The organism is Levilactobacillus parabrevis ATCC 53295 (assembly GCF_001434055.1).
GTDB lineage: Bacteria > Bacillota > Bacilli > Lactobacillales > Lactobacillaceae > Levilactobacillus > Levilactobacillus parabrevis.
Window position 1 is genome coordinate 1 of the sequence record NZ_AZCZ01000001.1, and the last position, 57,671, is coordinate 57,671.

Annotated in this window: 56 protein-coding genes (1 of these 56 running past the window's edge); 12 read left to right on the forward strand and 44 right to left on the reverse strand. The window is 50.3% G+C overall.

Annotated features, from left to right (window positions below; genetic code table 11):
- Nucleotides 1-238: 238 nt before the first annotated feature.
- Nucleotides 239-628 carry a CvfD/Ygs/GSP13 family RNA-binding post-transcriptional regulator gene (locus FD07_RS00005; RefSeq protein ID WP_020088289.1) on the reverse strand — a complete coding sequence of 130 codons (390 nt, stop codon included), beginning with the start codon at nt 626-628 and terminating at the stop codon, nt 239-241.
- A gap of 31 nt (nt 629-659) precedes the next feature.
- The gene (locus tag FD07_RS00010; protein WP_020088290.1) at nt 660-1,250 is read right to left on the reverse strand and encodes a peptidylprolyl isomerase; all 591 of its coding nucleotides are present in this window, start codon (nt 1,248-1,250) and stop codon (nt 660-662) included.
- 128 nt (nt 1,251-1,378) lie between these two features.
- Here FD07_RS00010 and FD07_RS00015 point away from each other — a divergent pair, with 128 nt between their 5' ends.
- Together FD07_RS00015 and FD07_RS00020 are read left to right on the forward strand one after the other, a co-directional pair.
- Complete coding sequence (locus tag FD07_RS00015; protein WP_020088291.1) at nt 1,379-1,888, forward strand: phosphatidylglycerophosphatase A family protein; 510 nt, start codon at nt 1,379-1,381, stop codon at nt 1,886-1,888.
- 98 nt (nt 1,889-1,986) lie between these two features.
- Nucleotides 1,987-2,658: a VTT domain-containing protein gene (locus tag FD07_RS00020; RefSeq protein ID WP_020088292.1), complete on the forward strand. Its 672-nt coding sequence runs from the start codon at nt 1,987-1,989 to the stop codon at nt 2,656-2,658.
- A 62-nt stretch (nt 2,659-2,720) separates the two neighbouring features.
- Here the strand turns inward: FD07_RS00020 and FD07_RS00025 are convergent, their stop codons facing one another.
- Both FD07_RS00025 and FD07_RS00030 read right to left on the reverse strand, forming a co-directional pair.
- On the reverse strand, nt 2,721-4,052 hold the full coding sequence (locus tag FD07_RS00025) for an MFS transporter (RefSeq protein ID WP_020088293.1): 1,332 nt from the start codon (nt 4,050-4,052) through the stop codon (nt 2,721-2,723).
- The gene (locus tag FD07_RS00030; protein ID WP_051089584.1) at nt 4,039-6,321 is read right to left on the reverse strand and encodes an FAD-dependent oxidoreductase; all 2,283 of its coding nucleotides are present in this window, start codon (nt 6,319-6,321) and stop codon (nt 4,039-4,041) included. Before FD07_RS00030 ends, FD07_RS00025 begins: the two co-directional genes overlap by 14 nt.
- A gap of 134 nt (nt 6,322-6,455) precedes the next feature.
- Between FD07_RS00030 and FD07_RS00035 the strand changes: the two genes are divergently transcribed.
- Nucleotides 6,456-7,220, forward strand: coding sequence for an AraC family transcriptional regulator (locus FD07_RS00035; protein WP_020088295.1), 765 nt, complete (start codon nt 6,456-6,458; stop codon nt 7,218-7,220).
- A gap of 53 nt (nt 7,221-7,273) precedes the next feature.
- Here the strand turns inward: FD07_RS00035 and FD07_RS00040 are convergent, their stop codons facing one another.
- The 17 genes from FD07_RS00040 to FD07_RS00120 form a co-directional block, all read right to left on the reverse strand.
- Nucleotides 7,274-7,909 carry a TIGR01906 family membrane protein gene (locus FD07_RS00040; RefSeq protein WP_020088296.1) on the reverse strand — a complete coding sequence of 212 codons (636 nt, stop codon included), beginning with the start codon at nt 7,907-7,909 and terminating at the stop codon, nt 7,274-7,276.
- Nucleotides 7,902-8,696 carry a TIGR01457 family HAD-type hydrolase gene (locus FD07_RS00045; protein WP_020088297.1) on the reverse strand — a complete coding sequence of 265 codons (795 nt, stop codon included), beginning with the start codon at nt 8,694-8,696 and terminating at the stop codon, nt 7,902-7,904. The genes FD07_RS00040 and FD07_RS00045 overlap by 8 nt, the downstream gene beginning before the upstream one ends.
- 12 nt (nt 8,697-8,708) lie before the next feature.
- Nucleotides 8,709-9,533, reverse strand: coding sequence for a YutD family protein (locus tag FD07_RS00050; RefSeq protein WP_020088298.1), 825 nt, complete (start codon nt 9,531-9,533; stop codon nt 8,709-8,711).
- 5 nt (nt 9,534-9,538) lie between these two features.
- Nucleotides 9,539-10,927 (reverse strand): bifunctional metallophosphatase/5'-nucleotidase, encoded by a 1,389-nt coding sequence (locus FD07_RS00055; RefSeq protein WP_020088299.1) that lies wholly within the window; start codon nt 10,925-10,927, stop codon nt 9,539-9,541.
- 413 nt (nt 10,928-11,340) lie between these two features.
- A complete protein-coding gene (locus FD07_RS00060) occupies nt 11,341-11,949 on the reverse strand; it encodes a metallophosphoesterase family protein (protein WP_020088300.1) in 609 nt (202 codons plus the stop codon).
- Between the two features lie 16 nt (nt 11,950-11,965).
- Nucleotides 11,966-12,814, reverse strand: coding sequence for an aldo/keto reductase (locus FD07_RS00065; RefSeq protein ID WP_020088301.1), 849 nt, complete (start codon nt 12,812-12,814; stop codon nt 11,966-11,968).
- Nucleotides 12,815-13,024: 210 nt separating this feature from the next.
- Nucleotides 13,025-14,422: an amino acid permease gene (locus FD07_RS00070; protein WP_020088302.1), complete on the reverse strand. Its 1,398-nt coding sequence runs from the start codon at nt 14,420-14,422 to the stop codon at nt 13,025-13,027.
- 204 nt (nt 14,423-14,626) lie between these two features.
- Nucleotides 14,627-15,817 (reverse strand): acetate/propionate family kinase, encoded by a 1,191-nt coding sequence (locus FD07_RS00075; RefSeq protein WP_020088303.1) that lies wholly within the window; start codon nt 15,815-15,817, stop codon nt 14,627-14,629.
- Between the two features lie 16 nt (nt 15,818-15,833).
- Nucleotides 15,834-16,892 carry an N-6 DNA methylase gene (locus FD07_RS00080; RefSeq protein ID WP_051089585.1) on the reverse strand — a complete coding sequence of 353 codons (1,059 nt, stop codon included), beginning with the start codon at nt 16,890-16,892 and terminating at the stop codon, nt 15,834-15,836.
- A gap of 250 nt (nt 16,893-17,142) precedes the next feature.
- Nucleotides 17,143-17,571, reverse strand: a complete 429-nt coding sequence (locus tag FD07_RS00085) for a prepilin-type N-terminal cleavage/methylation domain-containing protein (protein WP_020088305.1) — start codon at nt 17,569-17,571, stop codon at nt 17,143-17,145.
- Complete coding sequence (locus tag FD07_RS00090; RefSeq protein WP_020088306.1) at nt 17,568-17,774, reverse strand: hypothetical protein; 207 nt, start codon at nt 17,772-17,774, stop codon at nt 17,568-17,570. The genes FD07_RS00085 and FD07_RS00090 overlap by 4 nt, the downstream gene beginning before the upstream one ends.
- Nucleotides 17,725-18,195 (reverse strand): pilus assembly FimT family protein, encoded by a 471-nt coding sequence (locus FD07_RS00095; RefSeq protein ID WP_020088307.1) that lies wholly within the window; start codon nt 18,193-18,195, stop codon nt 17,725-17,727. Before FD07_RS00095 ends, FD07_RS00090 begins: the two co-directional genes overlap by 50 nt.
- Nucleotides 18,185-18,490: a prepilin-type N-terminal cleavage/methylation domain-containing protein gene (locus FD07_RS00100; protein ID WP_020088308.1), complete on the reverse strand. Its 306-nt coding sequence runs from the start codon at nt 18,488-18,490 to the stop codon at nt 18,185-18,187. The genes FD07_RS00095 and FD07_RS00100 overlap by 11 nt, the downstream gene beginning before the upstream one ends.
- A complete protein-coding gene (locus FD07_RS00105; RefSeq protein ID WP_020088309.1) occupies nt 18,487-19,467 on the reverse strand; it encodes a type II secretion system F family protein in 981 nt (326 codons plus the stop codon). Before FD07_RS00105 ends, FD07_RS00100 begins: the two co-directional genes overlap by 4 nt.
- 7 nt (nt 19,468-19,474) lie before the next feature.
- Nucleotides 19,475-20,437, reverse strand: a complete 963-nt coding sequence (gene comGA, locus FD07_RS00110) for a competence type IV pilus ATPase ComGA (protein ID WP_020088310.1) — start codon at nt 20,435-20,437, stop codon at nt 19,475-19,477.
- Nucleotides 20,438-20,554: 117 nt separating this feature from the next.
- Nucleotides 20,555-23,854: a YhgE/Pip domain-containing protein gene (locus tag FD07_RS00115; RefSeq protein ID WP_020088311.1), complete on the reverse strand. Its 3,300-nt coding sequence runs from the start codon at nt 23,852-23,854 to the stop codon at nt 20,555-20,557.
- 271 nt (nt 23,855-24,125) lie between these two features.
- The gene (locus FD07_RS00120; RefSeq protein ID WP_020088312.1) at nt 24,126-24,863 is read right to left on the reverse strand and encodes a YebC/PmpR family DNA-binding transcriptional regulator; all 738 of its coding nucleotides are present in this window, start codon (nt 24,861-24,863) and stop codon (nt 24,126-24,128) included.
- A 297-nt stretch (nt 24,864-25,160) separates the two neighbouring features.
- Here FD07_RS00120 and FD07_RS00125 point away from each other — a divergent pair, with 297 nt between their 5' ends.
- Together FD07_RS00125 and FD07_RS00130 are read left to right on the forward strand one after the other, a co-directional pair.
- Nucleotides 25,161-26,618, forward strand: a complete 1,458-nt coding sequence (locus tag FD07_RS00125; RefSeq protein ID WP_373878997.1) for an ABC transporter substrate-binding protein/permease — start codon at nt 25,161-25,163, stop codon at nt 26,616-26,618.
- Nucleotides 26,611-27,351 carry an amino acid ABC transporter ATP-binding protein gene (locus tag FD07_RS00130; protein WP_020088314.1) on the forward strand — a complete coding sequence of 247 codons (741 nt, stop codon included), beginning with the start codon at nt 26,611-26,613 and terminating at the stop codon, nt 27,349-27,351. The genes FD07_RS00125 and FD07_RS00130 overlap by 8 nt, the downstream gene beginning before the upstream one ends.
- A gap of 262 nt (nt 27,352-27,613) precedes the next feature.
- Here FD07_RS00130 and FD07_RS00135 read toward each other — a convergent pair whose 3' ends face one another.
- The 3 genes from FD07_RS00135 to ccpA all read right to left on the reverse strand — a co-directional run bounded on the left by FD07_RS00135 (nt 27,614) and on the right by ccpA (nt 34,576).
- Nucleotides 27,614-32,002, reverse strand: coding sequence for a leucine-rich repeat protein (locus FD07_RS00135; protein WP_020088315.1), 4,389 nt, complete (start codon nt 32,000-32,002; stop codon nt 27,614-27,616).
- A gap of 388 nt (nt 32,003-32,390) precedes the next feature.
- Nucleotides 32,391-33,224: a hypothetical protein gene (locus tag FD07_RS00140; RefSeq protein ID WP_020088316.1), complete on the reverse strand. Its 834-nt coding sequence runs from the start codon at nt 33,222-33,224 to the stop codon at nt 32,391-32,393.
- Nucleotides 33,225-33,574: 350 nt separating this feature from the next.
- Nucleotides 33,575-34,576 carry a catabolite control protein A gene (gene ccpA / locus FD07_RS00145; RefSeq protein WP_020088317.1) on the reverse strand — a complete coding sequence of 334 codons (1,002 nt, stop codon included), beginning with the start codon at nt 34,574-34,576 and terminating at the stop codon, nt 33,575-33,577.
- Between the two features lie 216 nt (nt 34,577-34,792).
- Between ccpA and FD07_RS00150 the strand changes: the two genes are divergently transcribed.
- The 3 genes from FD07_RS00150 (at nt 34,793) to FD07_RS00160 (ending at nt 37,579) form a co-directional block, all read left to right on the forward strand.
- Nucleotides 34,793-35,890 (forward strand): M24 family metallopeptidase, encoded by a 1,098-nt coding sequence (locus FD07_RS00150; RefSeq protein ID WP_020088318.1) that lies wholly within the window; start codon nt 34,793-34,795, stop codon nt 35,888-35,890.
- 498 nt (nt 35,891-36,388) lie between these two features.
- On the forward strand, nt 36,389-36,718 hold the full coding sequence (locus FD07_RS00155; protein ID WP_020088319.1) for a toxin-antitoxin system HicB family antitoxin: 330 nt from the start codon (nt 36,389-36,391) through the stop codon (nt 36,716-36,718).
- Nucleotides 36,719-36,730: 12 nt separating this feature from the next.
- On the forward strand, nt 36,731-37,579 hold the full coding sequence (locus tag FD07_RS00160) for an SPFH domain-containing protein (protein ID WP_020088320.1): 849 nt from the start codon (nt 36,731-36,733) through the stop codon (nt 37,577-37,579).
- A gap of 87 nt (nt 37,580-37,666) precedes the next feature.
- Here the strand turns inward: FD07_RS00160 and ptsP are convergent, their stop codons facing one another.
- From ptsP to FD07_RS00190, 6 genes are read right to left on the reverse strand one after another with little or no spacing between them, the layout of a single operon-like run.
- A complete protein-coding gene (gene ptsP, locus FD07_RS00165; RefSeq protein ID WP_020088321.1) occupies nt 37,667-39,397 on the reverse strand; it encodes a phosphoenolpyruvate--protein phosphotransferase in 1,731 nt (576 codons plus the stop codon).
- Between the two features lie 33 nt (nt 39,398-39,430).
- A complete protein-coding gene (locus FD07_RS00170; protein ID WP_020088322.1) occupies nt 39,431-39,970 on the reverse strand; it encodes a hypothetical protein in 540 nt (179 codons plus the stop codon).
- A gap of 44 nt (nt 39,971-40,014) precedes the next feature.
- Nucleotides 40,015-40,497: a PTS system mannose/fructose/N-acetylgalactosamine-transporter subunit IIB gene (locus tag FD07_RS00175; RefSeq protein WP_020088323.1), complete on the reverse strand. Its 483-nt coding sequence runs from the start codon at nt 40,495-40,497 to the stop codon at nt 40,015-40,017.
- 35 nt (nt 40,498-40,532) lie between these two features.
- Nucleotides 40,533-40,949, reverse strand: a complete 417-nt coding sequence (locus tag FD07_RS00180; RefSeq protein ID WP_020088324.1) for a PTS sugar transporter subunit IIA — start codon at nt 40,947-40,949, stop codon at nt 40,533-40,535.
- 18 nt (nt 40,950-40,967) lie between these two features.
- Nucleotides 40,968-41,873 (reverse strand): PTS system mannose/fructose/sorbose family transporter subunit IID, encoded by a 906-nt coding sequence (locus FD07_RS00185; RefSeq protein ID WP_020088325.1) that lies wholly within the window; start codon nt 41,871-41,873, stop codon nt 40,968-40,970.
- A gap of 14 nt (nt 41,874-41,887) precedes the next feature.
- Nucleotides 41,888-42,658 (reverse strand): PTS mannose/fructose/sorbose/N-acetylgalactosamine transporter subunit IIC, encoded by a 771-nt coding sequence (locus tag FD07_RS00190; protein ID WP_020088326.1) that lies wholly within the window; start codon nt 42,656-42,658, stop codon nt 41,888-41,890.
- A gap of 171 nt (nt 42,659-42,829) precedes the next feature.
- Between FD07_RS00190 and FD07_RS00195 the strand changes: the two genes are divergently transcribed.
- Both FD07_RS00195 and FD07_RS00200 read left to right on the forward strand, forming a co-directional pair.
- Nucleotides 42,830-43,486 (forward strand): histidine phosphatase family protein, encoded by a 657-nt coding sequence (locus FD07_RS00195; RefSeq protein ID WP_020088327.1) that lies wholly within the window; start codon nt 42,830-42,832, stop codon nt 43,484-43,486.
- Nucleotides 43,487-43,627: 141 nt separating this feature from the next.
- Nucleotides 43,628-44,524 (forward strand): LysR family transcriptional regulator, encoded by an 897-nt coding sequence (locus FD07_RS00200; RefSeq protein WP_020088328.1) that lies wholly within the window; start codon nt 43,628-43,630, stop codon nt 44,522-44,524.
- Between the two features lie 72 nt (nt 44,525-44,596).
- Here the strand turns inward: FD07_RS00200 and FD07_RS00205 are convergent, their stop codons facing one another.
- Both FD07_RS00205 and FD07_RS00210 read right to left on the reverse strand, forming a co-directional pair.
- Nucleotides 44,597-44,983, reverse strand: coding sequence for a hypothetical protein (locus FD07_RS00205; protein ID WP_020088329.1), 387 nt, complete (start codon nt 44,981-44,983; stop codon nt 44,597-44,599).
- A gap of 22 nt (nt 44,984-45,005) precedes the next feature.
- On the reverse strand, nt 45,006-45,410 hold the full coding sequence (locus FD07_RS00210; RefSeq protein ID WP_020088330.1) for a DUF948 domain-containing protein: 405 nt from the start codon (nt 45,408-45,410) through the stop codon (nt 45,006-45,008).
- A gap of 191 nt (nt 45,411-45,601) precedes the next feature.
- Here FD07_RS00210 and FD07_RS00215 point away from each other — a divergent pair, with 191 nt between their 5' ends.
- Nucleotides 45,602-46,474: a mechanosensitive ion channel family protein gene (locus FD07_RS00215; protein ID WP_020088331.1), complete on the forward strand. Its 873-nt coding sequence runs from the start codon at nt 45,602-45,604 to the stop codon at nt 46,472-46,474.
- A 179-nt stretch (nt 46,475-46,653) separates the two neighbouring features.
- Here the strand turns inward: FD07_RS00215 and cbpB are convergent, their stop codons facing one another.
- The 4 genes from cbpB to murI are packed head-to-tail and all read right to left on the reverse strand — an operon-like array spanning nt 46,654 to nt 49,126.
- Complete coding sequence (gene cbpB / locus FD07_RS00220; protein ID WP_020088332.1) at nt 46,654-47,145, reverse strand: cyclic-di-AMP-binding protein CbpB; 492 nt, start codon at nt 47,143-47,145, stop codon at nt 46,654-46,656.
- An 8-nt stretch (nt 47,146-47,153) separates the two neighbouring features.
- On the reverse strand, nt 47,154-47,687 hold the full coding sequence (locus FD07_RS00225) for a YfcE family phosphodiesterase (RefSeq protein ID WP_020088333.1): 534 nt from the start codon (nt 47,685-47,687) through the stop codon (nt 47,154-47,156).
- A gap of 2 nt (nt 47,688-47,689) precedes the next feature.
- Nucleotides 47,690-48,289, reverse strand: coding sequence for an XTP/dITP diphosphatase (locus FD07_RS12555; protein ID WP_020088334.1), 600 nt, complete (start codon nt 48,287-48,289; stop codon nt 47,690-47,692).
- 3 nt (nt 48,290-48,292) lie between these two features.
- Nucleotides 48,293-49,126 carry a glutamate racemase gene (murI, locus tag FD07_RS12560; RefSeq protein ID WP_020088335.1) on the reverse strand — a complete coding sequence of 278 codons (834 nt, stop codon included), beginning with the start codon at nt 49,124-49,126 and terminating at the stop codon, nt 48,293-48,295.
- A gap of 390 nt (nt 49,127-49,516) precedes the next feature.
- Here murI and FD07_RS00240 point away from each other — a divergent pair, with 390 nt between their 5' ends.
- Nucleotides 49,517-50,035, forward strand: a complete 519-nt coding sequence (locus FD07_RS00240) for a YslB family protein (RefSeq protein ID WP_020088336.1) — start codon at nt 49,517-49,519, stop codon at nt 50,033-50,035.
- 140 nt (nt 50,036-50,175) lie between these two features.
- Here the strand turns inward: FD07_RS00240 and trxA are convergent, their stop codons facing one another.
- The 8 genes from trxA to alaS form a co-directional block, all read right to left on the reverse strand.
- A complete protein-coding gene (gene trxA, locus FD07_RS00245; RefSeq protein WP_020088337.1) occupies nt 50,176-50,490 on the reverse strand; it encodes a thioredoxin in 315 nt (104 codons plus the stop codon).
- Nucleotides 50,491-50,610: 120 nt separating this feature from the next.
- Complete coding sequence (locus FD07_RS00250) at nt 50,611-52,974, reverse strand: endonuclease MutS2 (RefSeq protein ID WP_020088338.1); 2,364 nt, start codon at nt 52,972-52,974, stop codon at nt 50,611-50,613.
- 30 nt (nt 52,975-53,004) lie between these two features.
- Nucleotides 53,005-53,535, reverse strand: coding sequence for a CvpA family protein (locus FD07_RS00255; RefSeq protein ID WP_020088339.1), 531 nt, complete (start codon nt 53,533-53,535; stop codon nt 53,005-53,007).
- A gap of 1 nt (nt 53,536) precedes the next feature.
- Nucleotides 53,537-53,833: a cell division protein ZapA gene (locus tag FD07_RS00260; protein WP_020088340.1), complete on the reverse strand. Its 297-nt coding sequence runs from the start codon at nt 53,831-53,833 to the stop codon at nt 53,537-53,539.
- Nucleotides 53,834-54,079: 246 nt separating this feature from the next.
- Nucleotides 54,080-54,391, reverse strand: coding sequence for a DUF1292 domain-containing protein (locus tag FD07_RS00265; RefSeq protein WP_020088341.1), 312 nt, complete (start codon nt 54,389-54,391; stop codon nt 54,080-54,082).
- 8 nt (nt 54,392-54,399) lie between these two features.
- Nucleotides 54,400-54,837: a Holliday junction resolvase RuvX gene (ruvX, locus tag FD07_RS00270; RefSeq protein ID WP_020088342.1), complete on the reverse strand. Its 438-nt coding sequence runs from the start codon at nt 54,835-54,837 to the stop codon at nt 54,400-54,402.
- The gene (locus FD07_RS00275; RefSeq protein WP_020088343.1) at nt 54,834-55,106 is read right to left on the reverse strand and encodes an IreB family regulatory phosphoprotein; all 273 of its coding nucleotides are present in this window, start codon (nt 55,104-55,106) and stop codon (nt 54,834-54,836) included. The genes ruvX and FD07_RS00275 overlap by 4 nt, the downstream gene beginning before the upstream one ends.
- A gap of 678 nt (nt 55,107-55,784) precedes the next feature.
- Nucleotides 55,785-57,671: the 3' portion of an alanine--tRNA ligase gene (gene alaS / locus FD07_RS00280; RefSeq protein ID WP_020088344.1), read on the reverse strand. The gene runs 750 nt beyond the window's last position; only the last 1,887 of its 2,637 coding nucleotides appear in the window; its start codon lies beyond the right edge, outside the window; its stop codon occupies nt 55,785-55,787.

Consider the following 57,671-nt stretch of genomic DNA (forward strand, 5'->3'; position numbering starts at 1 on the left):
AACTTTCTGAATATTTATTCAACATCCAAGAAGTAATGAATGACGGATGAAGCACGTCTTGACAACATAAATCATTCTATCAGTTGCTGTTTAACTCGTCAAGCATTAATTTCAAATTTGTATGACTATTCAATAATTTGTTATTTATGCATTGGCTGTCTCAAACAGCAACAGGTAATATCTTATCAATCATCCAACGATTGGTCAAGCATTTTTTCAAAAAATAAAAGCACCCTCCTTATGAGGATGCTTTCTCTTGATCCAAATGCCGCAACGCTTCGGCTTTCCAGCCCGCTAAACGGTCGTCAATTGGCTTAAATCCAATGTTGATCCGGTGGTTCGTCCAATAGTGCCGATGCTGATGTTCATCCGGTTCCGGCCCAAAGTCGACGTGCTCAAGGCACCGCAACGATAGACTAATCTTACCTGTGAACTCATCAATATCAAGAACGACCACGTTCACTTCCTGATTAACCTTTAAATAATCGTGAATGTCTTTGACGTAACCACAATGACACTCCGAGATGTGAATCAAGCCTTGACGGTGACCGCCGAGACTAACGAAGGCGCCATACGGTTGGATTCCTGTAATCCGTCCCGTTACCCTCTGACCAATTTTAAACGTCATCGCCACGCCTCCTATCTTTGCGACCAGTCAGTTAGTCTTCGCTGACCGTAACCTTGTCCATCGTAACTGGGGTTGCAGGTTGATCGCTAGCATCAGTCTTGACTGCAGCAATCGCGTCAACCACATCCATCCCCGTAATCACTTGGCCGAACACCGTGTGCCGGAAGTCCAGCCATGGTGTCCCACCTTTTTCGTAAGCTTTAACGATCTCTTCAGGGAAGCCAGCATCCTTCATCTGACCCTGAATTTGTGGCGTCATATCTTTATCCTGAACAATAAAGAATTGACTACCATTCGTATTAGGACCCGCATTGGCCATGGATAAAGCCCCACGTAAGTTATACAACTCTGGTGAGAACTCGTCTTCGAATGGTTGGCCCCAGATACTTTCGCCACCCATTCCCGTACCAGTCGGATCCCCACCTTGAATCATAAAGTTTGGGATCACACGGTGGAAGGTCATCCCATCGTAGTAACCAGCCTTGGCGTGCGTTACAAAGTTTTCAACCGTCTTTGGTGCTTGTTCGGGGAAGAGTTGCAGCTGAATGGTCCCCATGGACGTTTCAATCGTTACTTGTGGACCCCTGGCGTTAGCCAAATCAATTTGTGGAAACTTTGTCATAATTATCCTCCATATCTTTTCAAACATTACCTAGTCATCTATTATCACCGCCTAACGGGAAAAATGCAACTGATGTCACTGGTGCTATACTAGATATACCTAATAGTAAGAAGAAAGGAAGTTACACAATGATTAAACCAACCACAGCTTACGGCCAACGGACAATTGATCTCCTTAACGTACGAGGCGTTGATCTGAAAGATATCGCCGACCTCGTGATTTACCTGCAAAAGGACTACATTAAAGATCTCTCCCCGGAGATGGCCTTACATAGCGTTCAAACCGTCTTAAACAAACGTGAAGTCCAAAACGCTGTGATTACCGGAATTCAACTCGATATCGCTGCCGAACACCACACGCTCATGGAGCCTCTTCAAACGATCGTTGAACGTGACGAAGGTCTCTACGGTGTCGACGAAACCATGGCACTCTCAATTGTCGACCTCTACGGCTCCATCGGTTTTACCAATTACGGCTACATTGACCGGACGAAGCCAGGAATTCTCGCCAAGCTCAACGCACATGAACCCGGGATCATTCATACTTTCTTGGACGACCTAGTCGGCGCAATCGCCGCAGCGGGGGCGGCTCGGTTGGCCCACGATGATGCTGGCGAACAGGACACCCCCTTCAAATAATTATGACAATTTTGTTAAGCTTCACCCGACCTGCTGACATTGGCGTCAAAAACTCCTACAATGTGAGTATTATCAAATAACAACTAAGGAGCACCTTAATGGCCTATTTAATTGATTTCGTTCTCCACATTGACGACCACTTGGTCAACATCGTCAATACCTTTGGTGGCTCAACCTACCTCATCTTGTTTGCCATCGTCTTTGTGGAAACTGGTGCTGTGATTCTGCCCTTCTTACCGGGGGATTCACTGCTCTTTGCGGCGGCTGCCCTGGCCGCTAACCCGGCATACGGTTTGAACATCTGGCTGTTCGTGGCTATTTTCCTAGTCGCTGCGATTGGCGGGGACTCGCTGAACTTTTACCTCGGCGGTCGTGCCGGAGCCGCACTGTCTAACCACTCATGGTTTGGCCGACTGATCAACAAGGATAAATTAGCACAATCTGAACAGTTCTTTAGAAAGCACGGTCCACTGGCCATCTTCCTGGGTCGGTTCATGCCGATCATCCGGACGTTCGTACCATTCACCGCTGCGGGATCACAATTTCCCTACCGCCGGTTCCTGAAGTACAACGTCAGTGCCGCTCTGACCTGGGTCTTTATCTGCTGTGGCGGAGGTTACTTCTTCGGTAACATTCCCTTCGTCAAGGAACACTTCTCAGCAGTCGTTCTGGGAATCATCGTTATTTCTTTGATTCCTGCCGTTGTGGGTTGGCTCAAGGGTCGTCACACGTCCCGTCCCAATCCCCAGCGAATTCCCGAAGACGATTAAATTGAAATAATTGCATTTAAAAAGTTGGAGTCGACAGCGATGTCGGTTCCAACTTTTTTTGGTTAATTTTCGTTAGTCTTTGGCAAATCAATCTTCCCTACTATGAAGATATAAGATAAGGCACCCAGTAACGCAATAAAGGCGATAAAGACTAAGGCCGAGGAGAAGTTCCCGTTCGCAACTAAGAAACCAATGACGATTGGGACCACGATAGAAGATAACGCCCCACAGAAGTTAAACATCCCGCCAGCTAAACCAATCAATTCCTTAGGTGCAAGCGCCGTGACAAACACCCAGGTAATCGTTGCCAGACCATTACCGAAGAAGGCAATCGACATGAACATAATGATAAGTACAGGATTAGTCGTAAAGTTGGCACCCATAATCAGCAAAGTTAATAATAGCCCGGTGATAACTGGTAACTTACGGGCAAAACTCTCTGAATGCTTTCCTTTCAACAACCGGTCAGAAACATAGCCCGCCAAGATGACCCCGGCAAATGCAGATAGATAAGGAATACTTGAAAGCATCCCCGATTGTAAGAAATTGATATGCTTAGCTTCCGTTAAGTACGTTGGGAACCAGGTTAGGAAGAACCAGAACGTCCCTGAAATAGCAAACTGCCCAATATAAATTCCAATCAGCCGACGATTAAATAGCTTTTTAACGTTGGACCAAGTTAACTTAGCCTTAGGTTGTTGATTCTTTTCCTTAATAAATTCTTCTTCCGTGATGGCACCACCGGCTTGAATGTATTCAAGCTCATCTGCCCCAATCCACCGACTCTTTTGTGGATCATGGTAAATAACATACCATACGATTGACCAAATAATCCCAATAACCCCAGTTACAATGAAGAGTCCTTGCCAACCGATACTCTTATGAATTGCAAACAAGATTGGGGTAGAAAAAGCGAGCCCTAAAAATTGTGCTGAAGAGTATATCCCAATCGCTGTTCCCCGTTCATCATCTGGGAACCAATAGGAGACTGCCCGGTTGTTTGCTGGCATAACCGGCGCTTCGAAGAACCCTATCCCCAGTCGCAGCCCCAGCAACTGACCAAAGTTTCCGACCATCGACTGGAATACCGTGATTACTGACCAAAAGAATAGGCTAATAGTGTATGTAATCCGTGATCCCAGTTTATCCAGTAAAATCCCGCCAGGAATCTGCATCGCAGCATAGATCCAGCCGAATGCCGAAAAAATCAGTCCCTGTTGCACCGTTGACAAACCGATGTCCTTGGCCATCTCAGGCATCGCAATTGAAACGTTGGTTCGATCCATATAGTTAATAATGATATTAACAAAAATCAACGCGAGGACGACATACCTAATATGTGTCGAGAGCTTTGGTTTTGCTTTAACCGCCGTGGCTTCCTTAGACTCTTTCATGACCGTTCACTCCTTTAGTCAAATTCTGAATCGTTGCGTACGCCCTAATCTCTACTAAAGAGAACTGTTCACTCCCATTAGTCGTCAATGCTCGAACTCGCAGCGCCTTTGTCGTAATTGCCGTTGGTAACCGGAGGATAAGGTGCCGCTGTCGGTTACCCTGAATCGTCTCAATTGTTTGCCACCCGGTATCCGTCAGATAATCCACCGTAAAGTCTTTCAACAACTCTGGAATCACCGGAAAATCCGTCCGATGATGGTGAAGATTGATGAGATCTTCATTCACATCGTCATTTAAAGTTAACCGAATCTCCTGAATTTGTTGCGCGGCCGACCAAGTTAACGTCACATCTTCCGGCTCCCCACGGAATGGTGCTACCCACATGTTGGGGCCAGCAAACGGTCGCAAGTAGCCATTCGTCAAATTTCCTGCCGCAAACGCTTCTGTATCAGCTACTCTAAAGACGAAGTTATGCCGATTGAACTTTTGATTGGTCCACTCAAGAATCGGACTCGTTCGCACAAAGTGGTGGAGCTTCGGTTGCTTCAATTCTCCAACGGGCTCGTTGATAAAACTCAGGACCCCCTGGTACTCATGCGCACTAACCATCAGTGCCAGGCCAGGTTCCCCACTGACAACCACAAAAATATTCAGTGGGTGGTCCGGCTGCCATTCAAAGGGAATCGTCACCCAGTCATGTGTCCCCGCAACAACCGGTACCGTAATCGTTTTAAGTAGCTCTTCTGGAATATAGTTTTGACCTTTACCGGTTTGGTAAAAACTAACTGAAAGATTACCACCAAGCTCAGTGTTCACCATCAAATCTAAACCATGTATCCTAGGATTCACCGGAAAAGTAAATGCCACTGGCTTCTCTAGTGGATATGGCAGACTATCCTCGCTATAGGTATTGATTTGCGTTAATACCTGGCTAGCCGTCACCACAGCCTGTTGTGCTAAATCTGCTGGATCTGGAACACTTAACCCCAGGATAGAACTGTCTTCACGTAACATTAGGCTCTGAAATTCCGTTAAGTGCTCACGATAAATATCTCCTGCCTGAATCTGCCGACTGAAAGCAAAAGCCGCAGCTAGTCCTGCTGCCTGTCCACCAATCGCACAGGTTGCCATAACTCTAGTTGACCCGAAAGCAACGTGACTCACACTGATATCCCTACCTGCTAGGAACAGATTATGGATATTTCGGGAATACAGGGATCGCAAGGGAATATGATAAAGGCCGTCTGGGACAGAGTCTTCCGTGCCAGCTTCTTTGGTATACATCCCAGAAGATGGATGAATATCAATTGACCACCCACCAAAAGCAACTTTATCCTTGAAGTCTGTCTGTTCTTCAATATCTTGCTGGCACAACATATAATCACCCAGGAAACGGCGATATTCTCGTTTTCCCACAACGGAACCAACCCACTCTAGCGTCAAATTATCCGCATCATACTTACCAGAGTTTTTAATATAGTCCCAGATTCCAAAAACTGCCGCCTGTAATTCATCACGGATACTTTCATTATCATGGACAACGTCGTGGTCACCGCCCCATTCAATCCACCAATAAGCACACCCGTTATCATCCTTTTTGATGACTCGGCTTTTAACGATTTCAGTCTTCGTAATGTCTCTGGCAAAGAACGGCTTGGTAAACTTCACGGCATGCCCGACGTCCTTTGTGTAGAAGAATATCGAACTTCCTAATAATTTCTGATCAGCCACCTCTGGCGCTAAGGATTCTCCAAAAGTAGCTCGCGCTTCTCTGCCAAGATGAAACTCGGCGCCAGCATTAAAAGCAATCAAGCCATCACCGGTACAGTCGATGAAGTAATCGCTCCTGAAAGTTAATTGTGTTTCGGAACCTTGAACGAATCCCGTAACTGCCGCTACCGTGTGTTCATCGTGCATACTGACCTGTAAAATCTCCGTATTCAGAAACAAGTCGATATTTGCTTCCGTACGGACCTTTTCCAAGAGTAACAAATCCCAGAGATAGGGATTACCATCTGGATTACGATACTGATTTTCAACAAACAACTCCCCCATTATCCCTGTCTCTCGGCCATATCGGTTAATACCGTGTTTCGAGGCACCGCCAACCCACACGCGAATTTCACTACTGGAGTTCCCACCTAGTACACTACGATTTTGAACAAGCGCCACGTGACAGCCTACCCGCGCACTACTGATTGCGGCACATACCCCGGCTAGGCCACCACCAACAACGACAATGTCAAAAGTTTGTGAGCAACTTTCCATAAGTTTCACATCCCCTTGTTTATTTAGCTTACGTCTATTATTATGGATGTGTGTGATAGCGCTTACAATTTCCTTTTTTGACACTTATTTATCTTTTTTTGACATTGATTAGTTTTCAGAAAGGTGGTGTTCACATGCTCACAATTGAAACCAATCAATACACCTTTTGGCAGGAAAAGCCCCATTTCCTCTTGCACTCCGACACAGAAAATTTCTGGGTCATGTATGTAATTGAGGATGGCGATTGCAATTATCAAATCGGTGATCAAGCTGGCGAAGCCCATCGTGCAACCATTCTTCTGTGTCCACCGCAAGTTGAATTTAAACGTGAGGTCATCCATCCCCTCACCTTCCACTTCGTCCGGTTCACCTTCACTTCGCATTTTTTCAAAGACCAAGACTTAAGTGGACACTTTGCGCAGGCCAACGCCCGCATCTTGGAAGATTGCTCCTACCTACGACAACTAGAGTACTGTCCTTCTGCTGAAGTGGCGGCCTTACAGAACCATTTTATGGCAGACATCTTCAATACCGAATTGTATCGCAAATTGTTTGAGCAGCACCACCCCACCATTCATTCCGCAGCTATTCGAGAAGCTGTGACCTTCATGGCGAACCACTATCAAGATCAAATCACAATTAACGAAGTCGCCCGCGAGATTGGCTGGAGTTCAGCATACTTCTCTCGCCGATTTAAATCAGAAGCGGGCATTACACCCGTTCAACACCTGGAAAGACTCAAGCTACGGGCTGTTCAACAACTCCTAATTACCACTGATCTCCCCATTGACACAGTTGCCGTCAAAGCCGGTTATTCCGATGGCTACTATCTCAGCCGGAAATTTTCAGCCTGTATGCACACTAGTCCCAGCGACTTTCGACGAAACCATCAAATATAACAAAAATCGCAGCCGACAAAAATTGTCAGTTGCGATTTTATTTTTTATAAGTTTTATTCTCCAGCATGCTTAAACGACTGCCGTCCCAGCCAATACAGCCAAATCAGCCCCGCCTCGAACAAGGCAAACGCCATAACAAAGCAGTGGAGAAAGAACGTGTCCGGTAGCGCCGTAATAATCGGGTCCAGACTCGGATCGAACAGCCAGTCATTGTTGCGGAAGAGAATCTTGTGGAAATCAATAAAGAAGTCGTTGAAGTCCACCGCCATCACTGCCGCCAACACAATCGGAATGACCGTTGCTACCTGCATAGGCCGAATCAACCGCCACCGCTCCCCGTAGCGTTTCAACCGTCGGAAATACCACACGGCTGGATAAATACTCACCAGGAGCACGACGTTATTCACCAAGAACAGTTGCTTCACGTCATGAAAATGAACCATCCCCGTAAACGACGTGGGAAAGTCACTCATCTTAAGATCCGTCACCCACGGCAACTCCAAATAACCCAGCATCTGATAATAGTTATGCATAATCTTTTGCGGCGTCATTTGGACCGTTTGAGAAATTTTAAGCCAATGAATGTCCAACCGATACAGCCAGACCGCGTTGATCGTCAAAAAGATACTCAACGTCAGCAACAATAAAATCAGCGCTGTTAACCCAACGCCGCGTTGCCACTTAGTCAACTGGCCCCACCTCGATGTCCCAGTGATCCAGGTTCGGGATGGTATAGGTCGGTTGAATCGCCTGTTGCGCCACCTGTTCCGGCGTGGAGACTCCCGTGTAGACCAGAAGTGTATCCACCCCAGCGTGAATCCCGGCGAGAATATCCGTCTGGTAGTTGTCGCCCACCATCAAGGCATCCTCAGGCGCGATCCCCATCAATTCCAGTGAGTTTTGCAAAATAATCGGCTCCGGCTTCCCCACGAAGATGGGTTCCGTCTGCGTGGCATAACGCACGAGGTCGACCAGTGCACCCGCTCCGGGCATCAGTCCCCGGGCCTTAGGAATATTGGAATCCGAGTTCGTCCCAATGAACGTTGACCCACTGCGAATCGCCAGAATAGCCTTGGCAAATTTTTCGTAAGTCACATCACTATCAAGCCCCACGACCACGTACTCGGGATGTTCCTCGTCCACCGTGAATCCTTTAGCCGCAAGTGCCTGGTTCAATCCAATTTCGCCGACCACATAAACGGTCCGCTTACCGGTCTCACCAGCCCGTTCGTCCAAGAAGTCTGCGGTTGCGAGGCCCGCCGTATAGACGTTGTCCGTATTGACGTGAATGTCGTGGTTATCTGCTAAGTTTGCCACAACGTCCACGGGCAATTTCGTCGTGTTATTCGTGACAAACTTAAAGGGCACCTTGGCCGCCTGCAAACGTTCCACGAAGGCTTTGGCCTTGGGATAGCGCTTGCTCCCCGCATAAACGGTACCGTCCAAGTCGATTAGATAGGCTTGATAATTTTTCATTGCAAATTCTCCCTAATTCTCTTTTTTCTGCCGAATGGTGAAATGCCGGCGTCCCTGACCACCCGTTGCGACCGTCACTGTCTTGCCAGCGTCGGGCTTAGGTTGCGTCGTGGTGCGCCGTTCTTCAGTATACGGATGATTCGTATTGTTCCGGTGACGTGAATGCCGTGAACGCCGCCGATGACTCCCATTAGGGGCCGTGCCATTACTGTTGCCCGTATGACTGCTATTACTAGTCGTATTGTTATGTGTCGTTGTTTTACTATTGACCGGATTAGTCGTATTGCGATTGTGACCACTGCCACCACGATTACCATTAGTCGCCTTGGCCGTAGCCTTTTCGGCAGACTGATGCTGGGGCTGGTTCTGCTTGTTCTGTGATCGATTCTGTCCCTGATTCTGTTGGGCCGCCTTATTACCACTGCCACTTCGCCGCCGTGAACGACTACGCCGTGGCTTCGGTGCCGCTTTAACGTCTAAATTATGCAGTATGAAGTACGCACAGCCGAAGTTGCAGGATTCATAGAGATAATCCTGAACGGCATCGATCTGATTCTGCTTGGCACCAGCTCGGTCCTCGGCGTAGAACCCCTTCAACCGCAGCTGCTCAAAGCCCCAGTCGCCGACAATATAGTCAAATTTGCTTAAAATCGTACTGAAGCGGCGGGCAAACTCAGCGAAGTCAAAACCGTCTCTGACGTTTGCCACGACTTCATAGGGGTGGCCGTTGATCGTTAGGTGCGTATCATCTTCGCGTACGACCTCTGCCGCAGGCTCCCGGCTTTCTCGTTGTTCGGCAACGAGTGCCTCTAAATCTTTGCGATCCACCGTCGTCATCCTCTCTAGTCTTTATCTAAAGGGTAGTGCGTGCTCAGATACTTGGCAAACACTTCCCGTAACAGGTCTTGATATAGTATCTCGTTCTTACCCACGATGGAGATTGTTGGGAAGAATGGAATAAATAAATAGTGATCCAAAACGGCAATCTTATACTGCCGGTTGGGTGACAGGGGTTCTCCGCGCCACGTCACCTGATGAGTCTGTTGGTCGTAGGCAATTCCCAGGTAGTTGATCTCCCCGAAAATTTTACCGCGAAAGCCCATCCCCTTCTGGTGAAAGTGCCGCAGAAATAGCCGTGCCATCTCGAATTCTTGAATCAACCGCCAGAGGTCGTACCCATTCAGGGTGACCGTCATGACGTGCATATTATGCGGTAAGATCTGATGCAGCTGATTCTGATTGACCACACCTCGCGGCAGATCCTCCAGAAACAGGCCAGCATTTAAAATAGCCGCCTGGGTCCCAGCGTACTCCGCAATGGCGTGAAGCCCCTCACGAACAAGCCGCGGTTGGCCCGTCAGATCGGCTTCCATCGTGACAGGCAGGTCCGCGACCCGCTGCTCGGATAAGATATCCGTTCCCAGATCATGAAGCCCCTGGATCTCAGCAACATCAGCCGGATCTTCCGGCAAGGTGGCCGTTTCCACCACGCTAGCCGTTGCGGCCTTAACCACATGTTTAGTATCCACCGTAAGCTCGATCTTACCCACGTACCGGCCAAATTTACCGGCCGCGGCTAAGAGACTGTGGTGGTCTTGTTCCCCATTCACAAATAAATGATGTGTGTGACTGCCAATAATCACGTTGACTTGCGGATAGCGCTTAGCAATCTGCCGATCGACGTCCACACCCAAATGAGACAACAGCACGCAGACATCAAAGTCGTCAGCGTAAGTCGTCAACAGGTGCGTTAAGGCATCATCGACCTGAATTGGCAACCACCCCGCCAGCGGATAGGTCAACTGGTACGGGGCCGTTAAGCCCAGCACCATGACCCGCGTGCCAGCGGCCGTGGTCAGTAGCCGATGGTCGATCGCCCATTTCGGCTGCTCGTGGGTATCCTTCGTTAGCAGATTACCCAGCACCACTGGAAAATTGGCATAGTCATAGAGGTGGTCCAACTGCGGGCGCATGTAGCTCAGGCCCTCGTTGTTCCCGATGGTCACGGCATCATAGCCGATCTGATTCATCAGTTCCACGTTCTTCTGACCGTTGGTGGCCTCCGTCACGGGATGGACACGATCCAGGTTGTCCCCAAGATCAAAGGTATACACGGTGTGCCCGGCCGCCTGGGCACTGGCCTTAGCCGCTGCCAGGTAGCGCCGAATCCGTGGCCAATTTTCAAAGTGGGAATGTAAGTCATTCGTATGCAGGATGGTAATCTGTTCCATGCTCTCTTAGCTCCTCTTAACACTGTGTTTAATCCTACGGCATCAAGGGGCCCCGGTCAAGCGCAATGCTACCTTGGGCTGATCGAAATTTCTGGCGGACCGCCTACGGTAGACTGGTGCCACCCCGTGAGGCAGACCTGAAGCCTGAGAAACGGTCTTCAGGGCAAGAACGAGCCTCGCAAGCCCACGAGTCTCGTTCTTGGCCAGTGGACTAGGCTGGGAAAGCACCCCAGCCAAGGCCACCGACACGGGGCTCTGCCAGTCTACCTTCGGCTAGGATAAAAATTTCAACCGGTCGTTACCATAAACGCTTGGCCAGCCTCAGATGGCGATCTTCACCTCACATCCAAACACCATCTTTACCATATCCTGTTTTCTAACCGCATTCTACAGAATTCTTCAAGACTCCCAACTTACTGCTTATCCTGAAACTCCTTGGCCTTCCCCGCAACCATTTCTTCAATCTCACTTGTAGAGAATGGCGTACCGAATGGGACTTGTTCCTTGAGGTAACGCGTTTCTGGCGTGTCTACGCCGACGTTGATATTTTCCTTAACGGGGACCGCGTAGTGGTGAATATGCCCGTGAAGATTGATGATCTGTTTCACAATGCCCAGCATCATGGGGTAGTGTGTCATGTAGTATTGCCGGTGGTCGTACTTGATCAGCGCCCCCACATCATGGAAGGTGTACTTTTCTTGCCCGTGATCGACGGGATTGTGGGCCGCCAGGTACTTGAATAGTGCCCGACTGTCGTGGTTCCCCTTGATCAATTCCAAGCGACCATTCAGTTGGGACAGAACATCCGCCACAGCCTCATCGGATTTGATGGCTGGTCGGGTGAAATATAACGCAATGTCTCCCAGGTGATAAACCGTATCGGTTGGGGCAACGCGCGCATTCCAATTATCAATGATGGTCTGATTCATTTCGTCCACGTTAGCAAATGGCCGCGGTGCGAAATCATTCATGCCTAGTAAATCTTTATGGAAAAAGTGTGTATCTGAAGTAAAGTATTGCATATCATAACTCCTCGTCTTAAATAATATCGAGTGCTTCCTTCTTCGTTGGTCGCGGAAACTGCTGATCCAGCGCAGCCAATTCAGTCGGCGTCAGGGTCAACTCACCGGCCGCAATATTTTGCGTCATGTGTGCCACCGAACTGGTCTGGGGAATTGCCAGCGTCTGAGGATTGCGAATCGCCCAGGCTAAGAGCACCTGGTAGACTGTCACATCATGCGCCACCGCAATTCGTTTGACCGTGGCATTAGTAGCCAGGTGTTGGCCCCACGAATCGCCCTGCGCAACCGGAGAATAAGCAATCAGTGGCAAGTTGTGGTCAGCTTGCCACGGCAGTACCGCGTAATCTAACCCGCGGCTTCCCAAATGGTATAGGTCCTCATTGGCTACAGCCTGATCACCACCAGGAAGCGCCCAAAGTTCTTGTAAATCGGCAATATCAAAATTGGAGACGCCCCACGACCGGATCTTACCGGTCCGTTGGAGTCGTTGCAGCTCGGCCACCGTTTCAGCCAGCGGCACACTCCCCCGCCAGTGATAGAGGTACAAGTCAACGTGATCCGTCCGCAGTCGCTGCAGGCTGGCGTCCAGGCTCGCTTCCATGCGACGCTTAGACGCGTTTTCTGGCAAGACTTTGGAAATCAGAAAGAGCTGATCACGGTCCAGTGACTGTAGGGCTTCCCCGACCAAGCTCTCAGCCCGGCCTGAGCCATACATCTCGGCAGTATCGATCACCCGTGCGCCAGCCGTGATGCCGGCTTGAATAGCCGCGATCTCCGCCGCCCGTTGCGCTGGGTCATCCCCCATGTGCCAGGTTCCAATTCCAATAGCAGGTACCGTTTGTCCCGCAATTTTAACAGTTTTCATGTTCACACCTCATTTAAGTTGTTCCGTCATTTCGTGACCGGGGTCTACTACTCGGGCTAGCCACCAGTCGTTGCATTCACATTTCTATTATCCGCGTTTTACCGCGCAAACACCACTTTCATCGTAGCACTTCACGATCATTTTCGCTGGTCTCATCCCCTACGAAAAAAAGAAGCACCAACCAGTATTCTGGCGGTGCTTCCTATCCGTTTATTTATCAGAATCCATGGCGCTGGCGGCTACGCGTTGGTCGCGAAATCGCTTGCCCAGGCTCAGGCCTACCAACCAGAGGATGGAGCCAATCAGGGCAACTAACGTGTCGACCCGGAACAGCAAGACAACGGCGACCATCCCAAGAAAGGCCAGGATGAAGTAGTCACTCAGTGGGAAGAATGGCATCTTAAAGCTGCTGTTGCTGCGTTCCAATGGCGTCTGTTGCTTCTTGTACTTAATGTGAGCGACCACGATGGCTCCCCAGATAAAGAGAAAGCAGGTCGTTGCGATACTGGACACGAAGGCGAAAACGTGGCCCGGAATGATAAAGTTCAGAAAGACTGAAACGGCAATGATCAGCGTGGAGAACCGCAGCGCATGCGTTGGCACCTGTGCCCGGGATAACGTCCCCATCCGCTTGGAAAAGCGGCCTTCTCCACTGTAGGTTAAGGAAAAGAGCATCCGTCCAGTCGTAAACAGCGAGCTGTTGCAGGCCGAAGCGGCAGCCGTCAACACAACGAAGTTAATAACAGCAGCGGCCGACTGAATACCAACGTTCTTGAAGACCTGAACAAAGGGACTGCTAGTTGGCGAGATGGATTGCCATGGGTAGATGGCCATCAGCGCCAACAGTGACCCCAGATAGAACAGAATGATTCGCAGTGGAATTTCATTGATGGCTTTTGGCAAAACCTTCTTAGGGTTGGCCGTTTCGGAAGCGGTCATTCCCACCATTTCGATCCCCACAAAACTAAATAGAACCATTTGGAAGGACAGGAAGAAGCCCTTGGCACCGTTGGCAAAGAATCCGCCGCTGGCTAAGTTCGTCACACTGGCGTGACCAACGGGGGTTGGAAAGTGAACCGCAACCATGTAAGCTCCCGCCAGAATCAACGCCACGATGGCGACAATTTTAATGATGGCAAACCAGAATTCCGTTTCACCAAACGCGCTGACCGTAACGGAGTTCAGAGCTAGCAGAATGGCCAGCAACGTCAACGCCGTCACCCACGAAGGAAGGTGTGGGAACCAGAACTGCATGTATTGACCGGCAGCGGTAACTTCGGCCATGGCAATCGTGATCCAACAGATCCAGTAGGTCCACCCGGCAACGAAACTCATGTTGTCACCGAGGTACCGCTTGATAAAGTCAATGTAGGAGTGAACTTCCAGGTCGGACAGGAGCAATTCCCCCAGCGCACGCATCAGTAAGAAACACATGATCCCCGTGGCAAGGTAAGCCAGAATAATGGAGGGCCCAGCTAAATGAATGGATTGACCAGCACCTAAGAACAGCCCCGTCCCGATTGTTCCCCCAAGAGCAATCAATTGGACGTGCCGACTCTGAAGTCCCCGGGAAAATTCCTGATTAGTATTCGCTTGATTTTTTTTCATCTTAATCTCCCCTTTGTTGAAATATATTATACACATCTGACCGGCCAATGCCAGTTCCAATGCTGGTTAGTTCGACTAACTAAACAGCGCTAACGACTGGTATAAACGAATTTCATTCAACTTAAATTAATTTAAGTGATAATTATTCAACTTCAGGTGAAAGAAAACATCCTCCCGGAAACTCCGAGAGGATGTCTCGTTAATTTATTTACGTAAACGTTCGATGTCCCGAACGATCATTAACTCTTCATCAGTAGGAATCAAAAGCGTTTTGATCTTAGAACCGGCAACACTCAGGTCACGTTCAACCCCACGAATGTTGTTCTTTTCTGGATCAACACCGATACCGAAGTAAGTCAACTTGTCAGCGACTTCTTGACGGATCATGATATCATTTTCACCCACACCGGCAGTGAAGACGATGGCGTCAGCGCCACCCAATTCAGCAAGGTAAGCACCCACGTAGCGCACGATCCGGTTGATGAACATGTCCCGAGCCAACTTGGCACGGTGGTTCTTGTCTTGAACGGCTTCCAATTCACGCATATCAGCGGAAACACCGGAAACCCCTACCAGACCAGACTTCTTGTTTAGGATGTTGATCATGTCGCTAGGCTTGTCGATGTTCAACTTTTCCATCAGGTAAGCGACCAAGGAAGCATCGATATCCCCAGAACGCGTTGCCATTTCGATACCAGCCAGTGGCGTGAAGCCCATTGAGGTGTCGTATGACTTACCATCCTTGATGGCCGTGATTGACCCACCAGCACCAATGTGCATCGTGATCAACTTCAAGTCTTTGAGTGGCTTGCCCAACATTGCTGCGGCACGGTTGGCCACGTAACGGTGACTCGTCCCATGGGCACCATACTTACGGGCACCAAACTTTTCGTAGTATTCGTAAGGAATAGCATACATGTAGTTCACTTCTGGCATGGACGTGTGGAAGGACGTATCGAAGACAGCCACACTTAACACGTTAGGCAAAATCTTCTTGAAGGCTTCGATCCCCATGGCAGCGGCCGGGTTGTGCAGTGGTGCATATTCAGCCAAGTCCTTGATCTTTTGTAAAACATCGTCATCAATAACGGCGGAGTCCTTGAACTCTTCACCACCGGCAACGACCCGGTGACCAATACCCGTGATTTCGTTGAAGTCGGTGATAATTTCCAACTTAGTCAGTTGATCCAACATTAATTGGATAGCTTCCTTGTGATCGTTAACATCTTGGGTCGTCTTGTACTTTTCCCCATCACCATACTTGATTTCAACCAAAGAGTTACCCAGACCGATCCGGTCAATGGCCCCTTCAGCGATCACTGATTCTTCTGGCATTTGGAATAATTTGAACTTTAACGTAGAACTTCCGGCGTTAATTGCTAATGATTTTCCCATTTGGTAATTTCTCCTTTTATGAGCGGTCCGTCAGCAGGTTTTGTTCTTCCCATTGGACGATTTCCGCAACAAACTTTTGAAATGCTGATTGTTCTTTAAATGATGGGAACTCGCCCAACATTACTTGTTCAACCTGCTTCGCGCCAGCGCCCGGCTTCTGTAAAATCAGAATAGCCTTCTGGGCGTTAACATTCATAAAGAGCTCACTTGGTAGGTTCAATAACCCTTGCAGATAGGCGTTTCCCGCTAACCACTTTAATAGGCCCTTCGCTTCTTCCGTTTGGAAAAGTTGTGAAGGTACCAGGAACACGCCGACACCACCCGGCTTTAATTGATTCAAAGCTTGCTCCAACATCAGGTGATGCACGAACGAATGGCCAGTGGCCGCATGGGTCTGATAGTTCGCCGCATTCTCATCAATTGGGTAATACCCAATCGGTAAGTCGGCAACAATCAGGTCACTTGCTGGCACCAGCAACTGTTCGAGCGCATCCTGATGAATCAGTTCGATTGGTAACCGTTGTAGGTCACTCGACGTCTGGGCAATGGCCAACATGGTATCATCATTGTCCACGCCATACGCCTTAATGTCACCCTTAACGACAGCCTTGAGTTGTGAAAGTACCGCCGTTAACAGGTTGGCCGTCCCAACCGTCAGGTCAGTGACCGTCAACTTTGGCTTGTCTTTCTCCAACCGAGTCACGAGGTAACCCATGATGTAGGCAATCGTGTCCGGCGTCAGCTGATGGTTAGCTTGAATCTCATCTACCCGAATCGCTTTGAGCATGGCTAATTGAACCGCCCGGCGAACCGTTTCGGCATCGTCACTTTGCCAGTCGACCTGGGCATACAACTTGGTTAACTTCGCTGCAGTCTCTGTATCTGGCTGACCGTCTTCTACCTGAACTTGGCCATTGAGCAGGTTATCCCCTGTCTCAACGAACGCATCCAAATAAGATGTGCTTAGCGCTTCTTGCAGGATCGTGGTTGATTCATCCATGACCTTGAAGAGCGCTTCAGTCTGTTCTTGTGACAGTACGCTTCGCCTCCTTGTGAAATTTGCATGACACAACATATCCGTTATCTATACTACCGATTTTTCGGCTGTTATTCAAGCAATCTTTGTCGCGAATCTGCGGGTTTTACCGTTCTGAGACGCGGTTTTGACGCTTGTTGGGGTGATCTAAACCCCCGATTCAGTTGTGAAGTCGAACGATTATAGTCTTTAATGAGTTGATGAGTCGACTGTTCGCGTGCCGATTGACCAGCCATAACTAGAATCAAGACTAGACTGACACTTGCTAGGAAAAAGAGGGCCCACAGCGTCAGGAACCCTCGCCGCGTAAATCGAGAATCGTCGTCTGCCAAGGTAATCGCTCCTGCTTTAGATTCAGGCGCACCAAGCCCGGATATTTTGTGAGGTGCCAGTGAACGGCCTCTACCCGCCGTAGCAGGGGGTAGTAGCCCTGATGGTTCTGATTGGTTAGCCGGAGTACGTGCTTGCGGTCAACCCAGACGACACGGGTAACCTGTTTTTGCTGATCCTGTAAATTTAGCTGCCGACCGTCAACGTCAGTAACGCGGTAGCGACCGGGCTGCTCAAGGACCTGCACCATCTGATACCACGCCACTGGATCCTGCCGAAGTGGTCGCAACAGGACGCGGTCCACCCCGCTGGCCAGTACAAACATCCCCGCCGCAATTCCTAACGCCAGTAGCGCTTCGATTAAAGTGAAGCCCGCACGTTGTTTCATTGGCTAGCCGCCCAAGCGAGTAAGGCCCGGTCATGCTGCTCACGAGCCCGCTGGAGTTGGGCCGTCCGGACACGTTCGCCGTGCTGGGTCACCATTAGTGTCTGCTGGGCCAGGCCAATCGTTAGCGCCACAATCCCCAATGCCAATAAGGCGTCAGGAAGCAGCCACCCGTTGTGGTCGCCGCGTCTTGGTTGCTTCAACATAGATCAATGCACCTCCTAACTGAAATGTCTGATACCACCAGACGTGATGCGTCGTGCTATACCACTCCATGGTAAAAGCATCCGCATGCCCCTGCGGCGTGATCCCCCAACCGGTCCGTCCATCGACCCAGCGGAGACCGGGCGGTGGCATCAATCGTCGAAAGATATGATGCGCTTGGCCCTGCGTCAACGTGACCTCCCCCGTCTTTCGGTCGACAAAGATTCCCACCGTTTCTTTGCGGGCAACCGCCACTTGGCGTCCCACCGTCCATAATTGTTGCCATGCGGGCCAAAAAGCTTGTTCCGCTGTGGCTCGCCGTTGCGCAACCGCCTGAAAGCCTACTAATACGGTCAAACTCGCCACAATCAGCAAGACCACCAGCGTTTCGTAGAGGGTAAATCCTCGCCGATTACGATGCATCTTCTGAATGCTCGTCGTGAATCTTAATGCCCTCACGCTGGGCTTGCTTAACCTGTTGTGGTGTCAGGTACCGTCCGGCTTCCAACGCGGTATAGGTCACATGGGTTGCCGTCTGATGATCATCCAGATACGCCGTTACCTGCCCCTGAACCACTGTCTCCATCGCATGCCGATGAATTCCCTGGGCGTGGTGTCGCTGGCCGTTTAGGTTTGGGAGAATAATCAGCACCAATAGTGAAATGATAAAGAGGACAATCGTCATTTCGACCAAAGTAAATCCATGCCGCTTGCTCATTGCGTGACCCCCTGTAAATTAGCATACATGGGTAAAAGGAGGCTCAGGTAAGCCCCGACAATTAGAAGAGCAACTACTGTCAACAAGATCGGTTGCACCATGGCCAACCCCCGTTCTGTCAGACGAACCAATTCCTGATACCGCAGATGACTGTAAGCCTCTAACTCACGAGCCAGTTGCGGTTGCGTACTGCCCTTCTGCAATAGCACGACTAGCTGTGGTGGGACGTAGGCCTGTTGACGCAACCAGCCCACTGGTGAGTGTCCGGATTGGAGTTGCTGTTCGAGCACAATCGCCAATTGAGCCAGCAGGGCTGCCTGGGGCAACTGCCGTAAGACTACCACCATTTGTTTAACACTCAACCCACTCGCCACGAGCTGGCTGAGGTTGGCCGTGAGGTAGTAGGCGTAATAGGCGCGAAAGATCCGGCCAATTACTGGTATGCGCAGACACCACGCGGCCAGATGCAGGGTCGTCTGCTGCCGCCACCAGCGCCACATCAAGACACACCCGCCAATCGCGACCAGTCCACCACCGATTTCTACATAGTGCCGCCAGGACAGAACTGGGGCTGGCTGCGCGTCAATCTCCTGCTGCAACTGTGGTAAGATGCCGACCTTTAAGGTAACGAAAAGCACCGCCATCCCCATCAGTAACCCCACCGGGTACAGCAAAAGTTGATGGAATCGCTTGCGTTGCGTCGCCATCAGGCCCAATAGTGTCGCCACCCGTTGAAGCGCCGTGGCAAGCTCGCCATAGGTTGCTGTCAATTGTAGTTGGAAATACACATTAGCTTGCAAATACGGCGCTAGACAACTCACAAAGTCCGTTCCCGCCAACAGCTGCGTCTCAATCTGCGTAACATCACGTGGCAAACCACTATTTGCCGCCTGACTGAAACTCACCGCCTCTCGCAGAGAAAAACCACTTGCCAGCTGATCCGCCAAGAGTTGACAGAACTGTTGCTGTTGCGCCAAGGGCCACCTACCCTTCCCGAAATTTCCGAACCGTTGCCACCGAAATCGTGTGTTCTTTACCTGCTTCTTCAAGTGTACGTCGCCACCTTTCCGTGGTTGTCTTCGTTGCTTGCCAAAGGTGGTCACCGGTTAAAATATCGAGGAGCACGGCCGGGCCATCCTGAAGCCGTGGAATCAGGCGCTGATAACAGCTCCCCGTCAACACCTGTCGTAACTGCGCCAACGGTACGCCCAATTCCGTCAGTCTTGGAATAGCACCCCCGGCACTCTGCGCGTGAACGGTGGTTAAGACCAAATGGCCACTCAACGCTGCGCGCACGGCCGCCTGAGCCGTCACCGTATCCCTGATCTCCCCAATAATGAAGACATCTGGCCGGTGCCGTAACCCCACCTTGACCAGGGCCTCGTAGTCCATCCCCGCAACCTCATTGACCTGCAGTTGGATGAAGTCCGCCTCCTTGATCTCAACGGGGTCCTCAATCGTGAGGACCGTGGCCGCTAATTCACGGGCAATCGTATACATCGTCGTCGTCTTCCCTGAGCCGGTTGGCCCCGCAAAGAGGACGAGTCCCCGGCGCTGAGCTAACTGCTGGAGTCGCAGCGGCTGGGCCGCATCCAAATAGGCCATCTGCCCAGTATGGTAGGAATAAATCACCCGAATCACTAGCGATTCACGGCCCACATAATCCCCGACCGTTGAGAACCGTAGCTCCAGTGGCTCTGGTGGCCCCGGCCAAGTCATCGCCCCCACCTGAGGCCGCCGGTTTTCGCTGACGGCCATATTTGCTTGAAATTTAAAATAAGTAATTAGCTGACGACCCAACTGGGCATTCACTTGTCGCCAAGTCGTCACTGCCCCCAATTGTCGCAACCTAATCTGATAGCCTGTCTGCCGTGGCAGGACGTAAATATCACTGGCCCGTTGTGTCCGTGCCGCCGCCAAGAGCGCCGTTATTACCTTTTGAATCATACGTTTCATCTCCTGCCCTTTCTAACTAACTACGTAAAAAATGCCGAAATATATTTTTATTTGCAAAAAAAATCTACGCATCCGCTAAGATGACGTAGATTTCAGTAAATCTTCCTATTATTCCTGGCGTTCACCTGCCATGGAATTTTTCGGGTTCATTAATTTCAGACCGATCAACCCAATTCCTAAGGCGATGATCACCACGGCTGCGCTAATACCCATCGTCAGAACCGCGGGACTAATCCCGGTCCCACTCAGAGCTTGAGTCAAGCCCAAGTTAGCGTAAGTCATCGGTAGGAACTTTGCCAATGGTGCATATAGGGTCTTCACCGTTTGAACTGGGAAGATGCCGTTTGCCACACAGAGTTGCAGGAAGAACAGCGCACCCACGACCAGAACGGCCAGCCGCCCCATGAAGAGTCGAAGGACTAGTTCTACTACCAGAACGGCGAGCGCAAATAACCCGGTCAGTCCCATAAACGTCCACGGTTGCGCGGCGTGAAGCATCACAGCCATCCCCGCACTGGTAATCAGTGATTGTAAGAGGACCCACCCGGTCAAGTTTGCCAGCTGGCGGGGTGTTTGGAGTTGCCGACGGTAGTCAAACCAAGCAACCAACGCCGTCAGCCCCAGGAACGTCAGCATTGCCACCACGAAGGGTGCAATGGCGTGCCCAAAGTTAGGCACGTAGCTGAAACGTTGGTGACTCAACTCTGACGGTGAGGCAAACATTGCTGCCGTCCGACTGGTTAGTGGCGTTGCCTGAACCTTATCCGCTCCACCCTGAAGCGCGGTGGCTAACTTACCATTACCGTCTTTGAGCTGTCGTGCGCCAGCCGTTAGCTTCGGTGAATTAGCAGCTAACTGCTGGGAACCGGTCGTTAACTGGCCAACTCCCGCTACCAACTGCGGCGCTTGTTGATTCAGTGTGTGTAAGCCGTTTGAGAGTTGATTACCGCCATTAGCAAGCTGAGAAACACCTGCCACCAAAACGGGTACTCTTCCATTTAACTGTGATAAGCCCCCAGCTAACTGCTGGGAACCGGTCGTCATCTGGCCGGAGCCAACGACGAGTTGGCCGACCCCACCGGTTAAAGCTGGAAGTTGTCCGTTGAGTAGCCCCAGCCCGTTCGTGACTTGAAGCGAACCATTGACGAGGCGCGTCACACCACCAGTCAGGGTAGGTAACTGCCCGGTCAATTGATGCAGGCCCCCGGAGACCTGCTTAGAACCGGTCGTCAAGTCGTTCACACCGGTGACCAGCGTAGGCACCTGACCGTTCAACTGTCGCGTACCAGCCGCCAATTGCGCCGTCCCCGTGATAAGGGCGGGCCCGTTGCTGGCCAACTGGTCACTTCCTGCAAGAAGTTTACCGATACCCGTGGTGAATGCCGGGACCTTACCATTCGCCTCCGCTAATTTAGCCGAGAGTTTCTGACTACCGTTGACTAAATTAGCATACTTCTTGACCAACGAATCATCATTGCCTGTAACCGCACCATTGAGTTGACTAAGGGCCGCACTTTGTTGCCCTATCGCTGCAGTTACCTGCTCAAAGTAGGTTTGTAACGCGGTGGCATCCCCCAAAACTTTCTGCAACGCCGCTGCAGCGGTGGTACCTTGACTGCTCGATGTCGCGTCCGCCAAATCCGCTACTGCCCGCTTCAGACGCGTTACCGTTTGCGGAGAAGCAGTTGCCGTTTCCGTTGTAGCAGGTGCATCGCTTGCCTTGACGAGTTCATTAGCCGCCGTGGTAACCGCGGTTTTAGCAGATGAAGTCGACGTTGCTGGCTTCGTTTGCCCCGCCCCTGCGAGTGCCGAAGTCATCGCCGCCTTCTGATCGGCCGTCATTTTCGTCGCACTAGCAACAGAGGCCACCTTGGCATCAATTTGCGATTGGGTCATCCCCGCTGACTGGTCACCAGACTGACTGTCGGAATCAATCTGGGCAACCGCCGTTTTTAACTTGTTGGCGGCCTGAGCCGTGGCATCGTCAGAAGCCGTGGTCGACGTGTCATCCAATTGTTTTAACTCAGATTGGATTGTCGCAACCTTCGTCGCTGCCACTGACGAACCGCCAATGGCAGTCCCTAATGTCGTCAAATCCGACTTCAACTGGTCTTGAAGCTGCTGCCCCTTTGCTTGAAGACCAGCCGCGCCAGTCGTAGACGCAGTCACCAATTGCTTAACTGAACCACTCAATTCATTAATACCCGACTGACCCGCAGAGACTTGCGCCGATAACCCAGAAGCCCCATCGGCCAAAGCTTGTACCGACGCAGCCAGTGTCTTACCATTCGTATCCAACGCTTGTAACCCCGTGTGCACCTGATAGACGCCGTTCACGTACTGGGTCGTGCTAACTGCCAAGGCTTGGCTACCATCCGCCAACTGAACGACCCCGGAGGCTAAAGCACCAGTCTTGCTATTTAGTTTTTCCAAGCCAGCCGTAACCTGCGCCGATCCGTCATCTAGTTTCGTGACGCCGTCAACAAGTGGCTGCGTTTTAGCGGACACCTGCCGCAGACCATCCGTCACTTGACCAGACCCCGTCGCCAAACGCTGTACACCTGCCGCTAGTGGTCCGGTCTTGGCCGAGAGCTGTTGGAGCCCTGTTGTGACCCGTTTGGACCCGCTTGCCAATCTACCGGCACCACTGTCCAATTGTGCCACGCCACTCGCAAGCGGCTGCGTCTTAGCCTGTAATGTCTGCAGGCCCGTCGCTAACTTATTGGCGCCGGTTGCCAGCCGATTAACGCCAGTCGGCAATTGCTGAACCTTGGTCGACAGTTGTAAGAGACCATCCTTGACTTTCGTTACACCGGTCGTATACGTATTCATCCCATCAGCCAGTGTCACCGTTCCATCTTTCAGCTGGGTTGCCCCCTTGGCCGCCGTCTGGAAGCCTTGACCACTCGCTTTGATCTGCTGGAACATGCTTAACGCATAGGCCTTGGTCACGGCACGCTTCACAGCAGAATTCAATTGGGTCGCCCCCGTCTCGCTGATGATTTCCCCGATATAATTAAGCGAATCGTTGGTCGCATAACTCAGTTTCATCTGTTGTGGGTGGTGATCCGTCACCGTAGTTGCGCGCTGCGAAAAGTTCTTGGGAATCGTCACGACCGTATAGTAGCGGTTATGCTTCATCCCGTCCGCAGCTTCCTTCGCCGAAAGAAAGCGCCAGCCCAATTTATGATTATTTTTAAGTTGACTGACGACCTGTTCGCCAACCGCCATGCGTTTCCCCTGGTACGTGACGGGCTGGTCCTCATTGACCACGGCAACCGGTAACTTCGCCGTCTGGCCAAAAGGATCCCAGAACGAATGGATCACGAGTCCCGCGCAAACGACCGGCAGAACCAGTCCCGCAGCGAGCACGCCGCCCATCAGATACTTATGTTTGATGCGTTTCATCCTCAACACTCCTCTGCATGCCGTAAAATGTATATGGCATGTTGTATTGCAGTGCAATGATACTATATTGCTAATTAACCACTGGCTAAATTAGTATATGGCATGTTGCATATGCTTTAAAAAATATGGCTCACCTTTCAGCCACATTTATGGAGTTTACCCGTCCCCCATTCAGAATGCAAGATTATTTTTTATCGTGACACACAAAAACCCGCCACCAGGCTAGGCCTGATAACGGGTTCATCGACTCAATTTATTTGGCTAAAAACGCTTATTCAACGCTTTCAGGTAAGACTGCGGCTTCGTAAATATCGGAAACATCGTCGTTGTCTTCCAGTTCTTCAATCAGACCTTGGTATTGAGAAGCCTTGGCTTCTGGTACTTCAGTCGTGTTTTGAGGGAACATCCGAACTTCGGCAGTGTCCAACTTGTAGCCTTTGTCTTGTAAAGCATTACGTGCTGCAATTTCACTCGAAGGATCCGTGTAAATCTTGAATTCTTCATCCGTGGTTTCCATGTCGTCCGCCCCGGCATCAAGTGCATCCATCAACATCGTATCTTCATCCGTGTCCAGACCGTCGCGCAAGATTACAATGTAACCTTTCCGATCAAACATGTATGAAACGGAACCCGCTGCACCAAGTGAGCCGCCATGGTGCGTGAAGGCAGAACGAACAGCCGCAGCCGTCCGGTTCTTATTGTCCGTTAAAGCAGCAACCATGATCGCCGTCCCAGCTGGACCGTAACCTTCGTAGGTAATTTCTTCGAACTTAGCGCCACCAAGACCAGAAGCTTTATCTAAAGCCCGCTTGATGTTGTCCTTAGGCATGTTAGCTGCCCGCGCCTTGTCCATTTCCAAACGAAGTTGAGGGTTACCGTCGGGATCAGGACCACCTGCTTTTGCAGCTTGGTACAAATCACGTGAGATTTTTTGGAAGATTTTTCCACGCTTTGCATCCTGAGCATTTTTCCGGCCCTGGATGTTATGCCATTTAGAATGTCCTGACATCGTAACTCCTCTTTTCTTAAATTTTATAGATATCCGTATAAAACAGACACTATACATGTTAGCACTTACTTCCCATTCGTTCAATTACTAAGCTTATAAAATTCGCTTATTCAACGAAAATGTATATTTTTTTTGGTGTTTCCCTTTAGATCAGGGATGTAAGCGAATTTTGTTTGGATAAAACATGTATAAAGATAAATTTATCAAAATAAAACTTGTATAAATAAACGAAACCGGCTATACTCAAATACATCATCACATATAGAGGAGCAAGCCATTATGAAAAATAAATTAATTATGGCCATCGCATTGGTGATGGCGCTCGTTGCCGGATGGACCGCCACCACGACAACGGCACAAGCCGCCACCGATGATTCGCTGGCCCAGGTTCAAAAAAGTGGAAAATTAGTCATGGGAACTTCCCCCGACTACCCGCCCTATGAATTCCAAGCAACCGTTCACGGCAAAAGCCAAGTTGTCGGGATGGACGTTGCGGTTGGGAAGAAGATTGCCAAGGACTTAGGCGTCAAGTTAGTCGTTAAGTCCATGTCCTTTGATTCCCTGTTGGTTGCCTTACAAACGGGTAAGGTCGACATGGTCATCTCCGGGATGAACCCAACGCCCGCTCGGCGGAAGAACGTCGACTTCACCCACACCTACTACCAAGGTGGATACAGCATCGTCATCAACAAGAGTGACAAAGGCATCTATAAAGATAAGGATTCCTTCGTGGGCAAAACCATTGGGGCCCAAACCGGTTCTACCATGTACACCGAATCCAAGAAGCAGACCAGTGGGACGACCGTTAAAGGGATGACCTCCGTTTCTGACTTGATTTTAGGTTTGCAGAGTCACAAGCTGCAAGGGGTTGCGATGGAAAAGCCATCCGCCCAGGCTTACGTGGCCAACAACAAAGAATTAGCTATGATTCCAAGTAACTTTGATTTGAGTGCATCTGACACCAGCGCTTCCGTTGCGTTTGCCAAAGGCTCCACTTCACTGGTCGCCGCAGCCAACAAGTCCGTCGATCAGATCAGAAAGCAAAACCTGGTCAACAAGACTTACCTCCCCGCTGCTGGGAAATACTTAAAGACCAACACCGTCAACACTAGCATGCTCCACTACTGGAAAGCCTTCCTCAAAGGGATCGAATACACGTTGATCATCACCGTATGTTCCGTCTTCTTCGGGTTCATCCTCGGGGTACTCTTATCCCTCGCACGGATGGCACAGGGTGGCGTCTTCGCCACTGCCTTACGGTGGTTAGCAACAGCCTACGTCGAATTCATTCGGGGCACGCCTATGATGGTCCAAGTTATGTTCGTTTACTTCGGCCTAGGACTCATCGTTAACCTCCCTGCGTTAACTTCTGGGATTATCGCCATTTCACTGAACTCTGGTGCTTACATCGCCGAATACATTCGTGGGGGAATCAACTCCGTGGACAAGGGCCAAACAGAAGCTGCTCGGAGCCTGGGGATGACCAAGGGTTACACCCTGCGTTACGTTGTCTTACCACAAGCCCTAAAGAACATCTGGCCATCACTGGGTAACGAATTTATCACGTTGATCAAGGATAGTTCCATCGTCTCCATCATCGGGGTCTCCGAACTGATCTTCCAAAGCAACATTGTGCGGTCCGACACCTACAGAGGGGTAGCGCCAATCGCCGTCATCATGGTTCTCTACTTCATCATGACCTTTACCGCCTCACGGATCTTAAACCACTTCGAAAGGAAGATGCAACATGACTAAACCAATTATTGAGGTCAAGGACCTCGCCAAGAACTTCGGCGACAACCAAGTCTTAAAGAACATTTCAGAACAAGTCAATCCCGGTCAAGTGATCGTCGTCATCGGTCCTTCCGGTGGTGGGAAGAGTACCTTCCTGCGGTGCCTCAACTTGTTGGAAACCCCAACAAGTGGTGAAGTTGACTTCGATGGTCAAAACCTAACGACCTTGGACACGAAGAAGGTCAACACGTTACGGGAACAAATGGGGATGGTTTTCCAAAACTTCAACCTCTTCCCCAACATGACCGTCTTAGAAAACATCAAGTTGGCCCCCATGAAGGTTAAGAACATCAGTGACGCCGACGCCACCAAGCGCGCACACGAACTTCTCCAACAAGTTAACTTGGATGACCATGCCGATGCCTTTCCTACCAGTCTATCCGGTGGGCAAGCACAACGGGTCGCCATTGCACGGGCCCTCGCGATGGACCCCAAGGTCATGCTGTTCGATGAACCAACATCTGCTTTGGACCCCGAGATGGTCGGTGAAGTCCTGAACGTTATGCAGGACCTGGCCCAACAAGGGATGACGATGGTCGTGGTCACCCACGAAATGGGCTTTGCCAAGTCCGTGGCCGACCGCGTCTGGTTCATGGCCGATGGCTACATTCAAGAAAATAACACGCCGGAAGAATTCTTCAGCAACCCACAAACTGAACGGGCGCAAGACTTCCTCTCCAAGATCTTGATGTAGACCAGTTACTTTAAAATTCAACACACACGTCTCTCGGGAGGTCAGCTCAGTCATGAGCTGACCTCCTTTTAGTCCCCCTACTCTTTACTAATGTCATTCTCGGGGATTCTGTCGCACGATTCGACCGATCTTAATTAAGTCTTCAGGTCAATGCTGCGATAACTTTCTTTGGTATGAGAGAATACTTATCCCGCCTGAAAACAGTCAGAACGCAAGAAGCCCCAGCCGTAAACATACCGGCTGAGGCTTCTTCTCATCGTGTTTAGTTGTGGCGCTTCTTCCGATACCCAAATAGGCTCAAACCACCCACTAGAAGGCCTAGAGTGGCCCACCATGGGGTTGTCGCCTCATTGGTCTGGGGCAACGTTGTTTGCGTTCTGTCGTCCTGACGAACATCCCGCTTAGCCTGCAAGTTCACTGTAGCCGCCTTGATTGGCGTAACCTGCTGCCCTAGCTGAGAATCCTTGATATGAGCACCGGCTCCGCTGGTCACGTACCGTCCAGAAATATTAGCCGGGTTCTTAATGCTGATATCAATTCCCGGTCTAATTGTCGCCCCACTGCCACCATCGCTGATGACTTCGTGGTCGATATCATCGGGATCCTTCGGCGTATTCGGATCTGTTGGGTTGGTGGGATTTGTGGGATCTGTTGGGTCAACCGGATCGGTCGGATCAACTGGGTCCGTGCCACCACCAGAGTTGCCACCGTCACCATTTCCACCACCGGTCGTCTTTGCCACGACTGTCAGCAGAACCGTAGTCGTCGCGTCATTTCCGTAGCGTAAGGTGACCTGATAGGTGCCAGGAGTGGCCAAATCAGCCGTCCCCAAGTCCAAAGTGATCTCGCTGCTGTCAACAGCTTGACCGTTAGTATCCGTGGCCGCCGCCTTAAAATCACTGACGGTCGGTGCCGCATCCCCCACAGTCATGGTGTAGTTGCTTCCAGTCACGGTCGCAGGAACTGCCTTAATCGTCAGTGACCCCAACGTTGCACTGCCAATTTGGTAGTTGGCATTGAGGTCATTCGTATTCAGAACATAAGCATACACACCAGCAACGACTCCCGGCGCCCGCGTCACCGTCAATCCAGAATCAGTGATCGGATTGCCATTACCATCAACAATGGTCACCACAGCCGCTGGTTCTTTTGTCCCGGCAGCCATGGTTTGATCAGCAACTGTGACCGTCAACGGCGCCTTTTCAATCGTCAACGCCCCCAGTACTGGGTTGCTGGCAATCGTATAGTTCTCGCTCAGCTTCGAGGTATCCAGCTTATAGTTGTAAGTTCCCGCATTACTGCCAGCATCCCGCGTCACCGTTATACCAGAATCGGTGACATCATTACCCGCAGCGTCCTTAATGGTCACCGTAGCCGCTGGTTCTTTTTCACCATAGACCATCGACTGATTGCCCACAGTAACGGTCAACACAGCTGGTGCAATCGTCAACGTTGCAATCGACTTAGAACCGGTCCAATCGTAGTTAGAAACAGCCGGTGTCTCCGCAACCAACCGGTCCCACGCCGCTGGATTAACCACCACATCGTAGGTCCCGGCATTGACAAAGTCGGCGGCATTGTCATCGGTCAGGAGAACATGCTTGCCATTAGCATCCGTGTACGCCAGTGTGAGATCCCCATCCTTAAGTGTGTAAGGCAGGTCATTGCTCAGTTCGGCGCCGAAATTAGCCATGTTCAGCGTTGGCGTGTCCCCATTATAGGTCACCGTCTGATTCCCACTAACCGTGTAAGTCGCCGTCCGCTTCTCTACGGTCACCAGTGCCACGGCCGAATTACTCCCATAGCTGTACGTGACTTGGTAGGTTCCGGGTTTGCTCGTCACATCACCAGCCGCAACGACCACCGGATTGCCATCTGCATCAACGACCACTTTGCCATTTGCATCCAGCTGATTGATCTTAACCGTCAGGTCATCAATCGTCAGTGTCCCGCCACTCGGCGTAGTTGCACTCACCAGGTTATCACCCGGCTTCCAGCTATCGCCGTAAAAGACGGTGGCGTTATGCACCTTAATATCTGGATTATCCATCACGACTTGATACTGCCCGGTATAAGTGATGCCGTTATCGCTCATGGACCAATTAAACGTAAACTGATTAACACCAGCTGGCACATCAAACGTCCCGTCACTGTTGAGGGTGACGCCCGCCGTCAGATTACTAATATTACTCCTCGTGATGGCTTTGTCACCGAGCGCTACATTGAAGAGGTCAGACAGCGAAACATCCGGCTGCTTACCAACAAAGTAATAAGCATTCTGATTTAATGCCAGGCTGGAAGTCCCCGCGCCAGCGCTCAAATTGGTAATTTGATTGTAGCTAAAGGCGTTCGCCCCGACTTGATTAACAGTCGCTGGCAGACTGACCCCCGTCAATTGGTTGCCGTAGAAAGCCATCTGACCGATCGACGTCAAGGTTGCCGGGAAGAGAACCGAACCCGTCAAGTTATTGTAAATGAAGGCACTATCCCCGACCGTTTGCAGGCTTTCATTCAAGACCACACCGGTCAAGTTGTTAGCGGCAAAGGCTAAATTACCAATTTTCGTTAGATTCGTGGGCAACGTCAATTTCCCAGTCAAGCCCGCGTATTCAAAGGCCCCGTTACCGATAGCTTGCAGGCTCGTGGCTCCGGTCATATCGATGGTCTGCAGGGCTTGATCATAGGTAAATGCGTTAGTTCCAATGCTGACTAGATCAGCCGGGAAAATGATGCTCGGCAGACTCGTGGCAGACAGGAAGGCCTGATTGCCGATTGTTGTCAGATTAGTCGGCAACGTCACACTGGTCAACGCCGTATCATAGATAAAGGCACTGTTCCCGATGGTCACTGGTTGTGCCCCATCGGTAAAGATCACCGTACTTAGGTTATGGTTGGTACTGAAGGCAAAGTCCCCCAGCGTCGTCAAACTGGCCGGCAACGTTACCGTCGTCAAACCATTATCATTTTCAAACGCGTGCGCCCCAATCGTCGCCAAATTTCCGTTGGCCGCAAAGTTTAACGTGGTCAGCTGAGTATTCGCGGAGAAGGCACCATCCTGAATGGTGACCAAGCTCTCTGGTAGATCCAAGCTGGTCAAGCCATCGTAGGTGAACGCGTTCTCACCAATCGTTTGCAGCTGACTGCCAGCCGCAAAGGTCAAAGATGCTAAGTTACCATCTTGAATAAAAGCACTGTTCCCAATGGTCGTCACCCCTGCAGGAATCGTGACGCTTGTCAGCTCACCAATGGAAGCAAAAGCCTTGGTCCCGATTGTTTGCAGACCAGCTGGCAGTGTTAGTGACCCGATTTTCGTACTGAAGAAGGCATTGTCACCGATCGACGTTAACGCAGTACTATTGCTCAAATCAACCGTCGTCAGTGGATCGTATTCAAAGGTCCCGTTACCAATACTTTGTAAGTTTTTAGAAAAAGTGACATTCTCCAGCGGATTGCCACCAAAGGCCTGGTCGCCAAGTGTCGTCACACTATCCGGCAAAACCAGCGTGGTCAACCCATCAGCAAAGAACGCTTGGTTCCCGATGGTTTGCAACGTTTGGTTTTGGCTTAAATCAATGGTGGACAGGTTTCTCAGGTAGGAGAAGGCATTGTCCGCGATAGACGTGATGCCATTCTCAATAATTAAAGTTTTCAGATTATTAGTATTGCCATAAATGGAACTAAATCCAGCACCGATCCCCGTCACATTCAGGGTCTTACCATCGCTACCAGTTATCGTCGATGGGATAACCAGCGTATCCCCCACATCGTGATACGCACCAGTAATGGTGGCGGTTCCGTCAGTATTAACGGTATACGATAAATTGCTGGAATCTGCGACGGGCGTCGTTGTAGCGCTTAACCCCCGAAGTAAACTGCTGACGTCGCTAGGCATATCGCTACTGAAAGCTTCGCTACCGAGCAACGAACTGTTTACAGCAAGTTTGGCGGCAGTTAGCGGCAAGACTGAGTTACCATCGCCCAGTCCGGCCACATTAAAGTTAGCCATCTTCAGGGTGGTCCCCGAACCGATGTCTACCTTGGCATCTGGTACGTCTGGCACATTGAGAGCAGTCGCCCCATCACCAGTCGTCGCATCGCCTGGCTTTACCGGCGTCCCCGTGTTACCGCTACCATTTTCGCTAACTTCACCAGATTCCTGGTTGCCAGCAGATGTCGCACCAGCGTTATTGCCAGTGACGTTATCGTTCCCAGCAGCAGTGCTGGCATTTGTAGGCGTTCCAGCATCCCCACTGGTTGCCCCGCCACCGTTATTGGTGGTATCGCCTTTATTTTGGCTGGTCTGATTATCACTGGTTGACTCATCTGGGGTCACGTCTGCATTAACAGCCCCTTCAGAGCTGCCGTTTCCAGCGTCCTTATTTCCGGTCACATCAGGTGTTGTGTCACCTGTATTGCCCTGTTCACCTGATACCGTGGTATCCGTGGGTGTCTTCGGTAACGTGACCGTGCTGCTTGGATCAGCACTATCCCCACTTGCTTGTGTCGTCTCGGTCCCCGCTGTGATACTATCCGCGTGTGCCAACGTATCTTGGCCAACTGCAGTCCCCAAACCAATTGCAGCGACTGTAATCGCAGCGAAAACCCAGTGTTTCCCATCCTTGTACATCTTGTAGTGTTCTTTTACCGCCATGGTAATTGCTCCTCTCAAAAAGACCAGGCTAGCCAACCCAGCCGTCACCTCGCAACTTCAGGTAACGAACCCTTACTCTCAACTCAATATTTTAGCGACTGGCTTTATTTGTGCAACTAATCCTTGTTTATGCAACCAAGTTAGTCCCTCAACCTTATTAAATAGCCAATCGTCAAAATCAGCATTTCATTTATAGTTTAAAATAATTTATCTTATTTTATAACGGTTGCCTAGTTGGGGTCAATCAATTTTCTCAAAAAAGGTTAATTATTTTAACGATATTACCCCCTAATCAATTCGACAGGGGGTGTTGGGTTTTATCGGTTAATAAATTGTGCTAAAAAAGCCCGAGGCTATTCACCTCGAGCTTACATATTGGTTCAGATTGTTAGTCTTTTCGGAATGTTCGATGCCCCAGCATAACTAACAAACCCAGGACGATCTCAGCAACACCAGCAAAGATAATCACACCGATTCCGCTTCGGCCAACCGTAGTGATCATGCTCGTGACGGTTGCCGTTGACGCGGGAATTAGCGCTGGCAACAGGTAATACCCCACGCCACCGATAAGCCCCGTTAACAAGCCACCAAGTGCTAGGCCCGGTCCCAGACTGGCCATGACGTGACGCACGCTGAAAGCGTACATGACGGTCACAATTGCCAACAGCACCGTAGCAATCATCAGCCAGAAATCAAGCGTCTTGGCTCTCTGAATCTTCGCGGATGCCTGAATCATCGCTGGCGTACTGAAGGCTGCTTTCACAGTCTTCTGCGCTTCCTTCACCAGTGCAGTGGTCATTCCGGACGTTGCGGTGACGCCCATCGTCTGGGCTTGCGTACTGATCGCCGTCGCTAATTCCGAGCTGTCAATTGTAGTGGTAGCGGCCTGTCCATAGAGTTGCGCAACGCCCTGTGCCAAATACGGTTGCACAATTCCTGCCGTGACCGGACTTCCGCTGACGCCTAGACTCTCCAATTCATTATTGAGCTGATTGGTTACCTTTTGCCCGACGTTGGATCTGGAAACGACGCCAGCCGTATAGTTGGCGTTAAAGACCGTCACTTTCAAGCCAATCGACAGGGTAAAGAGCACCACCAAGACAGCTACCCACCGTGCCAAAGCAGGTCGGCGCTGATATGTTTGTTGTGGTTCTTGTGGTTGTTGCTGCGAGTTTTCTGACTCATCTGAATGATAGCGGGCCATCCGACTATTTTCACTCACCAACACCACCTCCAATTTGTCCAATCTCACACGGCAGTCAATCACAGTTTAGCCCTCTCCCTCACCTGTCGGCTTGGTAACGACTAGCCCTGCTAAAACACCGATTGACACCGTGCATAGTTGGTTATTATTGTAGCACATCCACATGGGATAAACGTTAAGCTGGGCTTAATTTTAGGCGAATCCTGCACTTGAGCTCTCGGATTAACCCCATACTGCCATAACTAGCTGAGTTCACCCTTAGTTCCGGTCAAACCGTGCAGGTTCCACAGTCCGCGTGGCTAAAATTCTATTTTTGTGCCAAACAAAAGGACCCGAAAGTCTCCTTTCGCGCCCTCTGTCGCAATCAACTACTTCGTTGAGCTGCGTTTCATCAAGCCATAAGGTAAGATGACCGTGTTTTCATCAACACTTTCGTTGTTCATTAACTTAGTTAACAACCGCATTGCTACGGCACCAATATCATAGAGTGGTTGGGTGATAGAACTCATCTTAGGCCGTACCAGCTCCGTTAACTTCGTATCATTACTGGTAATGACTTCGAATTCACCGGGAACATCAACACCGGCATCGGTCAAGCCGTTCATCACACCGGCAGCCAGTTCATCGTCACCCACAAAGGCAGCGGTAGCACCGGCAGCACTCAAAGCTGGTTCCAAAGATTGGCCGGCTTTGTACGTGTAATCCGTTTCAAAGACTAACTTGTCATCGTAAGCAATGCCAGCGTCTTTCAAGGCTTTCTTGTAACCTTTCAACCGGTAATCATGGTTGATTGCTTGCTTCATGGAGCCTGACACGAAGGCAATCTTTTGGTTGCCGTGGTCGATCAGGTTCTTCACAGCTTCCGCAACGGCCGCCACGTAGTCGATGTTAACGCTAGGTTGCGTCTTTTCAGCATCAACTGAACCGGCTAAGACAACTGGCGCCTTTGAACGACGGAATTCTTCGCGGAGTTCGTCGGTCACTTGGTTCCCCATGAAAATAATCCCATCAACTTGCTTGGCCATCAAAGTGTTCAACACTTGAACTTCTTTGCCGCCGTTTTCATCGGAGTTGGTCAGGATGATATTGTACTTGTACATCATGGCAATGTCATCGATCCCCCGTGCTAATGAAGAGAAGTAGGCGTTAGTCACGTCGGGAATAATCACCCCGATGGTCGTCGTCTTCTTACTTGCTAAGCCACGTGCAACGGCATTTGGCCGGTAGTCGAGTCGGTCAATAACCTCCAAAACTTTTTTGCGCGTAGCTGGTTTAACATTGGGATTGCCGTTAACAACCCGCGAAACGGTGGCCATTGAAACCGCCGCTTCACGTGCCACATCATAAATCGTAACTGTCTGTTTTTCCATAGCGAGAGCCCTTTCTTTCTTGTTTTGATTTGTTTTCATTCGTTTTCAAGCAACTTGACCAGTATACAGAATTGTTTTCATGGACGCAAGAGTGAAAACGCTTTCACATCAAAGAATACCTTATTTTCACAGAATTTTCAAGGCAGAACGCTTCATATTCTTAAATTAACCCCCTTTTGATGGTATACTAATGACATTAATTGAAGGGGTGATTTCATGACGAAACTCGAACAAATTCAGCAATGGACGGCAGAGCACCACGCCAGCATGACCTACTTAAGCAATCCCAAGACCATTCAGTACCTGACTGGCTTTGGCAGCGACCCAATCGAACGGGTCCTGGCCTTAGTGATCTTCCCGGACCAAGATCCATTCATCTTTGCACCGGCCTTGGAAGTAGAAGTGATCAAGGAGACCGGCTGGAAGTTCCCTGTCGTCGGCTACCTGGACCATGAGAATCCATGGGCAATGATTGCCGACCAAGTTAAGCAACGCCACGTGAATCCAGAACACATCGCTTTAGAGAAGGGCCAACTCCAAGTTGCCCGGATGGAAACCTTAGCTGCCCAATTCACCAGTCCCCGCTTCGACTTGGACATCACCACATTTATCGAACGGATGCGCTTAATCAAGTCTGAAGAAGAAATCAAGAAATTGGAAATCGCCGGCAAATGGGACGACTTCGCCTTTGAGCACGGCTTCGCAGCCGTTAAAGCTGGTAAGACGGAACAATCTGCCGTTGCCGAATTGCAATACGCTTTAATGAAGGAAGGCATTATGGAAATGTCCTTCGGGAGCCTGGTTCAAGCCGGTGCCCACGCCGCTGAACCACATGGCGCTACCAATGACACCAAGTTTGCTAACAACGAACTGATCCTCTTCGACCTCGGTACGGTCTATGACGGCTACATCTCCGACGCTTCCCGGACGGTGGCTCTGGGCACCCCTACCGCCAAGCAAAAGGAAATCTACGACGTCTGCCTGGAAGCCCAATTAACGGCTCAAGCCGCAGTTAAGCCCGGACTGACAGCTGCTGAACTGGACAAGATTGCCCGTGACATCATCACCAAGGCCGGCTACGGCGAATACTTCATTCACCGTCTCGGCCATGGGATGGGCATGAGCGACCACGAATTCCCATCCATCATGGAAGGCAACGACCTGGTCTTAGAACCCGGCATGTGCTTCTCCATCGAACCCGGAATTTACATCCCAGGGGTCGCCGGCGTCCGGATCGAAGACTGTGTCCACGTCACGGCTGATGGTAGTCTCCCATTCACCCACACTTCTAAGGAATTAACTTACGTGGGCTAGTTTCGCTTAAAACGTATCTCAATAACCCGTGAGCACTTGTCGAAAATGGCAGCTGCTCACGGGTTTTTACATCCACATTTCTCTGGAGACATTAGCATATAAAACATTTTACCTGGACTGTTCGTTGATTCCTTATGAATTCTGACGAGTCCATCTTGGTATCACTTTCCCAAACCGTTTGATGTCAATTCAAGCCACAATTGTAGCTGGAGGAGGTCAGGGATGGAGCCAGCCGTGACGACGATGTTAGACCGGGCGATTGACTCTTCCCGGCCTTACATCGTGGGACGCGGTTGGAGATACGCGGTCTTCGTAGCTTCAAGCCGAGCTGGAAGTCCGCTCTTTGGCTGGAAGCGTTCCCCACAGCAGGCGGAATCCCTGACAGCCGGAAGCGACAGATTTCCTCGAAGCCCAAGAACATGTTGGAAAGTTGCTAAAGTGATATCACCATGATATTATTAAGCTATCATCTTGGGAGGAGCATGAGGAGGCCACATTATGGCAAAAGAAAAACAAAAGCGTTTCCTACTTCGCATGGACGAGAGCCTTTTCGAAAAGCTTTCGCAAGCCGCCACCGCTGACGGCCGAAGCATTAACGCCTACATCGTCAACATTTTATCGAAGACGGCCACACCAGGAAACTGGGAATCTCGGCAGTTGATTGGTCGCACCGTACCGGGTACGGCTTTAGATGCTAAGACTGGTCTGGTGTTAGTCGCCGGCATTTACTATCGTTACTTATTGGAGCCGCGAGAAGCTCTAGACTTCACTGCGGAGTATACCATCATCGAAAGTAACGGGAATATCTTGACGTTCAAGAAAATTTGAGGAGGAGTCACTATGTTTGGGATTAGAATTGTGCATCAAAACAACGAGGGGTTAGTTGAAACTTTAGGAAAATACAAGCGCAGTGTCGCGCCCGGCGTTCATTTCTACTTGCCTGGGCTGCAAAAGATTCGGACGGTTGAGTTGGCCATGACGCCACTCGCCCTGCCCAACTATTCCGTTATCACCAAGGATAACGCCGACGTCTCCGCCAGTCTGACGTTGAACTACCACGTGACTAACTCCGTGAAATTCCAGTATGAAAACACGGACTCCGTGGAATCCATGGCCCAACTGGTCCGGGGCCACTTGCGAGACATTATCGGTCGGATGGATTTGAACCAAGCACTGGGCTCCACCGCCAAAATCAACCAGGAACTGGCCACCGCTATTGGTGATCTGACCGACACTTACGGGATCAACGTCGACCGGACCAACATCGACGAACTGACCCCTTCCGCTGCCATTCAATCCGCCATGGACAAGCAGCTGACGGCCGACAGAGAGCGGGTCGCCGCTATCGCCAAGGCTGAAGGGGAAGCAAAGTCTATCGAGCTGACGACGAAGGCCAAGAACGATGCCCTCATGGCAACGGCCACCGCCCAAGCCATGGCCACGAAGACCAGAGCGGACGCCGAAAAGTACCGGATTGACACGGTCAACTCCAGTCTAGAAAATGCCACGCCAGAATTCTTCGAAAACCAATCAATTTCAGCTTTCAGCGATTTGGCTAACTCACCAGCCAACGTGGTCGTGGTTCCCACCGACCACATCGCCGACCTGGGACAGATTCCAGCGATTGGCGCTGCCCTACGGAGCGGCTTGAAGACGCCGGAAGTACCCCTGCCAAAACCTAAAAAGTAGTTTTTAAAAAACACGCGCTGACCTGATCGCAGGTCAGCGCGTGCTTTCGTAAACTAGACATTTAATCTAATGAGATGGTCTTCATAATTACCCTTGACTCGTCTTCAGCTTCTCAACCAAAGCCTTGACCTGATCACTCGTTTCGCAGTCGTTAATGGCCGCTTCCGCAAGGTCACTCAGGGTTGAAGCATCAAGGTGCTTCATCAAGTTCCGGGTCTTCAGGACCGAGGTGGCACTCATCGAGAATTCATCGAGGCCCATCCCCATCAACAGCGGTACCGCTGTCTGGTCACCGGCCATTTCACCACACATCGCCACGCTCGTTCCGTGACGGTGAGCAGCCTTAATGACGTGGTTAATCAGGCCCAAGAGGCTTGGATGGTACGGCTGGTAGAGGTAGGAAACACGTTCGTTCCCCCGATCGGCCGCGAAGGTATACTGAATCAGGTCGTTGGTTCCAATACTAAAGAAGTCAACTTCCTTAGCAAAGTGATCGGCAAAGATCGCCGCGTTAGGAATTTCAATCATCATGCCTAACTTGATGGTCTCGCCCACCTTGACGCCAGCCGCAACCAACTTCGTCTTTTCTTCGTTGAAGATGGTCTTGGCCTGCCGCAGTTCCTCCAGCGTGGCAATCATTGGGAACATGATCCCCAAGTCACCAAACGCCGAGGCCCGAATCAGTGCCCGGAGCTGCGTCCGGAAAATATCCTGCCGCTTCAGGGAAATCCGGATAGCCCGGTAGCCCAAGAACGGATTCATTTCCTTTGGCAGTTGCATGTATGGCAGGTCCTTGTCGCCCCCGATATCCATCGTCCGGATGACTACCGGCTTGCCGTCCATTTGTTCAACGGCCGCCTTGTAGGCAGCAAACTGAGTCTCTTCGGAAGGCAACTGATCACTATCCATATAAAGAAATTCGGACCGGAACAGGCCAATTCCTTCGGCACCAGACTTCAGAACAGCCGGTAGATCGGCTGGCGTCCCAATGTTGGCAGCCAACATGAAGGATTGCCCGTCCTTAGAGACGGTTGGTTCGTCCTTCAGCTTTTCCCACAACGCCTTTTGTTCGGCAAAATCACTAGCTTGTTGCTGGTAATCTGCCAACTCGGTGTCGTCGGGTGCAGCTAGGGCTACCCCGTGCAGGCCATCCAGAATGACCGTTTGCCCATCCTGAATACTAGTCGTGGCGTTCTCAGTCCCGACAACCGCCGGAATTTCCAACGTCCGGGACATGATGGCCGAGTGACTCGTCCGACCACCCAAATCCACTAGAATCCCCTTCACGAACTGTCGGTCCAGTTGGGCTGTGTCGGAAGGCGTCAGATCATGGGAAACAACCACAACTGGTGAATCAACCAGTGCCAAGTTGGGCAGTGGCCGGTTCAGCAAGTGACTGAGCACCCGCTTTGTCACGTCGCGGACATCGGCGGCCCGCTCCTGCATGTAAGCGTTGTCAGTCATTGCCTCAAGCATCGCTGAGAACTGGTCAGCCACGTCCTGTTGCGCCGTCTCGGCATTGCAGGACTTCTGAGTAATCTCATCCTCTACTTGCTTAATAAAATCCGGGTCATTGACCATCGCCAGATGGGCATCGAAGACCTCTGCCTCTTTAGGGCCAAGGTTTTCGAGTGCTTTAGCTTTGATCTCTTCCAACTCGGTTACGGTAACCTTCCGAGCAGCGGCCAACCGATCGATTTCAGCTTGCGGATCGGTAACCGTGGTTTTTTCGAAACTTAAATCTGGGTCAACTAACGTGTAGGCCTTAGCGATGCCAATCCCATCGCTGGCCGCGATTCCTGTAATTTTCGTCGACATACGTCATTTCTCCTCGAGTAATTCAGTCCGTCATCAGCGCTTCTTCTCCAGCACCTTATTGACCAGAATGCTGGGGTTGTGTTTCACTCCTTGACGTTGTAGCTCCTCAAAGATATTGAGAAATTGCTTTTGCCGGAACTTGAACCCATCGATCATGATAGAATAGAAAGCCATGTTCCCGTTACTAACGAGATTGCGCGTGAGGACCACGTTCTTCTCGTCCTGACTGATCACGGTCTTCCGCGCCAGGATACCAATCTGCATGACGGCATTGTTTGGCGTCATTTCAATCTTCAAGATATCCGCCCACGGCACCACAACCGCTGGTTCCTGCGTATTATCCGTAATGCCCTGATCGTCGAAAATATAGTCGGGGCGTTTAGCATGGCCCTTCACCGCAGTCTCAAAGGCCGCATAGAAGAACAGTAAGCCAAAAGCCACCGCCAAGATCTTCATGATTAACCAGGTCGAGGTGAAAACCACCCCACAGATGGCCAGGCCAAACAGAATGAAGACAATCGTCGTCATATAAATTCGTAATCGGCTGGGATAAACTTCGTACGCTTCTTTCATTATCAATTCCTCAAATCATTTGTGAACTAACCCGCCGTCAACCGTTACTTGATAGCTGAGTCGTATTCTACTCGCTTGGAGTCTGGCACAGTTTGGAAGTAGATTTCCAAACCGTTGTCGTGGAATTCCTTCAAAAGTGCCTTTTCGTCATCGCCAATAGCAACCGTTGGAATCACGAACTTGGTGTTAGCTTTCTTGGAGACCCCACCAACGTTGAGTTCTTTTAATTCCAGCCCAGCATCCATGGCCTCCTTAACTTCCTTGATGTACTTGAAGACCACAACGACCTTGTCATCGCCGAATTGGTTCTTCTTCCATTCTTCAGCAACTTCAGTGGCACTGTAAACTTTGATGCTCAGACCACCGGTAGAGTTGGTGCTGACGTAGATATCCTTCATAAAGTCGTCAGCAGCCGTAGCGTTGTCCACCACGTAAACAGAATTCGTGCCAAAACCCTTGGTCCACTTCGTCATAACTTGACCGTGAATCAGACGATCATCGACCCGTGCTAAATTAATTTGTCCCATAATAGTTATCCTCCAATTTTAACGTGCTTAATTTTCTATGATTGGTGTAAGAAATTCTTGTCGATCAACTTCATCCCTTCGGTGGCAACACCGATAGAATCCGTGATCAATTTTTCAGTATTATCTTCGGCTTCTGAGAAGTTCAGAATATTGACGAGGAGTGGTAAACTCAGGCCCGTCACGATCTTCATGTCGTGATACTTGGCCAGAGTTGACAGGGACACGTTAGATGGACTCCCACCTAATAAGTCGACTAACAGAACAGTTTCGTCATAATCGGCTTCGTTGGCTTGTAAAATATCATAAACTTTTGTCCGCAAATCATCAACCGATTCGCCGGGATGCAGGCCCAATGCTTTCACATTTTCCTGTGGTCCCATCAATAATTCCATGCTCTTGACAGTTTCAACACCCATATCACCGTGGGTAATCACTAAGAATGCTCGCTTCATAATCGCTAATTCCTCCTGTTAGATGACGTAGAAGATACTCAATACAACTAACGCAATGGTTAAGTAAACCAGACCACGCGTGATCTTGAGACCCTTCTTCTGGAAGTACCAGTACAGCATCAGTACGGCGAACAGTGGCAGGATTCCTGGGAGAATCGTGTTCAAGATATCCTGAACGTCGAAGACCTTCTTACTGATGGTGAACTTCAGGTAACTTTGAATCTTAATGTATTGCCCGGCCAAAATCCCCATCATGTAAAGCCCGAGGACCCCTAAACCATCAATAATTCCGGCCATTCGGCCACCGGTCATGATTTCCTTAGCGGCAGCCCGCCCCAGTGAGTAACCCATCTTAGTGAAGTAATAACCATAAGTAAAGGTTGCGATGGCGAAGCAGAGGAATGGAAGTAAAGCTCCCATGAAGTTCCCCTTCTGGGCGAAAGGCAAGAAGATGGCGATGAAAATGTATTGCACAGTCCCGGAGTCAATGGAATCCCCAATACCAGCCAGTGGACCCATCAGCCCAACTTTGGTGTTGTTGATCATGTCTTCGGAAATTGGTTCCTCACCGTTGGCTAAGGCCTTGGCCCGTGCTTCTTCCAGTGAGATGGTCACACCAGTTAACGTTCCCCCACCCCAAGTAGCCTGGGTGTTGAAGAATAACAGGTGGCGTTGAAAGGCTTTCGCCAATTCCGTTTTATCTTTATACAACTTCTTTAAGGTTGGAATCAACCCGAAACAGAAGGCTGGTGCCAACATCCGGTCAAAGGTATGTGGGACTTCGTTGGCCCACCACCAACCGAACCAGGATTTCATTAAATCTTTATTCGTAATCTTATCAGGTTGCGGAATCCGATGTTCTTCAGCTTGAACATCTTCGTTTTCAGCAACGTCAACGTTGTTTGCAGCTACTTCTTCACTCATTGATTTCTACCTCCTTAATTCGTCGATTTCTTTGAAGTAAATGTCACGTAAAGGATGGCGAAGATGGCACCGAAGATGGCGTAGATCGTCATGCTGATGTCCAACTTGGCAAAGGCCACACTCATGAAGTAAGCCAGGAAGAAGAATGGTAAGAGTTGTTTCTTCCCGATAACTTGCATGATTACGGCGATCCCTAAGGCAGCCAACCCACCACCGACACTGTTCAAGACGTGAATCAACGTCCCGTGTTCGATGTTAGCAACTAAACCAGAGATAACGGGTGCCCCGAAGTAAAGGGCGATGAACATCAGTGGAATGAACAGCGCGAAGGAAATCAATGTTGGAATTCCCATGATCGCAAATCCTAAGCCTCGTGCATTCCCTTCCTTGGCGTATTTGTCCATTGGCTTCAACGCGAAGGTGTTGAGGAAGAATCTGAATTGATAGAGGTAACTTCCGAGTAACCCAACTGGCACCGCAATCGCGATGGCCCCTTGAGGACTCATGTGGCCCAGCAGCGCAACTGGCACTGCAATCGCCGTGGCAATACATGGTTCGGCGGGTAAGGCTCCCCCTGGCGCAACAAACCCCATGTAGACTAACTGAATGGCAGCGGTTACAATCATAGCTTGTTTGATGTCCCCCATGATGAATCCAACCATCATCCCTGTCATCAACGGACTAAACCGCATTGTCAGGGTTGAAAAACCTAAAATTCGTGATTCAACCAAAGCGACCCAAAGTGCAATCAGTAACGCTTGCCAGATAGATAACGTCACATGCATGATAAATGCCTCCCTAAAGTAAAATATATAATGGCTACACAAGATAATCATTCTTACCTGTCCGGTAAAAACATCTGTCTCTATTATAAATGAAATCGGTTTCATTACAACCTTGAATATAATCTTTTTTTCGAATAGAATGGAATCAAACCATAATGGGGGTAAAATAGCATGACTGAAATCACAATTTACGTTGTCCGCCATGGCGAAACCTTACTGAATTCCTTTGATCGGATGCAGGGCTGGGTGGATTCTGACCTCACGGCTAAGGGCCGTCAACAGGCCCTGACCACCGGTAAACAATTAGCAAACATTCCATTTGATTATGTTTGCTCGTCGGATCTCAACCGCGCGATCGATACGCGTGACCTGATTCTCTCGCAACTGGCCCATCAGCCTAAGATCATCGCGCCCAATGCAACCTTCCGCGAAGTCTTCTTCGGCTATTATGAAGGCCTCAACGCCCCAGCTGCCTGGCAGGAAGTCTCCCAGGCCACGGGCTACGCCGGCCAGGAAGAGCTGATCAGTCACTTCGGTTTTCCCAAGACGCGTCAGCTCATGCACGATGCGGACCCTGCTCATCAAGCAGAGACCTACAATCAGGTGATCGCCCGCTGGCAGCACGGCTTTGACGTCATTCATGAAGTCTGCCCCGACAAGGCAACCGTCCTGTTGATTACCCACGGGACGTTCATTCGAACCCTGGCTGATCATCATGGGATCAATATTTTGGGGAACTTCCCATTGAACGGCAGTGTGTCTATTGTGAAGGAAACCGATGACAGTATAAAACTCATGAGCTATAATCAGACTACAGATATTAAGTAGTGTTTACAGTGCCTCCAGGGCGTCAAAACCAGTCGCCTCCGGCTGCCAACATTGTTTGACAACACATTTAGGTACGCTGATTTTAGCACACCCTATAGATATCACAATCAAAGCATTTAGAATAAAATTGGAGATAGACTCATGAATTCAGAGCTTTTGCAGACCTTTTTAAAAATTGTTGAATACCGGCAGATCTCCCAGGCTGCAGATTCTCTGTATATTACGCAAGCCGCCGTAAGTAACCGGTTACATCGAATGGAGAGCCTCTTGGGAGTCAAGTTGATTAACCGCGTCAAAGGGAATAATACGATCTCTTTGACGTCGTATGGTACACGCCTTGTACCAATTGCCCGCCAATGGATTCAACTTAGCAATCAAGTTGATAGCCTCAAGGAGATTGGCGACTACCATGTTTTAACGGTGGCGACCTCCCTTGATATCAACACGGCGATCCTTTCCGAAATAGCGCCGCTGGCTTTGCAGGACGATTCTCTACTGCGTCTCAACATCCAAACCACTGACGACTTGAATATATACAACCTGATTGATAACGATCTTGTAGACATTGGCTTTTCCTTTATCGAATCCACCCGGCACAAGATTGAAACGCGCAAGATTGGTCAAGAGCGGTTAGTTCTCGTGACCAAGCCAACCAGTAACTATCCGGACTTCGTGGGGACAGCCATGTTGTCGCGCTACGACGAGCTCATGATTCCTTACAGCGACAATTATCGCAAGTGGCACATGTTGTGCTGGGAGGACAAGATTCCCCCGTTCGTGCGACTCGACACCAGTCTTGCCGTGCCGCAGTACCTGGTCAACGACCGCAACTGGGCACTGATTCCAGAATCCATGGCGCGCTTCTTTATCAAGCACGGGCAACCGCTGCGCATTCTCCATCTAATGGAAAAGCCGCCGCTGCTGCCGCTAATCGCTGTGAGCCGGCCGCAACGAATCAACGCACCAGAATCCAAGAAGCTTGCGGTCAAGATTCAATCGGAATTATTTAAAATTCAGCAAGACAACGACTTTATCTAGACAACACAAAACGGACGCGTTGGCCCTACCGAAATTGGTAGTGGTCAACGCGTCCGCTATTTCGTTTAAAAATTATTCAGCGTTGTCGCTCTTCGCTTCATCGGCAGCGGCAGTGTCACTAGTTTCTTCATCACTAGCAGGTTGCTCGTCTGGTAAGTCAGCGACTTCATCGCTACTCAAGACAATGTCATCGGCTGGTTCATCGGCAACATCGTCCGGCACCGTCTTCCAAGCTGGGGCATCATCCTTGGCCTCAAATTTGTCGTTCAAAGCTTCTTTGAAATCATCTGCTGCGTCTGCGGCATAGAAGGCGTAATCCACGGCACGGTCTTTGAAAGCATTGTAGCGGTCACGTGCGGCGTCCTTCAAGGCTTCGCGTTGTTCCAGGTCCAAAGCGTGATAGGCCGCGTAGGCTGCCCCACCGATTAATAATCCTGCTAATAACTTGTGTTTTGCCATATTAATGACTCCCTTTCCGTGATTATTCCTTATTTTTGTGATTTCTGTAGAGGTCAAACGCCGTCTTGCCAACTTTAGCAGCTAATGACGTTTTGGCCGTCTGTTTAGCCGTATCCGATACGCGGTCGGTCAGGTTCCGGGTTGCCGTGTTCAAATCAGAAACACTCTCGCCCAAATCCGCTGCGGCCTGGAAGACTGGATCGATGGTGGCAACTTTCTGGTTGACGTCTTCCAATAATTCATTCGCGTTAGCCATGATATTTTCGGCCTGGTGACTGATGACATCAATATCCGATGTCATCGTTTTCACCGACTTGTTTACCTCACCTAACGTTTTATTCATTTTGACTAAGAACATGCCAATGAAGAGGACCAGAATCAAAAACGCAATCGCTGCGATCAGGCCCGCTACTTGTCCACCGGTCATGACAACCCCTCCTTGTACTCAGTTACTTACCAATAGAATAGCATTCTCAGGGGGCGGGTGCAATTAAAACCCCAAATCCGGCCGCCTTTTCTCACCCAACTCTGGGCGCCACCTGTAAAATCTGCTAAACTAGAGAATAAACTCCCTACGCCATTGATTGCGTGGCGTAGGCTTCAAAGGAGACGCGTTTCTTGACGGACCTCGTAACGACCACGGCCACTTCTTCCAAGTGGTTCCAACACTACATCACTTCTTTTGACTGGGAGAAGTTCATGCACCTCATTACCAGTCGCTTTCTGTCCTTACTTTTTTTAACACTTTTATTTTTTGTCATCAACTTTGTCGGAAAATTCATTCTACGGCGAAGCTTCAAGCGTTACTTGGTCCCCAAGTCCGGGCCAAGCAATCGCCTACAAACTATCAGTATGCTGACGATGAATCTGTTTCACTACACGATTCTTTTCTTCTGGATCTATGCTTTATTGTCCACACTGGGCGTTCCCGTCGGCACACTAATTGCCGGTGCCGGAATCTTTAGTTTGGCATTAGGCCTGGGTGCCCAAGGATTCGTGAGCGATCTGGTTACCGGGATCTCCATTCTCATGGAACAACAGCTCGATGTCGGTGACGTCGTTCAGATCGGTACGATTGAAGGCACGGTCACATCGATTGGGCTGCGGACCACGCAGGTCACCAGCGCTGATGGGACGTTGAACTTCATCCCCAACCGCAACATCACCATTGTCTCTAACCGGTCGCGAAATAACATGCACGCGTTGGTCAACATCCCTATCGCTCCAACGACACCGGTGGAAAAGCTTCCAGATATCATCAAAGCGGTTAACGAAACGCTGGTGCCCCAGCACCCCAGCGTCATTGGCGAGCCGGCCATCACTGGTGTGGTTACGCTGCCACCAAACGAATTGGTCTTTCAAGTTGCCCTGACTTGTAAAAGCGGCAGTCAATTTACGCTTCAGGCCAGCTTCCTGACGGCCTACCTGAAGGCCATCCGCCAAGCAGGCATTCAATTGCCGACCCACGCGTCGATGCCTGCTAGTAAGTAAGCCAAAAATATCGCCTGCGGCTAAACTGTCTTTTAGCTTAAACATGCACACGTCATCAAACTATTTGAGTTTTACAATACCATCAAGCCTCTGATGTAACTAAGTAATAAAATGCCCGAATCTTCTGTTAAGTTAGAAGATTCGGGCATTTTATTTTACGCAATTGTAGTGGCGACCAATTATTTATCAGCCTGGTCTGCCACCTTTTCTTTTGCGGTCACGTCATAATATTTGTGGAGATTGTGCGCCAGGAAATTGATCCGTTTCAATAGCTCACGCCGCGTGATAATTCCCTGAAAGACCTTATCGTCATCAACAAGGGGAATAAACGGCTCATCCACTAAGTAGTTTAAAATTGTTTCGAGTTTAGTTGGATCACTCACCCACCGGTTGACCGGTAGCATCGCATCGGCCACCGTGTAACGACTGAGCTGTTCCACTGCCGCCCCCGGCACATGCAGGAGATATTCCGAAATCGCTGCCAGCGAAATCATCCCCTGTAGCCGATCATCGGGCGTCAACACTGGAATCCGGCTGTAACCAACCTTCGACAACACCATAAAGGCGTGTTCTAAAGTATTGGTTGCCGTAACGTTCGCAACCACATCCGCAGAGATCACGTAACTTTTCGGATCTTTAAGGAGCATTTGTTCAACGGCTGGGTCAATCATGCCTTAATTCATCCTTTCTGCGTCTCCGTCCGGGCAAACGTGAATTTCAAATCCGGCACAGGCTGCCCGTCCCGCGTCACGTACTGCACGATCCATTGGGTCGCCGTTACCGTGATCAGCGCACAGGTTCCGCCTAAATACCGGAACTCACCGCGCGGCTGACTGATACTCCCGGGATTCACAAACAGATGACCACCGACCACTTCGGCTGCCAACTTGTGCGTGTGTCCGTAGAAGACGGCATCGGCCTGAGCAGCATCCGCCCGCAGTTTCAACTGGGTCAGATCCCAGTTCACGCCATCGTGATGCCCATGCGTCAGTAAGACTTGTCGCCCATCGACTTTAGGCGTGACGACCAACGGTAGATTGGTATCAAAATCCATGTTGCCTTGAACCACATAAGCATCCTGAAACCACGAATCATCAGCCGTCATTTCCGAATCGCCACAGTGAAACACAGCGTCCGGCTGTAACTGTTGTTTTAGCGTGACCAGAATGTCCCGGTCACCATGATTATCACTGATCACTAACCATCGACTCATCGTTAAGCCTCCCACCAGGCATCGAACTGCGGCAACATCGCTGCCACAGCTTTCGCCCTGTGACTGTACTGATTCTTAGTCGCTAAGCCCATCTCGGCAAAGGTCAACCGTTCCTCAGGCACATAGAATAACGGGTCGTAGCCGAAACCATCGTGGCCACGGGGAGCCGTTAGGATTTCACCCCGAACTTCCCCGGTGGCGACTAACTTCTTACCGTCGGGCTTGATGAGAACCAATGACGTGTGAAAGGCTGCTCCCCGTTTCGTGGCGGGGACGCCTTCTAAGTTCGCCAATAGTTTCGCATTATTCTTGGCGTCGTCATGGTCACCAGCGTAACGGGCCGAGTAGATTCCCGGTTCCCCGTTCAGCGCATCGACCATCAGTCCTGAATCATCGGCCAATACGGGCAATTGCGTCTCGTGCGCGACCGCCGTTGCCTTTAACGTGGCATTCTCGGTGAAGGTTGTCCCGGTCTCCACAACTTGCTTGAGATTGGGGAAATCTGCCAGTGTCTTCACCGTCAAACCCTTAGGTTCAAAGATTGCGCGGAATTCGCGGGCCTTACCGGCATTGTTCGTGGCAATGACAATCGTGTTTTCCATTCGTTATTCAACCTCCGTTGTTTGGGTCAACTCTGCCACGGGCAAATGATGCGCCCGGACAGGCGTCTCTTCTAACCAATTATCGGCTAATTTATTGAATCGGTCAACGTCACCCGTGGTGAAATAGTCCCCCGCCGGATGCTGGACACCGCTTGGATTGGCTAAATTCCAATAATCCAGCAACGATGTCGCCATGTTTGCCGTGGCGGTGCCGGGATCAACCAAGGTCACATCGGGCCCAACGACTTCTTGAATCAAAGGCCGCAACAGGGGAAAATGCGTGCAGCCCATGACTAAGGTATCGATATTTTTATCCAGTAATGGTGCCAGGCCAGTCTTGACCACCGACTGTGCGTGCGCTGACGTTAAATCATTAGCTTCCACTAAGTCCACAAAATTTTGCGTCGCTAAACTAAAGACTGTGTTGTGGGGATCCTTCGCCAGAATCGTTTGCTGGTACTGGTCACTCTTGACCGTCCCTGAGGTCGCAATCACGCCAATCCGATGGTTCCGCGTGGCCTGCACTGCCGCGCGCGCTCCCGGTGCGATGACACCTACAACGGGAATGATCAGTTCCTTTTGCATGGTCGTGAGCGCTGCCGCGGTCGCCGTGTTGCAGGCGATAATCAACATTTTAATATCTGCCTGGCGTTGTAAGAACCCGGCAATTTGACGCGTGAAGGTCGTGACCTCCGCCGCATCGCGAGGACCATATGGCAACCGCGCCTGGTCCCCTAAAAAGACTGTCTTTTCGGTAGGCAACAGCCGTTGAACTTCTTTTAATACCGTTAAGCCGCCGACTCCAGAATCCATTAACCCAATTGGACTGTTTTGCATGAATCAACGCTCCTCTCAATTACTTGAAACTATATTATCGCCTTTTTATGAAGCGGATTCAAGTTTCTTGCCGTGAAAATATCTGCTAGCCTTCAAAAAATCAGCTTGATTCCACATTCACCAAACTTTTCCTATTTCTTAAATTATTACCATTGATTGCTTCAAACTGCTAGCTATCAGCTGATGACAATTACTTGCACGCTTACAGAGTGGCAGACCAATCTCAGTCATTCATCTCACATAGCGGTTTCAAGTCAAGGTGACAGACCGTTTCTCAGGCTTTCACCGCTCCTCACAACAGGCGGAATCCCTGGCAACCGCAGGCGACAACCTTCAACCTTTAAGGTATAATGAATGCAGAATATAAATCGGACAAAGGAGCCAACTATTTTGAAAAACTTATACCAGACCGTCATGAACGATGCTGCGGGTGCTCAGTATCTCCCGCAGATGATTCTTCGTGACGCCCTCATTCCAGAATTACTCGGTGAGGACAAGGGTGCCATCGGTTACTGGGCCGGTAAATCGCTCGCACGCAAATTTCCGATTGGCAATCCTAAAGACGCTGCCATCTTTTTTGAGCAAGTTGGCTTTGGTACCCTCTCACTTGTGAAGCAAACCTCACACATGACCCGCTGGCAGCTCAGTGGTGATCCCGTCCGCCTCCGGCTCCAAGTCGTCGGCGACACTGATTTCACCCTCGAAGCTGGCTTCCTTGCTGAAATGATGGCCCAACAGCTGGGTATCATCACCGAAGCAGAATTGGTGGAAACTGGCCGTAAGTTGAAGAATCAAGCTGTCACTTTCGATGTCTACACGGACCCGGACGACGTGATTCCGGAATACGATGCGCCACAACCACTTCACTTGGTTAAACCCGTTGGCGAGAACGAAGATAGTGAAGACTAGCCGCTATCTTTTTAAAGAACGATAGATACGAGTGAAACCCATTAGAGGTTTCACTTTTTTTATTTCACAATATTTTACCCGTTTATACAAAACGACTGCTGCGGACAATTCCGTAGCAGTCGTTTTTTTGACCAGCGTCTTTAAGCTTCAACGTATTGGTCTAAAATCTTCTTTAATTGATCCTTGGAGTGGTAGCCCACGATTGAATCGACCACTTTACCGTCCTTCTTGACCAGCAAAGTTGGGATGCTCATGATACCAAAGGATTGTGGCGTGTTAGGGTTGGCATCAACGTCCATCTTGTTAAAGGTAACGTTGTCCATTTCCCCAGCCAATTGTTCAACTACTGGTGATTGCATCCGACAAGGACCACACCACGTTGCCCAAAAGTCAGTCAAGGTAACGCCCGTAGCAGTATCTTGTTCAAAGGTTTTGTCCGTTGTTTCCGTAACCATTGTATTGCCTCCCTATCAAATTCATAACTTAACTACCAGCAGCATCTCAGGTTGCTTCATAATTAGTCTACCAGACTTTGATAAAATCACAACTAAATTGCTCACAACTTAATTGCCGAATTATTTAAACCGCACGACCGTGGAACCATCGCCCCCGGCATTGGCGGGTGAGAAGCCAAAGCTCTTGATACGGTTGTTGCGCTTCAGATAGTCCGTTACACCCTTACGCAGAGCACCGGTTCCCTTCCCATGAATGATCGTCACGGATGGGTAACCTGCCAGCAGTGCGGAATCGATGTACCGATCCACTTCAGCCATGGCCTCTTCGTAGCGGTGGCCCCGCAAGTCCAGGGTTGGTGACATTCCGGATGATCCGGACCGTCGAACCGTGGCCCGCGGTTGCTTCTTACTCTTGGCGGAGTCCTTAGCCTTCTCCAAGTCATTATTGGCAATCTTCATCTTCAGGATGCCCAGTTGAACTTCCCAATGACTATCGTCCAACTGCTGCATCAAGACCCCAACTTGACCGTAGGACTTCACGAGAACACTGTCGCCCTTGTGGAAGTCGAGCTTGGCCTTTTCACGCCGTAGAACCCGGTTCTTCTTGAGCTTGGTGTCCTGTTGCAGGGCATTCAAGGCCCCCTGCGCAGCAATCAATTCATCTTCCTTAACCACACTCTGACCGGCAGCCAATTGCTTCTTGCGAATGTCCGCAATGATCTGGTTAGCTCGTTTCCGAGACTCATCGACCAAGCGGTTCGCATCACGTTTGGCATCCAGCATGAGTTGGTCCTTCTGGTGCTGATACTGTTCGAATTGCTTCTGGAGCTGGTCGTGAAGCGCATTGGCTTCCTCCAACTGTGTCTGTAGCTCGGCAGCGTCACGATCTGCGTGGCGTTTCTGCTCAGTCAGGTCGCTGATCATGGCATTCAAGTCCTGACTATCTTGATCGGTCAAGCCTCGAGCGGCGTCGATGACCTGGGCTGGCATGCCCAAACGAGAAGCGATATCTAGCGCGTTACTCCGCCCAGGAATCCCAATCAGCAGGTGATAGGTCGGGCGTAACGTTTCCCCATTAAATTCCATACTAGCATTGATGGTATCCGGTCGGTTGTACCCGTAAGCCTTCAGCTCGGGGTAGTGGGTCGAAGCCATTACATAACTACCCAGCGTCCCAATCTCGTCCAGAATGGCAATGGCCAAGGCGGCCCCTTCTTGAGGATCGGTCCCGGCACCCAATTCATCGACGACGATCAGGCTACGTTCATCGGCTTGACGCAGAATGGCAACGATGTTTTCCATGTGCCCAGAGAACGTGCTCAGGCTCTGCTCAATGGATTGTTCATCCCCAATATCGGCAAAGATATCATCAAAGACACCGATCACACTGTTTTCGTTGGCCGGAATAAATAACCCCGACTGCCCCATCAGCTGAACCAGCGCCAGTGTCTTCAGCGTGATGGTCTTCCCACCGGTGTTCGGCCCCGTCACGATAATAGCCTTGTAGTCACGACCAATCGTAATGTCATTGGCAACAACCTTCTTCTGGTCGATCAACGGGTGGCGGGCCTGCCGCAAGTTCACTTGATTATCCAGCGACAACTTCGGTTCACTCGCCTTCAGTTGGTGGGCGTAGCGGGCCTTCGCATTGATAAAGTCAAAGTGACCGAGTAACTCGGCGTTGCGGAGAATTTCATCCTGATAAGGTGCCAGTAAAGCCGTCAGCTCAGCCAGGATTCGTTGCTCTTCGTGACGTTCATCCATTTGATTCTGCCGCAAACGGTTGTTTAAACCCACGACAGCTTGTGGTTCAATGAACAGCGTCTGACCGCTGGCACTTTGGTCATGCACGATGCCGCCGAAACGTTGCTTGTATTCGGCCCGGACCGGAATCACGTAGCGGTCGTCACGGATCGTTACGATGGTTTCACTCAGATACTTAGCGTCTTTCCCCCGCGTATACTGGTCCATCGTGGTGCGGATGGCCGCCTCGGTCTGAGTGATGTGTTGGCGGATCTGCTTTAATGCGGGTGAGGCTTCGTCCGTGATATGACCGTCGCCTTCCAGCGAGGTCCGTAAACGCCGGGTCACGTCGGGTAAGGTCACGAGTTCCTTGACTACCCGGTTTAACCGTCGTAGATCGATTTCCTTTTCTTCCAAATCACGGAAGAACTTGACCACGGAACTGGTCGTCCAGAGGACGCGGCTGATCTGTGCCAGTTCGAGGCCGTTCAGGGCGGCTTCCATGGCTAACCGGTGTAAATGGGGCCGAATGTCGTCTAATTTGGGCAGCGGAATGCCGCTCTCCAAGCGGTAAATATCCGCGCCATCTCGCGTTTCATCGAGCCAAATCTGGAGTTGCTTCACATCGGCCGTGGGTTGGAGCTGATTGAGCTCGTGTTGCCCAGCGGCGGAGACTAAATAACCGCGAAGCGCCTGCTTGATGCGGTCGTACTCCATAATCTTTAGTGTTTTTTGATTCATAGGACGCTCCTCTCTAACGAGTCGTCAGAATTAATGTTCTGTCAGCCACCAGTTGTAGACTTGCTTCGAAAGGACCGGCGTTTGCTTCACGATCCACTGAGCAACTGGTGACGCTTGATAACTGTTTTGGAATCCCTTAACTGGTAACAGGATCATCAGATTTAAAATTAGAAAGATCACCACATAACGGATGACCAGGTTGATTAGACCCCCGGCTAGCGAATTCACTTGATGAATCACTGGTAGCCAGGTTACCTTATTGAGGCCATACGCCACCCGGTGAACGATGAAAAAGCCCACTGTCAGGATGGCGGAGAAAGCAATTCCATTTAAGAAGAAACTGCTGCTCTGGGCCGCCGTGACCGCACTGGCCGAACTGTCCAACGACAGGTTGCCAATGAACTGCCCGATCCCCGTTGCTAGTGGCTTGGCAAAGAACCGCGCGGCCAACCAAACGACGATGTACCCAATCGTATTGAGCACTTGCAGAACCAAGCCCCGACGATAACCTCGGCGATAACCGAAGATCAATACAACCAGAATAATTAGACTTAAAACCAAACTATTCCTCCGTTTCCGGAGCGCTCGCTGAACTAGCCGCTGTGTCTGGCGTCTCTGCCGCTTGGCTCGCCGCAACGTCTGCCGTCGAAGCCATCTTCAGCTGGTCGGAGACGGCGTTGAAGGCCATCAAAATGGCGGCGTCTTCCTTGGATAGATTTGGTGATAATTGCTTTAATTGCGTGAATTGTTGATTCAAAACTTCAGTAACCGCTCGCATATGTTCATCGGAGGTCTGGCCCACAATCGTGTAGGTTTTCCCGGCGATGACGGCTTTGAAGCGGTGCGTCTGTTCCGTCATTTCTCATTCCCCCTGCTGTTTTGTGTGCTCATGATCCATCGATTCGTCGGCACCAAATCATCGAATCAGTCGATTGCTTGACGGCGAACCTAAGCCCACAATGCACAATACTTTATTTTACCATTACTAACCACTTCGTTGCACGCTTTGTGGCCCGCTTCCTTGGAATCTTTCCAGTAAGTACCACCAGATTCATGGTAAACAAAAAAGAGCGGAATTCCTCCGCCCTTTCACTTATCAATTTGACTAGCCTTGCTTGCCAGCGTTAGGATCAATCGTCCCATCTGCTAAGAAGGTGTTTAATACGGATTCAACCATATCCCATTCATCATCGGATTCGATCAATTGCAGGTCGCCACCGGATGGGTTAGCTGGATCATCGTCAGCTGGTAAAGCGTAGGCTTGGATATCAACTTCCTCGTCTTCGCTCTTGCCGGCTGGGTAAATCAAAATGTATGACTTACCAAAGTCGTCAGATTCAAAGGTAAACAGGACATCGTATAACTCTTCGTCACCGTTTTCATCAACTAATGTGATTTGTTCTTGGTCTTCGTTCATGGGAAACCTCACTTTTCTCGGGTTAATTTTCCGTGCCGATCTAAATAGTTCTGCAGGATTAACCCGGCTGCTAATTTATCAATTACTTTTTTCCGCTTACGGCGTGATGTGTCAGCCTGTTCCACTAACATACGCTCCGCCTCTACGGTTGTCAACCGTTCGTCTTCGAAGTCAACGGGCAAATGGAACCGCTCCGTCAACATCTCCCCGTACCGCTTAGAAGCCGCGGCCCGTGGGCCCAACGAATTGTTCATATTCTTAGGCAGACCTACGACAAAACCATCAACGTCGTGTTCGGCGACCAACTCAGCCACCCGATCCAACCCAAAAACCTCTGACTCTTCGTCAATTCGAATAATCTCGACACCCTGAGCCGTCCAACCTAGGGCATCACTAATGGCAATACCAACCGTGCGCGAACCAACATCCAACCCCATTAACTTCATGAAGGCTTCACCGGTCCATTCTGGTTGAGATAAACGCGAACCAATTCTTCAATAATCTCGTCACGCTCATGCTTGCGAATCAGGTTCCGTGCATCATTGATACGCGGAATGTACGCAGGATCGCCCGATAGTAGGTACCCGACAATCTGATTAATTGGGTTATAACCCTTTTCTTCTAGTGCTTGATAAACCGTTACCAGTGTATCATGGACGTCCTTTGGCTGGTTAGCGCCAAAGTCGAAATACATCGTTTTGTCTAATGAACTCACTATAAAACACCCCCGCACTTCCTCACTTAGCCTCAATTTTACTCGATAATTCGGCAAACTACAACGACCGACACCCAATGTAATCTATTCGTAATACTGCCGTTATCAAGGGAGCCGCCCATCACGGACCGCTCCCTTGATGAAACACGATTATCTTAATCCATTCGCCCGTGGCTGTCAGGGATTCTGCCTGCTGTGGAGGAACGCCTGCAGCCAATGAGCTGACTTACACCGTTGTCACAGCTGACACCATCTTTGGCCTCCACTGACTAGGATAACTTTCACTAAGGATTGCTGAGTCGTCCTAGTTATCGTTTTGGGTAAAATTGAGAATGTGATCTGATTCGCTTTAGTTGTTTCGGTTAGTACGCCTAGCCCAGAGCCAAGCCAGACTTCTGTTTAATCTGGTTCGAAGCCTGCTCTTTCACTTCACGTAGCCGAAACGTGTTCCACAAGGCAGGTCCCTGCGCTTAACCTCAATAAGGAAAAATCCAAACCCGGGATTTTGCCCTTATTGACGTTAATGCTCAGGACCTAAACACCTTGTTCCACACTCTTTTATGAAACGTGCCCCTCAAGGCAGACTCCTGTGCTTAACCCCAATAAGGAAAAAGCCAGGCCCGGGCTTTTATCTTTATTGACGTTAATGCTCAGGACCTAAACGCCTTGTTCTGCACTCTACTGTTTTTCCAACCACTCAACAGCTGCAGTCATGGCATCTGGTAAGCCCGCTGGGTTCTTCCCACCGGCTTGGGCCAGGTTTGGCCGACCGCCACCACCACCATTGATCTTTGGTGAAATCGCCTTGATCAGGTCGCCAGCCTTGACTTGCCTTTGCTTGTCAGCGCTGACCGCAACGATCAGATTAGCCTTGCCGTTGACTTCGGCACCCAGTACCAAGACATCGGAGAGCGCCTTTTCACGCCACGTGTCGGCCAAGGCCCGTAGTTGGTCCATCTTGGAGACTTGGACCGTCCCACTGATCAGCTTGTAGTCGCCCGCTTCAGTAACTTGGTCAAAGACCGCACTGGCTTCCTGACTAGCTAATTTACCTTCTAAGGCTGCTTGCTTCTGTTCTAAGCTCTTTACCTGTGCCTGTAGGCTCGTCACCTTTTGTTCCACTTCGGCGTCCTGAGTGACCTTTAAATCGCCAGCAACGGCGTCTAAGATTTCACTCCGACCTTGCAGGTACTTGTAGGCTGCGGCTGAGGTAACGGCTTCGATCCGCCGTACCCCGGCACCGACACCGGATTCAGAGGTAATCTTGAACAGACCAATTTCATTGGTGTTCTTGACGTGGTTCCCCCCACAGAATTCAGTGACAAAGTCGCCAGCACTGACGACCCGGACAACCTTGCCGTACTTTTCGCTAAACAGTGCGATGGCGCCCATCTTCTTAGCGGATTCGATATCCGTTTCTACCGTCGTAACGGGTAATTCTGCGAAGATCTTTTCGTTGACGATGGCTTCAGCCTTGGCTAAGTCAGCAGGATCAACTTGCCCAAAGTGGGTGAAGTCAAACCGCAAGTAGTCGCCTTCCACTAAGGAACCGGCTTGTTGCGTGTGTTTGCCAAAGACTTCACGTAAAGCCTTGTCCAACAGGTGGGTCGCGGTATGGTTCTTTTCGACCTTGCTGTGGAACTTCGCGTCAACCTTTAATTCGTAGGTCGTGCCCTTCTTCAAAGGCGCGACAACGGTCAAGGTATGCAGGTTTTGCCCGTTTGGCGCGTGTTGAACGTCGGCCACGTGTGCAACCACGTTACCGTCAAGGTCGTAGATATCCCCCTTGTCGGCCACTTGGCCACCCATTTCAGCGTAGAATGGCGTCGTATCAAACATGGCTTCGGCCGTTCCCGTTGTTGCCTCATTGGCTAACTGGTCATCGACGACCAGTTCGGTCAATTGGCTCTTGGTTTCAAGCTGCGTGTAACCCACGTATTGGCTAGGCGTCGTGACATTGATCAGGAGGTCGTGTTGTAAGCCCATGGCCTTTTGCTTGCCCCGGGCGTTACGAGCACGGTCCTTTTGCTTCTGCATTTCTGCCTTGAAGCCGTCTTCATCGACCGTGATATTTTGATCATCGGCGTATTCTTCCGTCAGTTCAACTGGGAAACCGTACGTATCGTAGAGCTTGAAGGCATCGGCACCAGCGATTTGGCTACCACCCTGCTTCTTCAAGTCAGCAATCAGACTGTTCAGTAGGTTCAACCCACCGTCCAGCGTTTCACCGAACCGGTCTTCTTCAGAACGTACGACCTTGGCGATGTAGTCACTTTGCTTGAGCACGTCGGGGTAGTATGATTCCATGATCTTACCCACAACTGGGACTAATTGGTCCAAGAAGGCCCCTTCGATTCCCAGCTTTTGGCCGTTAACAATGGCCCGACGAATCAACCGACGGATAACGTAGCCGCGGCCTTCGTTTCCAGGCAAGGCCCCGTCACCAATCGCAAACGTAATGGCCCGCGCGTGGTCGGCAATCACCTTGAAGGACACGTCGTCTTCATGGTTGGCACCGTACTTCTTACCAGCACTGAGTTCCGCCGTCTTTTCGATGATTGGCAG

Excerpts from the sequence above, each read along its gene's own strand:
- FD07_RS00025 (WP_020088293.1), bottom strand. The coding sequence starts at position 4,052 with ATGAAAGAGTCTAAGGAAGCCACGGCGGTTAAAGCAAAACCAAAGCTC.
- FD07_RS00185 (WP_020088325.1), bottom strand. The coding sequence starts at position 41,873 with ATGAGTGAAGAAGTAGCTGCAAACAACGTTGACGTTGCTGAAAACGAA.
- FD07_RS00200 (WP_020088328.1), top strand. The coding sequence starts at position 43,628 with ATGAATTCAGAGCTTTTGCAGACCTTTTTAAAAATTGTTGAATACCGG.
- ptsP (WP_020088321.1), bottom strand. The coding sequence starts at position 39,397 with ATGTCGACGAAAATTACAGGAATCGCGGCCAGCGATGGGATTGGCATC.
- FD07_RS00130 (WP_020088314.1), top strand. The coding sequence starts at position 26,611 with ATGACTAAACCAATTATTGAGGTCAAGGACCTCGCCAAGAACTTCGGC.
- trxA (WP_020088337.1), bottom strand. The coding sequence starts at position 50,490 with ATGGTTACGGAAACAACGGACAAAACCTTTGAACAAGATACTGCTACG.
- FD07_RS00100 (WP_020088308.1), bottom strand. The coding sequence starts at position 18,490 with ATGAGCAAGCGGCATGGATTTACTTTGGTCGAAATGACGATTGTCCTC.
- FD07_RS00265 (WP_020088341.1), bottom strand. The coding sequence starts at position 54,391 with ATGAACGAAGACCAAGAACAAATCACATTAGTTGATGAAAACGGTGAC.
- FD07_RS00250 (WP_020088338.1), bottom strand. The coding sequence starts at position 52,974 with ATGAATCAAAAAACACTAAAGATTATGGAGTACGACCGCATCAAGCAG.
- FD07_RS00190 (WP_020088326.1), bottom strand. The coding sequence starts at position 42,658 with ATGCATGTGACGTTATCTATCTGGCAAGCGTTACTGATTGCACTTTGG.
- FD07_RS00180 (WP_020088324.1), bottom strand. The coding sequence starts at position 40,949 with ATGAAGCGAGCATTCTTAGTGATTACCCACGGTGATATGGGTGTTGAA.
- FD07_RS00160 (WP_020088320.1), top strand. The coding sequence starts at position 36,731 with ATGTTTGGGATTAGAATTGTGCATCAAAACAACGAGGGGTTAGTTGAA.
- FD07_RS00015 (WP_020088291.1), top strand. The coding sequence starts at position 1,379 with ATGATTAAACCAACCACAGCTTACGGCCAACGGACAATTGATCTCCTT.
- FD07_RS00045 (WP_020088297.1), bottom strand. The coding sequence starts at position 8,696 with ATGAAAAATTATCAAGCCTATCTAATCGACTTGGACGGTACCGTTTAT.
- FD07_RS00060 (WP_020088300.1), bottom strand. The coding sequence starts at position 11,949 with ATGCAATACTTTACTTCAGATACACACTTTTTCCATAAAGATTTACTA.
- cbpB (WP_020088332.1), bottom strand. The coding sequence starts at position 47,145 with ATGATTGACCCAGCCGTTGAACAAATGCTCCTTAAAGATCCGAAAAGT.
- FD07_RS00135 (WP_020088315.1), bottom strand. The coding sequence starts at position 32,002 with ATGGCGGTAAAAGAACACTACAAGATGTACAAGGATGGGAAACACTGG.
- FD07_RS00205 (WP_020088329.1), bottom strand. The coding sequence starts at position 44,983 with ATGGCAAAACACAAGTTATTAGCAGGATTATTAATCGGTGGGGCAGCC.
- FD07_RS00020 (WP_020088292.1), top strand. The coding sequence starts at position 1,987 with ATGGCCTATTTAATTGATTTCGTTCTCCACATTGACGACCACTTGGTC.
- comGA (WP_020088310.1), bottom strand. The coding sequence starts at position 20,437 with ATGATTCAAAAGGTAATAACGGCGCTCTTGGCGGCGGCACGGACACAA.
- FD07_RS00115 (WP_020088311.1), bottom strand. The coding sequence starts at position 23,854 with ATGAAACGCATCAAACATAAGTATCTGATGGGCGGCGTGCTCGCTGCG.
- FD07_RS00155 (WP_020088319.1), top strand. The coding sequence starts at position 36,389 with ATGGCAAAAGAAAAACAAAAGCGTTTCCTACTTCGCATGGACGAGAGC.
- FD07_RS00170 (WP_020088322.1), bottom strand. The coding sequence starts at position 39,970 with ATGAAAGAAGCGTACGAAGTTTATCCCAGCCGATTACGAATTTATATG.
- FD07_RS00050 (WP_020088298.1), bottom strand. The coding sequence starts at position 9,533 with ATGACGACGGTGGATCGCAAAGATTTAGAGGCACTCGTTGCCGAACAA.
- FD07_RS00085 (WP_020088305.1), bottom strand. The coding sequence starts at position 17,571 with ATGAAACAACGTGCGGGCTTCACTTTAATCGAAGCGCTACTGGCGTTA.
- FD07_RS12555 (WP_020088334.1), bottom strand. The coding sequence starts at position 48,289 with ATGGAAAACACGATTGTCATTGCCACGAACAATGCCGGTAAGGCCCGC.
- FD07_RS00080 (WP_051089585.1), bottom strand. The coding sequence starts at position 16,892 with ATGTTGTGTCATGCAAATTTCACAAGGAGGCGAAGCGTACTGTCACAA.
- FD07_RS00095 (WP_020088307.1), bottom strand. The coding sequence starts at position 18,195 with ATGCATCGTAATCGGCGAGGATTTACCCTCTACGAAACGCTGGTGGTC.
- FD07_RS00175 (WP_020088323.1), bottom strand. The coding sequence starts at position 40,497 with ATGGGACAAATTAATTTAGCACGGGTCGATGATCGTCTGATTCACGGT.
- FD07_RS00090 (WP_020088306.1), bottom strand. The coding sequence starts at position 17,774 with ATGTTGAAGCAACCAAGACGCGGCGACCACAACGGGTGGCTGCTTCCT.
- FD07_RS00120 (WP_020088312.1), bottom strand. The coding sequence starts at position 24,863 with ATGTCAGGACATTCTAAATGGCATAACATCCAGGGCCGGAAAAATGCT.
- FD07_RS00125 (WP_373878997.1), top strand. The coding sequence starts at position 25,161 with ATGGCCATCGCATTGGTGATGGCGCTCGTTGCCGGATGGACCGCCACC.
- FD07_RS00035 (WP_020088295.1), top strand. The coding sequence starts at position 6,456 with ATGCTCACAATTGAAACCAATCAATACACCTTTTGGCAGGAAAAGCCC.
- FD07_RS00005 (WP_020088289.1), bottom strand. The coding sequence starts at position 628 with ATGACGTTTAAAATTGGTCAGAGGGTAACGGGACGGATTACAGGAATC.
- FD07_RS00075 (WP_020088303.1), bottom strand. The coding sequence starts at position 15,817 with ATGGGAAAATCATTAGCAATTAACGCCGGAAGTTCTACGTTAAAGTTC.
- FD07_RS00225 (WP_020088333.1), bottom strand. The coding sequence starts at position 47,687 with ATGAGTCGATGGTTAGTGATCAGTGATAATCATGGTGACCGGGACATT.
- FD07_RS00055 (WP_020088299.1), bottom strand. The coding sequence starts at position 10,927 with ATGGAACAGATTACCATCCTGCATACGAATGACTTACATTCCCACTTT.
- FD07_RS00030 (WP_051089584.1), bottom strand. The coding sequence starts at position 6,321 with ATGGAAAGTTGCTCACAAACTTTTGACATTGTCGTTGTTGGTGGTGGC.
- FD07_RS00260 (WP_020088340.1), bottom strand. The coding sequence starts at position 53,833 with ATGACGGAACAGACGCACCGCTTCAAAGCCGTCATCGCCGGGAAAACC.
- FD07_RS00195 (WP_020088327.1), top strand. The coding sequence starts at position 42,830 with ATGACTGAAATCACAATTTACGTTGTCCGCCATGGCGAAACCTTACTG.
- FD07_RS00010 (WP_020088290.1), bottom strand. The coding sequence starts at position 1,250 with ATGACAAAGTTTCCACAAATTGATTTGGCTAACGCCAGGGGTCCACAA.
- murI (WP_020088335.1), bottom strand. The coding sequence starts at position 49,126 with ATGCAAAACAGTCCAATTGGGTTAATGGATTCTGGAGTCGGCGGCTTA.
- ruvX (WP_020088342.1), bottom strand. The coding sequence starts at position 54,837 with ATGAAGTTAATGGGGTTGGATGTTGGTTCGCGCACGGTTGGTATTGCC.
- ccpA (WP_020088317.1), bottom strand. The coding sequence starts at position 34,576 with ATGGAAAAACAGACAGTTACGATTTATGATGTGGCACGTGAAGCGGCG.
- FD07_RS00070 (WP_020088302.1), bottom strand. The coding sequence starts at position 14,422 with ATGAAAAAAAATCAAGCGAATACTAATCAGGAATTTTCCCGGGGACTT.
- FD07_RS00150 (WP_020088318.1), top strand. The coding sequence starts at position 34,793 with ATGACGAAACTCGAACAAATTCAGCAATGGACGGCAGAGCACCACGCC.
- FD07_RS00065 (WP_020088301.1), bottom strand. The coding sequence starts at position 12,814 with ATGAAAACTGTTAAAATTGCGGGACAAACGGTACCTGCTATTGGAATT.
- FD07_RS00210 (WP_020088330.1), bottom strand. The coding sequence starts at position 45,410 with ATGACCGGTGGACAAGTAGCGGGCCTGATCGCAGCGATTGCGTTTTTG.